The 57,671-nt window shown below is 69.6% G+C and carries 48 protein-coding genes and 1 rRNA gene; 17 read left to right on the top strand and 32 right to left on the bottom strand.

All coding sequences use genetic code 11. The annotated features are described in order from the left end of the window. Positions 1 to 20 precede the first annotated feature (20 nt). Positions 21 to 434, top strand: coding sequence for a type II toxin-antitoxin system VapC family toxin (locus tag QUG93_RS06975; protein ID WP_289473202.1), 414 nt, complete (start codon positions 21 to 23; stop codon positions 432 to 434). A gap of 20 nt (positions 435 to 454) precedes the next feature. Here the strand turns inward: QUG93_RS06975 and QUG93_RS06970 are convergent, their stop codons facing one another. After that, positions 455 to 1,234, bottom strand: a complete 780-nt coding sequence (locus tag QUG93_RS06970; protein WP_289473201.1) for an aldo/keto reductase — start codon at positions 1,232 to 1,234, stop codon at positions 455 to 457. 97 nt (positions 1,235 to 1,331) lie between these two features. Here QUG93_RS06970 and QUG93_RS06965 point away from each other — a divergent pair, with 97 nt between their 5' ends. Next, positions 1,332 to 2,204: an HNH endonuclease family protein gene (locus QUG93_RS06965; RefSeq protein ID WP_289473200.1), complete on the top strand. Its 873-nt coding sequence runs from the start codon at positions 1,332 to 1,334 to the stop codon at positions 2,202 to 2,204. 126 nt (positions 2,205 to 2,330) lie between these two features. Further along, the gene (locus QUG93_RS06960; protein WP_289473199.1) at positions 2,331 to 3,119 is read left to right on the top strand and encodes an SDR family oxidoreductase; all 789 of its coding nucleotides are present in this window, start codon (positions 2,331 to 2,333) and stop codon (positions 3,117 to 3,119) included. A 127-nt stretch (positions 3,120 to 3,246) separates the two neighbouring features. Here QUG93_RS06960 and QUG93_RS06955 read toward each other — a convergent pair whose 3' ends face one another. The 4 genes from QUG93_RS06955 to QUG93_RS06940 are packed head-to-tail and all read right to left on the bottom strand — an operon-like array spanning position 3,247 to position 7,461. Next, on the bottom strand, positions 3,247 to 4,248 hold the full coding sequence (locus QUG93_RS06955; protein ID WP_289473198.1) for an aminoglycoside phosphotransferase family protein: 1,002 nt from the start codon (positions 4,246 to 4,248) through the stop codon (positions 3,247 to 3,249). After that, a complete protein-coding gene (locus tag QUG93_RS06950; RefSeq protein WP_289473197.1) occupies positions 4,245 to 5,156 on the bottom strand; it encodes a carbohydrate ABC transporter permease in 912 nt (303 codons plus the stop codon). Before QUG93_RS06950 ends, QUG93_RS06955 begins: the two co-directional genes overlap by 4 nt. Further along, a complete protein-coding gene (locus QUG93_RS06945) occupies positions 5,156 to 6,115 on the bottom strand; it encodes a carbohydrate ABC transporter permease (protein ID WP_289473196.1) in 960 nt (319 codons plus the stop codon). Before QUG93_RS06945 ends, QUG93_RS06950 begins: the two co-directional genes overlap by 1 nt. Further along, the gene (locus tag QUG93_RS06940; protein ID WP_289473195.1) at positions 6,112 to 7,461 is read right to left on the bottom strand and encodes an ABC transporter substrate-binding protein; all 1,350 of its coding nucleotides are present in this window, start codon (positions 7,459 to 7,461) and stop codon (positions 6,112 to 6,114) included. The genes QUG93_RS06945 and QUG93_RS06940 overlap by 4 nt, the downstream gene beginning before the upstream one ends. 132 nt (positions 7,462 to 7,593) lie before the next feature. Here QUG93_RS06940 and QUG93_RS06935 point away from each other — a divergent pair, with 132 nt between their 5' ends. Together QUG93_RS06935 and QUG93_RS06930 are read left to right on the top strand one after the other, a co-directional pair. Further along, a complete protein-coding gene (locus QUG93_RS06935; RefSeq protein ID WP_289473194.1) occupies positions 7,594 to 8,034 on the top strand; it encodes an SseB family protein in 441 nt (146 codons plus the stop codon). A gap of 487 nt (positions 8,035 to 8,521) precedes the next feature. Further along, the gene (locus QUG93_RS06930) at positions 8,522 to 9,265 is read left to right on the top strand and encodes a hypothetical protein (protein WP_289473193.1); all 744 of its coding nucleotides are present in this window, start codon (positions 8,522 to 8,524) and stop codon (positions 9,263 to 9,265) included. A 48-nt stretch (positions 9,266 to 9,313) separates the two neighbouring features. Here the strand turns inward: QUG93_RS06930 and QUG93_RS06925 are convergent, their stop codons facing one another. The 3 genes from QUG93_RS06925 to QUG93_RS06915 all read right to left on the bottom strand — a co-directional run bounded on the left by QUG93_RS06925 (position 9,314) and on the right by QUG93_RS06915 (position 14,193). Next, positions 9,314 to 10,108, bottom strand: a complete 795-nt coding sequence (locus QUG93_RS06925) for a hypothetical protein (RefSeq protein WP_289473192.1) — start codon at positions 10,106 to 10,108, stop codon at positions 9,314 to 9,316. Positions 10,109 to 10,264: 156 nt separating this feature from the next. Next, entirely contained in the window at positions 10,265 to 10,639 is a 375-nt protein-coding gene (locus QUG93_RS06920; protein ID WP_289473191.1) for a PH domain-containing protein, read from the bottom strand. A 62-nt stretch (positions 10,640 to 10,701) separates the two neighbouring features. After that, complete coding sequence (locus QUG93_RS06915) at positions 10,702 to 14,193, bottom strand: TM0106 family RecB-like putative nuclease (RefSeq protein WP_289473190.1); 3,492 nt, start codon at positions 14,191 to 14,193, stop codon at positions 10,702 to 10,704. A 370-nt stretch (positions 14,194 to 14,563) separates the two neighbouring features. Here QUG93_RS06915 and QUG93_RS06910 point away from each other — a divergent pair, with 370 nt between their 5' ends. Continuing rightward, complete coding sequence (locus tag QUG93_RS06910; RefSeq protein WP_289473189.1) at positions 14,564 to 15,943, top strand: DNA cytosine methyltransferase; 1,380 nt, start codon at positions 14,564 to 14,566, stop codon at positions 15,941 to 15,943. A 431-nt stretch (positions 15,944 to 16,374) separates the two neighbouring features. Here the strand turns inward: QUG93_RS06910 and QUG93_RS06905 are convergent, their stop codons facing one another. The 3 genes from QUG93_RS06905 to QUG93_RS06895 all read right to left on the bottom strand — a co-directional run bounded on the left by QUG93_RS06905 (position 16,375) and on the right by QUG93_RS06895 (position 21,133). Further along, positions 16,375 to 17,064, bottom strand: coding sequence for a PD-(D/E)XK motif protein (locus tag QUG93_RS06905; protein WP_434533088.1), 690 nt, complete (start codon positions 17,062 to 17,064; stop codon positions 16,375 to 16,377). A 281-nt stretch (positions 17,065 to 17,345) separates the two neighbouring features. Then, positions 17,346 to 19,574 carry a Z1 domain-containing protein gene (locus QUG93_RS06900; RefSeq protein WP_289473188.1) on the bottom strand — a complete coding sequence of 743 codons (2,229 nt, stop codon included), beginning with the start codon at positions 19,572 to 19,574 and terminating at the stop codon, positions 17,346 to 17,348. Further along, complete coding sequence (locus QUG93_RS06895) at positions 19,571 to 21,133, bottom strand: ATP-binding protein (protein WP_289473187.1); 1,563 nt, start codon at positions 21,131 to 21,133, stop codon at positions 19,571 to 19,573. The genes QUG93_RS06900 and QUG93_RS06895 overlap by 4 nt, the downstream gene beginning before the upstream one ends. A 693-nt stretch (positions 21,134 to 21,826) precedes the next feature. Here QUG93_RS06895 and QUG93_RS06890 point away from each other — a divergent pair. Together QUG93_RS06890 and QUG93_RS06885 are read left to right on the top strand one after the other, a co-directional pair. Further along, on the top strand, positions 21,827 to 23,353 hold the full coding sequence (locus QUG93_RS06890; protein WP_289473186.1) for a hypothetical protein: 1,527 nt from the start codon (positions 21,827 to 21,829) through the stop codon (positions 23,351 to 23,353). Between the two features lie 104 nt (positions 23,354 to 23,457). Next, the gene (locus tag QUG93_RS06885; RefSeq protein WP_289473185.1) at positions 23,458 to 23,805 is read left to right on the top strand and encodes a GIY-YIG nuclease family protein; all 348 of its coding nucleotides are present in this window, start codon (positions 23,458 to 23,460) and stop codon (positions 23,803 to 23,805) included. Positions 23,806 to 24,198: 393 nt separating this feature from the next. On the opposite strand, the gene QUG93_RS06880 is transcribed toward QUG93_RS06885, so the two are convergent. After that, entirely contained in the window at positions 24,199 to 24,573 is a 375-nt protein-coding gene (locus QUG93_RS06880; RefSeq protein ID WP_289473184.1) for a DUF6998 domain-containing protein, read from the bottom strand. 99 nt (positions 24,574 to 24,672) lie between these two features. Further along, positions 24,673 to 25,647 (bottom strand): AraC family transcriptional regulator, encoded by a 975-nt coding sequence (locus QUG93_RS06875; RefSeq protein WP_289473183.1) that lies wholly within the window; start codon positions 25,645 to 25,647, stop codon positions 24,673 to 24,675. A 122-nt stretch (positions 25,648 to 25,769) separates the two neighbouring features. On the opposite strand from QUG93_RS06875, the gene QUG93_RS06870 reads away from it, so the two are divergent. Then, the gene (locus QUG93_RS06870; RefSeq protein WP_289473182.1) at positions 25,770 to 26,543 is read left to right on the top strand and encodes an SDR family NAD(P)-dependent oxidoreductase; all 774 of its coding nucleotides are present in this window, start codon (positions 25,770 to 25,772) and stop codon (positions 26,541 to 26,543) included. An 82-nt stretch (positions 26,544 to 26,625) separates the two neighbouring features. Here QUG93_RS06870 and QUG93_RS06865 read toward each other — a convergent pair whose 3' ends face one another. Beyond that, the gene (locus QUG93_RS06865; protein ID WP_289473181.1) at positions 26,626 to 26,955 is read right to left on the bottom strand and encodes a hypothetical protein; all 330 of its coding nucleotides are present in this window, start codon (positions 26,953 to 26,955) and stop codon (positions 26,626 to 26,628) included. 224 nt (positions 26,956 to 27,179) lie between these two features. Beyond that, complete coding sequence (locus tag QUG93_RS06860; RefSeq protein WP_289470144.1) at positions 27,180 to 27,395, bottom strand: DUF1653 domain-containing protein; 216 nt, start codon at positions 27,393 to 27,395, stop codon at positions 27,180 to 27,182. Positions 27,396 to 27,447: 52 nt separating this feature from the next. On the opposite strand from QUG93_RS06860, the gene QUG93_RS06855 reads away from it, so the two are divergent. Together QUG93_RS06855 and vsr are read left to right on the top strand one after the other, a co-directional pair. After that, positions 27,448 to 28,038 (top strand): hypothetical protein, encoded by a 591-nt coding sequence (locus QUG93_RS06855; RefSeq protein WP_289473180.1) that lies wholly within the window; start codon positions 27,448 to 27,450, stop codon positions 28,036 to 28,038. A gap of 71 nt (positions 28,039 to 28,109) precedes the next feature. After that, entirely contained in the window at positions 28,110 to 28,559 is a 450-nt protein-coding gene (gene vsr, locus QUG93_RS06850) for a DNA mismatch endonuclease Vsr (RefSeq protein ID WP_289473179.1), read from the top strand. Between the two features lie 28 nt (positions 28,560 to 28,587). Here vsr and QUG93_RS06845 read toward each other — a convergent pair whose 3' ends face one another. From QUG93_RS06845 to QUG93_RS06815, 7 genes are all read right to left on the bottom strand, one after another. Then, entirely contained in the window at positions 28,588 to 29,232 is a 645-nt protein-coding gene (locus tag QUG93_RS06845; protein WP_289473178.1) for an ABC transporter ATP-binding protein, read from the bottom strand. Continuing rightward, complete coding sequence (locus QUG93_RS06840; RefSeq protein ID WP_289473177.1) at positions 29,226 to 31,112, bottom strand: hypothetical protein; 1,887 nt, start codon at positions 31,110 to 31,112, stop codon at positions 29,226 to 29,228. Before QUG93_RS06840 ends, QUG93_RS06845 begins: the two co-directional genes overlap by 7 nt. Before the next feature lie 29 nt (positions 31,113 to 31,141). After that, complete coding sequence (locus QUG93_RS06835) at positions 31,142 to 31,516, bottom strand: lactococcin 972 family bacteriocin (protein ID WP_289473176.1); 375 nt, start codon at positions 31,514 to 31,516, stop codon at positions 31,142 to 31,144. Positions 31,517 to 31,692: 176 nt separating this feature from the next. Continuing rightward, complete coding sequence (locus QUG93_RS06830) at positions 31,693 to 32,625, bottom strand: NADP-dependent oxidoreductase (RefSeq protein WP_289473175.1); 933 nt, start codon at positions 32,623 to 32,625, stop codon at positions 31,693 to 31,695. Positions 32,626 to 32,691: 66 nt separating this feature from the next. Continuing rightward, complete coding sequence (locus tag QUG93_RS06825) at positions 32,692 to 32,997, bottom strand: hypothetical protein (protein ID WP_289473174.1); 306 nt, start codon at positions 32,995 to 32,997, stop codon at positions 32,692 to 32,694. Next, positions 32,990 to 33,823: a hypothetical protein gene (locus QUG93_RS06820; RefSeq protein WP_289473173.1), complete on the bottom strand. Its 834-nt coding sequence runs from the start codon at positions 33,821 to 33,823 to the stop codon at positions 32,990 to 32,992. Before QUG93_RS06820 ends, QUG93_RS06825 begins: the two co-directional genes overlap by 8 nt. A 140-nt stretch (positions 33,824 to 33,963) precedes the next feature. Further along, on the bottom strand, positions 33,964 to 35,040 hold the full coding sequence (locus tag QUG93_RS06815) for a hypothetical protein (protein WP_289473172.1): 1,077 nt from the start codon (positions 35,038 to 35,040) through the stop codon (positions 33,964 to 33,966). Positions 35,041 to 35,162: 122 nt separating this feature from the next. Here QUG93_RS06815 and QUG93_RS06810 point away from each other — a divergent pair, with 122 nt between their 5' ends. The 5 genes from QUG93_RS06810 to QUG93_RS06790 all read left to right on the top strand — a co-directional run bounded on the left by QUG93_RS06810 (position 35,163) and on the right by QUG93_RS06790 (position 41,383). Continuing rightward, positions 35,163 to 37,598: an ATP-binding cassette domain-containing protein gene (locus QUG93_RS06810; protein ID WP_289473171.1), complete on the top strand. Its 2,436-nt coding sequence runs from the start codon at positions 35,163 to 35,165 to the stop codon at positions 37,596 to 37,598. A gap of 221 nt (positions 37,599 to 37,819) precedes the next feature. Next, positions 37,820 to 38,701 carry an ABC transporter ATP-binding protein gene (locus QUG93_RS06805; RefSeq protein WP_289473170.1) on the top strand — a complete coding sequence of 294 codons (882 nt, stop codon included), beginning with the start codon at positions 37,820 to 37,822 and terminating at the stop codon, positions 38,699 to 38,701. After that, positions 38,698 to 39,504, top strand: coding sequence for an ABC transporter permease (locus tag QUG93_RS06800; RefSeq protein ID WP_289473169.1), 807 nt, complete (start codon positions 38,698 to 38,700; stop codon positions 39,502 to 39,504). Before QUG93_RS06805 ends, QUG93_RS06800 begins: the two co-directional genes overlap by 4 nt. Before the next feature lie 53 nt (positions 39,505 to 39,557). After that, the gene (locus QUG93_RS06795) at positions 39,558 to 40,763 is read left to right on the top strand and encodes a sensor histidine kinase (RefSeq protein ID WP_289473168.1); all 1,206 of its coding nucleotides are present in this window, start codon (positions 39,558 to 39,560) and stop codon (positions 40,761 to 40,763) included. Further along, on the top strand, positions 40,760 to 41,383 hold the full coding sequence (locus QUG93_RS06790; protein WP_289473167.1) for a response regulator transcription factor: 624 nt from the start codon (positions 40,760 to 40,762) through the stop codon (positions 41,381 to 41,383). Before QUG93_RS06795 ends, QUG93_RS06790 begins: the two co-directional genes overlap by 4 nt. A gap of 216 nt (positions 41,384 to 41,599) precedes the next feature. Here QUG93_RS06790 and QUG93_RS06785 read toward each other — a convergent pair whose 3' ends face one another. From QUG93_RS06785 to QUG93_RS06760, 6 genes are read right to left on the bottom strand one after another with little or no spacing between them, the layout of a single operon-like run. Then, entirely contained in the window at positions 41,600 to 43,801 is a 2,202-nt protein-coding gene (locus QUG93_RS06785) for a glycoside hydrolase family 36 protein (RefSeq protein WP_289473166.1), read from the bottom strand. After that, a complete protein-coding gene (locus QUG93_RS06780; RefSeq protein WP_289473165.1) occupies positions 43,798 to 44,691 on the bottom strand; it encodes an ABC transporter ATP-binding protein in 894 nt (297 codons plus the stop codon). Before QUG93_RS06780 ends, QUG93_RS06785 begins: the two co-directional genes overlap by 4 nt. Further along, on the bottom strand, positions 44,688 to 45,545 hold the full coding sequence (locus QUG93_RS06775) for an ABC transporter ATP-binding protein (RefSeq protein ID WP_289473164.1): 858 nt from the start codon (positions 45,543 to 45,545) through the stop codon (positions 44,688 to 44,690). Before QUG93_RS06775 ends, QUG93_RS06780 begins: the two co-directional genes overlap by 4 nt. After that, positions 45,542 to 46,606, bottom strand: a complete 1,065-nt coding sequence (locus QUG93_RS06770; protein ID WP_289473163.1) for an ABC transporter permease — start codon at positions 46,604 to 46,606, stop codon at positions 45,542 to 45,544. The genes QUG93_RS06775 and QUG93_RS06770 overlap by 4 nt, the downstream gene beginning before the upstream one ends. A gap of 12 nt (positions 46,607 to 46,618) precedes the next feature. Continuing rightward, a complete protein-coding gene (locus QUG93_RS06765) occupies positions 46,619 to 47,608 on the bottom strand; it encodes an ABC transporter permease (protein ID WP_289473162.1) in 990 nt (329 codons plus the stop codon). A 28-nt stretch (positions 47,609 to 47,636) separates the two neighbouring features. After that, a complete protein-coding gene (locus tag QUG93_RS06760; protein WP_289473161.1) occupies positions 47,637 to 49,325 on the bottom strand; it encodes an ABC transporter substrate-binding protein in 1,689 nt (562 codons plus the stop codon). A gap of 106 nt (positions 49,326 to 49,431) precedes the next feature. On the opposite strand from QUG93_RS06760, the gene QUG93_RS06755 reads away from it, so the two are divergent. Beyond that, positions 49,432 to 51,942 carry a glycoside hydrolase family 2 protein gene (locus tag QUG93_RS06755; RefSeq protein ID WP_434533087.1) on the top strand — a complete coding sequence of 837 codons (2,511 nt, stop codon included), beginning with the start codon at positions 49,432 to 49,434 and terminating at the stop codon, positions 51,940 to 51,942. Positions 51,943 to 52,062: 120 nt separating this feature from the next. Here the strand turns inward: QUG93_RS06755 and QUG93_RS06750 are convergent, their stop codons facing one another. From QUG93_RS06750 to rrf, 4 genes are all read right to left on the bottom strand, one after another. Then, the gene (locus QUG93_RS06750) at positions 52,063 to 54,222 is read right to left on the bottom strand and encodes an alpha-galactosidase (protein ID WP_289473159.1); all 2,160 of its coding nucleotides are present in this window, start codon (positions 54,220 to 54,222) and stop codon (positions 52,063 to 52,065) included. After that, the gene (locus QUG93_RS06745) at positions 54,219 to 56,234 is read right to left on the bottom strand and encodes a beta-galactosidase (protein WP_289473158.1); all 2,016 of its coding nucleotides are present in this window, start codon (positions 56,232 to 56,234) and stop codon (positions 54,219 to 54,221) included. The genes QUG93_RS06750 and QUG93_RS06745 overlap by 4 nt, the downstream gene beginning before the upstream one ends. 93 nt (positions 56,235 to 56,327) lie before the next feature. After that, the gene (locus QUG93_RS06740) at positions 56,328 to 57,491 is read right to left on the bottom strand and encodes an ROK family transcriptional regulator (protein WP_289473157.1); all 1,164 of its coding nucleotides are present in this window, start codon (positions 57,489 to 57,491) and stop codon (positions 56,328 to 56,330) included. Positions 57,492 to 57,606: 115 nt separating this feature from the next. Then, a 5S ribosomal RNA gene (gene rrf / locus QUG93_RS16045) occupies positions 57,607 to 57,671 on the bottom strand; the annotation flags it as partial.

Here is a 57,671-nt window from a genome sequence, read left to right as displayed (position 1 = left end):
GGCGGTGCGGCGGCTTGATCGTGCTCGATGCGAACGTCGTCATCGCGCTCCTCGACGAAGACGACGATTCGCACGCCCGCGCCTACGACCTCGTCGAGGACCACGCGTGGGACGATTTCTGCACGTCTGCGCTGACACTCGGCGAGATGCTCGTGCGGCCAGCGGCTCGTGGTCCTGCCGAGCGGGAGCGCAGCACCATCGAGCGGCTCGGCGTCTCCGTCGTCCCGGTCACGAGCAGCACGGCCGTCGCCGCGGCCCGGGTGCGAGCCGACCGGCGAGTCGCGATGCCCGACGCGGTCGTCCTCGTCACCGCCCGCTCCGTGGGCGCGGAGCTCGCCACGTTCGACCGCAAGCTCCGTCGCATCGCACGCTCCGAGGGCCTCGTGGTCGCCGAGTTGCAGGACGACGGCGAGCCCTGGCCGTTCCCGACCTGAGCTCGCCGTCGTCGGCGGTGTCAGCGACCGAGCTGGTCGATCCGCGAGACCTCGTCGGCCGAGAGCTCGATGTGCGCGCCGGCAGCGTTCGACCGGATGCGCTCCGGGTTCGACGACTTGGGGATCACGACGAACCCGTGCGCCACGTGCCACGCGACGATGACCTGCGCGCTGTCAGCGTCGTGCGCCTGCGCGATCTCGACGAGCGTCGGGTCCTGCAGGTTGCTCGCCTTGAACGGGCTGTAGCCCTCGAGCACCACCCCGCGCTGCTGCAGCCCCGCGGCGACCTCGGCGTCGTACTCGGCCGGGCTCCAGCGGATCTGGTTGACGGCCGGGGTCGTCCCGGTCGCGTCGGTCAGTTCGTCGATCTGCGCGAGCGAGTAGTTGCTCACACCGACTGCTCGGGTCAGCCCGTCGGCCTGCGCCTGCACGACCTGCTCCCACACATCGGGTCGGGCCTCGCCGTCCGGCGGCCAGTGCACGAGCCACAGGTCCAGGTGGTCGAGCCCGAGCTGGTCGAGGCTCTCCTCGATGGTCTGGCGGACCCGGTCGGCGTTGTCCGGCGGGAGCTTCGTCGTGACGAACACGTCGTCGCGCGCGAGGCCCGAGTCGGCGAGCGCGCGACCGACGCCCCGCTGGTTGGAGTAGCCCGTCGCGGTGTCGATGTGCCGGTACCCGGCCTCGAGCGCGGCGCCGACGGCGGCGGGTGCGTCGGCGTCGGGGATCTGCCAGGTGCCGAAGCCGAGGAGCGGCATCGACCCACCGGTGACGGGCACGGAGGGGTTCGCGTGATCGGTCATGCACCGTGTCTACGCCGCGTTCCATCGGTGCCTCACGGCAAGATCGGGGGCGGTCCGCCCGGGCCCGCACCACCCGCTCCACCGGAGGCTCCACGCCATGACGTCCCGCCGACGCCGCCCGCGCTCCACCTCGACGACCCGAACCACGTCCCGACGTCGCACTGGCCGCTCGACCCTGGCGTCGCTCGGGGTGCTCGCCGTGGCGGCCCTGGCCGCCTACCTGCTGCACGTGACGGGCGTGACCGACGCCGACGCCGACGCCGTGCCGGACGTGACGACGACCTCGACGGTCGCGCCGACGATCAGCGCCGACCCGACGACCAGCGCGGCCCCGACGCCCAGCGCTGCCCCGACCACCAGCGCTGGCGGCGGGGCGGGGGCGAGCAGTGCCTCCCGGCCAGCCGGTGGAGACGAACGAGCAGCCGCAGCCGCGCGTCGACAGCTCGCCGCCCTGCCCGTCAAGGGCAAGGCCCCAGCGACCGGCTACGACCGCGAGGCCCGCTTCGGCACCGGCTGGCTCGACGTCGACCACAACGGCTGCGACACCCGGAACGACGTGCTCGCCCGCGACCTGACCGCCATCGAGCGGCAGGGGCCCTGCAAGGTCCTTCGCGGCACACTCGTGTCGCCCTACACCGGCGAGCGCATCGACTTCGTCCGGGGCAACCGGACCTCGACCCTCGTGCAGATCGACCACGTCGTCGCCCTCGAGAACGCCTGGCGCACCGGCGCGCAGCAGCTGACGCAGACCGAGCGCGAGGCACTCGCGAACGACCCCACCAACCTGTTCGCCGTCGACGGGCACTCGAACGCGCAGAAGCGCTCGGGTGACGCGGCGACCTGGCTGCCCGCGGAGACGGGGTTCCGCTGCACCTACGTCGAGCACCAGGTCGCGGTGAAGACGACCTACCGGCTGTGGGTCGCGCCAGCCGAGCGTGACGCGATGGCCCGGGTACTCGACCGCTGCTGAGCGTCCCGAGCCTGCCCGCTGAACGACAGGTGTAGCGTAAGTCCCGTCGATGCGTCAGCGTCGACGGACTCGTCGGCCCGCCGGACCCGAGCCCTTCACCGTCGAAGACCGCAGGAGGCCACCCGCATGCCCACCACCCGTTTCACCGACCGCGTCGTCCTCATCACCGGCGGGGGCTCCGGGCTCGGCCGAGCCACCGCCGTCCGCCTGGCCACCGAGGGCGCGTCCCTCTCGCTCGTCGACGTCTCCGCCGAGGGACTCGAGGCCACGAAGGCAGCCGTCCTCGAGGCCGCGTCGGACGCCCAGGTGCTCACCACCGTCGCCGACGTCGCCGACGAGGCCCAGGTCGACGCCTACGTGACCGCGACGACCGAGCGCTTCGGCCGCATCGACGGCTTCTTCAACAACGCCGGCATCGAGGGCAAGCAGAACCTGACCGAGGACTTCACCGCCGCCGAGTTCGACAAGGTCGTGTCGATCAACCTGCGCGGTGTGTTCCTCGGACTCGAGAAGGTCCTCGCCGTGATGCGCGAGCAGGGCTCCGGCAAGGTCGTCAACACCGCCAGCGTCGGCGGCATCCGCGGCGTCGGCAACCAGTCCGGGTACGCCGCCGCGAAGCACGGCGTCGTCGGCCTGACCCGCAACTCCGCCGTCGAGTACGGGCAGTACGGCATCAGCATCAACGCCATCGCGCCCGGAGCGATCTGGACGCCGATGGTCGAGAACTCGATGAAGCAGATCAACCCCACCGACCCGCGCGCGGCCGCCGAGGAGTTCATCCAGGTGAACCCCACGAAGCGCTACGGCGAGGCGCCCGAGATCGCGGCGGTCGTCGCCTTCCTGCTCTCGGACGATGCCAGCTACGTCAACGCCGCCGTCGTCCCGATCGACGGCGGACAGTCCGCCAAGTACTGAGCGGGACCGGTCCGGCGCGCGGCGCACCTCCGGGAGTGCGCCACCGCCGGCCGGGAGGCACGCCCCACCTCCGCCGCGCCGGTGACCGTTCCGGTCGGCCAGCTCGGACGATCGTGGACCGGAACGGTCAGGCCGCTGTCTCGGCGAGCGCCCGCAGCAGCCGTCCCTCGACGAGCGAGGCCGAACCGGTCGGTGCCAGGATGCCCGTGAACACCCGCAGCACCTCGTCCCGCTCGGCGCCGGTGCTCGCGAGCGCCGCGGTCATCGTCGACGTCAGGTCCTCGAGCGCCCGGACGCACGCGTACCGGACCATCCGGTGCTCGTCCACGTCCACCGGCCCGTAGCCCTCGCGGAACGCCTCGAGCTGCGCTGCCGTCGTCGGCTCGAACAGCACGCTGAACTCGACCATGTGCAGGTCAATCTCGCGAGGTCCGACGACCGCCTCGTCCCAGTCGACCAGGCGCAGCGACCCGTCGGGCTCGATCAGCACGTTGCCGAGGTGCGGGTCACCGTGGCACGGCACCGGCACCGGCTCCGCGGGAGCAGCAGGCTCGAGCACGGTCCCGCGCAGCAGCAGGTCGATGCGCGGACGGGATCCGCGCCAGAGGTCGAGCACCGGGTCGGTCCCGGCGACCGCCGCGTCGTCGAGCGTGCGGATCTCCGCGCGGAACCGGCGGCGCCGCCGCCGGATGCCCCGCCGCGCGCCCTGGCGGCGGGGTGGCAGGGGGAAGGCGTGGGCGTGCACGTCCGCGAGCAGCGCGCCGTAGGTGACCCATGCCTCCAGACCGAGTCCGACGGTGGCGGCGTCCGTGCCGTCCGACCACCGCGTCAGCGCGAGCTTCCCGCCAGCGCGGCGGCTGCGGCGACGACCGTCGGTCGTCGCGAGCACCGCGGGTGTGCCCGCGACGCCGGCGTCCGCCATCGAGGTGACCAGGCGCGTCCCGGTGCGGCTCGGTCGCGTGGTCCACTTGGCGGCCCACGCCGTTCCTGAGGTGTCGACGACCCGCCAGACCGCGGCCGAGGTGTCGGTGCCGCCGGGCACCTCGTCGACGGACGCGACCCGCACGCCGAAGTCCTCGGTGACCCAGCGGCGGGCGTCCTCGGCGGTGGGGCGACCCTCCGGGGTCACCGCAGGCCGCTCCGCGACAGGCCCTCGACGAAGTAGCGCTGGAACGCGAGGAACAGGGCGACGATCGGCAGGATCATGAGCAGGTCGACGGCCATGATCGCGCCGTAGTCCGACGTGTACTGCCCCTGCAGGGTCCCGACGATACCGATCGGCACCGTGAACAGGTCCTGGTTGCCGGACAGCGCCACGAGCGGCCACCCGAACGCGTTCCACTCCCCCATGAACGTCAGGAGCACGAGCACGGCGAGGAGCGGCCGGCACAGCGGCAGCACGACGGACACGAACGTGCGGAAGCGCCCGGCGCCGTCGAGCTGCGCGGCCTCGATGAGCTCGTCGGGCACCGCCAGGAAGAACTGCCGCGCCAGGAACACCCCGAAGATCGCCGCCGCCTCGGGCAGGATCACCGCCCAGAGCCCGCCGTACAGGTGCAGACCGATCGAGATGAAGAACTGCGGCACGATGATCGCCTGCGGCGGGATCATCAGCGTCGACAGCAGCACGAGGAACAGCGCGTTCCGCCCGCGGAACCGGAGCTTCGCGAACGCGTACCCGGCGAGCAGGTTGCAGAACACCGTGATCGCCGTGACGACGACCGCCACGAGCAGCGAGTTCGCGAACCAGCGCCAGACCGGGAACTCATGGAAGGGGCGGACGAAGTTCTGGATCGTGGGGTGCTGCGGCCAGAGCTGCAGCCCCGGCGCGTACAGGTCGGCCCGGGTCGAGAACGCCGTGAGGATCATCCAGTACAGCGGGAACGCCATGACAACCGTGACGACGACCGCGACCGTCAGGCGCAGCCAGAGCAGCTTCCCGCGGCGCTTCCGCGGCGACCGGGCCGCGACGGTGCTCGCGGCGGCGGCGGACCGATCCGAGGCCGCAGCACCGGTGTCCCACGTCGATGAGGTCATCAGTCCGTCTGGTCCCGTCCGGCGTTGAAGCGCCACTGCAGCCCCGTGATGAGGAGCGTCACGAGGTAGATCACGATGCCGACCGCGGCGCCGTAGCCGAGCAGCTGCGGGCCGTGCTCGTCGAACGCCACCCGGTAGGCGTAGGACACCACCGTCGTCGTGCCGTACCCGGGGCCACCTCGGGTCATCGCCCAGACGGTGTCGAACACCTGGAACGAGTAGATGAGGTTCATCACGAGCAGGAAGAACGTCGAGGGGCCGAGCAGCGGGAACGTGATGAGCCGGAAGCGCTGCCAACCGGTCGCGCCGTCCGTCGAGGCGGCCTCCTGCACCGCCGGGTCGACGCCCTGCAGCCCCGCCAGGTAGATGAGCATGTCGAAGCCGATGCGCTGCCAGAGCGTCATGAGGATGACCGCCGTCATCGCCCACCCACCGCTCGACTGCCAGTCGACCTGCGGCAGCCCGAACGTCGCGAGGAACTTGTCGATGAAGCCGTTGTTCTGGTCGAACATCCACGCGCCGAGCACGCCCGTCGCGACGCCCGACACGACGAGCGGCAGGAAGATGATCGTCCGGAACACCGCACGCCCGGGCAGCACGCCGTTGAGCAGCACCGCGATCCCGAGCCCGATCGCCATGCCGACCGGCACCGTGAACAGCGTGAAGACGCCGGTGTTCCACACCGACTGCCAGAACACCGGGTCCGTCACGAGCTTCGCGTAGTTCCCGAGCCCGGCCCAGCTGGTCCCGCCCAGCGAGTCGAGGTCCTGGAAGCTGATCACCAGCGCGTACACGAGCGGCAGCAGCGTGAACACCACGATCAGCACGACGTTCGGCAACAGGAACGCGGACGCGGCCGCCGTACTGGAGGCACGGAAGACCCCGGCAGACCGCCGCGGTCCGCGCCGCACGGCTCCACCCGCCGTGGCGCCGCCGATGCGCTCGGTCGCGCCCGTCACGCGGACACCGCCTGGTCGACCGCGGCGTCGATCGCTCGGACCGCCTGCTCGGTGCCCCGCCCGTGGAAGGCGAGCTCGAGCTGGTCCTGCAGCGCCGTGTTGATCGACGCGAAGCCCGGCACGACGGTCTCGCGCACGGCCGTCTCGGTGATCGTCGTGGCCTGCTGCGTGAAGACGCCCATCACGTCCGGGCGGACCGCGTAGTCGAGCGTCTGGTCGGCCAGGGTCTGCAGCGTCGGGAGCTCGTTCGCGAGCTGGCAGAAGTCGCGCATCTGGTCCTCCTCGACCAGGAACTTCAGGAACGCGGCCGCGAGCTCGGGGTTCTCGGTGTCCCGGGTCGCCACGATGGCGTTGCCGCCGAGGTCGGACGCCGCCGCCCGGTCCCGCGGCATGTACGTCGTCGCCCACTCACCACCCTGGTACCCGTTCGCCCCGTCCGCGAGCTCGGGCACGAGGAAGTCCCCGATGAACGTCATCGCCACGGTCTGGTTGAGGAAGAAGTTGTCCGAGTAGACCGTCGTCTTGATCGTGTTGTTCGCCGGCACCCACCGCTCGTCGAAGAACCGCTGCGTGAACGCCATCGCCTTGCGCGCCGGGTCCCCGTCGACCGCCGAGTGCCGCAGGTCCTCCGTCAGCAGTGACCCGCCCGCCTGGTACAGGAAGCTCGCCCAGCGGTACGCGCCCGCGGCCGTCCAGTCGTAGGCGAACGGGTACTTGTCGTCGGGCAGGGTCTTGCGGAGCTTCGTGCTGACGTCGGTGAACTCCTCCCACGTCCACGCGTCGTCGAGTCGGTCGGGCACCGCACCGATGCCCGCCTCGTCGAGGGCCTTCCGGCTGAACGCGATCGCCGAGGTGTCAGTTTGGTGCGGCACGCCGTAGGTGCGCCCCTCGAAGCGAACCGCGTCGTACAGCGCCGGTAGGAACCCCTTCGCCTCGGACGCGCTGAGGTACGGCGTCATGTCGAGCAGCACCCCGTGCGAGGTGTACTTCCCGATGCTCGTGTAGTCGACCCGGAACACGTCCGGGGCCGTGCGCGACAGGATGCCCCGGTCGATGCCCGAGAAGAACCCGTCGTACGGCAGGGTCTGCAGTTCGATCGTCGCTTTCGGGTGCCGTTGCTCGAAGCCGGTCTTGGCGCGGGCGAAGCCGCTGTTCTCGCCGTCGCTGCCGCCCCAGAAGGCGAAGCGGAGCGTGCCCTCGACCTCGCCGATGTCGGCCTTCGAGCCCGGCGCCGCCGAGGTCGGCTGCGGGCCGTTGTTCGCGACGCACCCGCTCAGGGCGGTGGCCGCGCCGAGCCCGAGGGCGCCCGCGAGGAGCGACCGTCGGGTCAACTGCAGTGGTGGCACGGTGCTCCTGACGCGGTCGTGGACACTTGCTCGGACTGTAGACGCGAGTGCCGACACCGGTGGCCGCAGTGCGCATTCGGTCGGGAGGGCTGTGCGTGGGAGCATGGCCGGACACCACGTGGAGGAGACGCGATGAGCACCAACGAGACGTCCGGTTCGGCCTTCGGCCCCGGCACTCCCGACGCCGCGTCCACCGCGGCCGCCCAGCTGCGGCAGAAGATGGCGTCGTCGGCCGAGGGCTTCCTCGGCAGCGCCGCCTGGGTGCCGTGGAAGTCGGCGGACGACCCCGAGGGCGGGAGCATCGCGCACGTGATGATCCGCGAGCTGCCCTTCGTGCCGGTCTTCACCGACCCGGCCGACCTGACCGCGAGCGTGCCGGGCACCGAGGCCCGCCCGGTCCGGATGGCCGAGCTCGTGACCGCCGTGCCGGAGGAGTTCGGCATCGTGGTCGACCCGACCAGTGCGGAGACGGCGAACTTCCTGCAGGCCGATGTGCTGGCGGGGATCCGGGCGCAGATGCGCGGCGAGATCTCCGGCGACGACACCGAGGACGGGGACCCCGCTCAGGGCTAGCCGCTCCCCGCCGAGCTGACCCGCAGCCCGCGACCATTGCCGAACTCCTGACCTCGATCCGCGGCCGACGATCCCGCTCCGCGACCCCCGACGATCGCGAACCAGGATCGTCACGGCGCAGTTCGCTGCCGACGATGCGGTCCGGCGGTCCGCTTCCGGACTCGACTGCCGCGGACTCCAGACCCCTCGACACGCCCCGTGTCGAACCCGGCACCCACCCAGTTCTGGGGATCGCTCAATTCGAGCCCGGAGGCCAGACTCGGACCGTCGTTGAACGGAGAACGAGGGGACGACGATGCCACTGGGCGGTCCAGGACCACGCGACTGGTCCCCTCCGGGGTACTTCGCCGACGCACCGTCCGGGCCGCCGCCGCGACGGCCTCGGTCCGCATTCTTGAGCGCGGAACCACCCCGAGGCGCCCGGCGAGCCACCCGGCCGTGGGCATGGGCGACCCTGGCGATGTTCCTCGGGCTCGGAAGCCTCGTCATGGCACTGGCCGAACCGCAGCAGGCCGGCGTCCAGAGCGGCTTCATCGCGTCGACGATCGGTGTCACGGCGATCGTCATCGGACGCCGTCTCGTGACCGACCGGAGCCGCTTCGGCAACGTCGCGCGGGCGTTCGGCCGCGGTGCGGTCATGCTCGGCACCGTCGGAACGGCCCTGATGGCGTACGCGGTCCTCGCGTTCGGGCTGTCCACCGTGGGGGTGCAGTGGCCTGCACTCTCGCTTCCGGGCCCGCATGAGGGGCAGGTGTTCGACGCCGGATTCCCGGTGGCAGAGTCCTCGCCCGAGCCGGCACCTGCCGATCCCGCGACCGAGGACCAGACGCCGGCAGAGGCCGTGCCGGAGTCCGCAGCCGCGGACGACAGCACGCAGCAGGGAGCTGCTCCGGCCCCGGCCGAGGCGCCTGCACCGCAGGCGCCCGCGGTCCCCGAGCCGACGAGCTTCGAGGCCGAACGTTCGGCGGTCGCCATGGGTGCCGGGACGCTGGCGTACGCCCTGGAGGGCCGGTTCGAAGCCGGGACCTACCCGACCGAGCTCACGACGGCGAGCGCTCCGGCGCGGATCGCGTTGCTCGACGGGACCGGTCTGGCACCGATCCCGGCGGGCGCTCGAGTCCTGTACTCGGTTGCTCCGGATCGGAGCGCATGGTCGGTCACGATCATCGGGGCGCGGTTCGGCGCGACGGCCAGCTACAGCTCGGCGGTCGGCACGGTCCAGGCCGGCTGACCGCCTGCGATCCTCAGGAGCTCGGCCGCGTGCTGACCACCAATACGCTCATCGCTTGAAGGTGCGACGGCTTGGACCGCCGAGATGAAGCGAAGCGTGCTCGGCGAAGAGGCTCTCCTGCTGGAACGAGACGGGTTCCACGCTGGAGCCGACCAATGCGCCAACAGAGTCGGCAACTGCTGGCGTGTCGGCAGGACGGCCGATCTTCACCTGCTTGTCCCTGACTGTGAGGTAGCCCCGCTCGTACAAAGCATCACAACCAAGAACGCACATCAGAACCGCGACGTGCTCAAAGTCCATGCGTTCCGAATCCGTCAGCAGGGTCCGGGGCAGGACGTGAGCGGCGACCAGAAGGGACGCGGGGAGCACACGTCGGCAAACCGCGCACGGCGCTTCGCTTCTCGAGCGGAGTAGGTGTCGCCGCAGCTCGGCCTGCTCAACACGGGCGGTACCGCGGATTGGCATGTCTGTCTGGAGCGGGAGCGACATGAGGTCCGCTGACTCAACGAGACCGGGCGCTGCGGCACCGATCCTGTCGAGCAGGGTCGCCGCTTCGGCTTCAGTGATGGTCGACAAGTACTTCTGAGCCGGGCGCCCATCCTTGCCGAAGGGTCGGCCAGGACCGCTCCCGACCACGTCGCGCAGCTCATCGAAACCGATGGACAGCTCGGTCACGACCGGCTCGACCCGTACCAGCCAACCCTCATCAAGATCACCGGACCGAATCTTCGGGTATCCCGGTGGTCGCGGCGCAGCCACCCACGGCGCCGTCACGCGGCTGATGGCGCGCAGGTACTGCCTTCCGTAGTGGAACACCACGTCGTCCCGCTGCATCGCTTGCAAGGGGAGACGATCGCTTCTGAGTACTTCCCGCCCATCAGCTCGGACGATCGGGCAGGACCAGAGTGTCCCCTGCGGTATCGCCACTCGGTAGTTCTTGCCCTGCGAGGCCCACCAGAACGTCACCGCTACCTCGTCTCCCTCGCCAAACCCGAATGCTTACAGCACGTGGTGGGCGATGAGCTTGCCGAGGTAGGTGATGTCGAAGCGGCCCTTGAACTCGAACCGCACCTTTCCGAGTCCGCTGAACCACAGGTCCAGCTCGGCGTCCAGGTCGAAGGTGCCAGCAGTCTCGACGGAGAAGGACTGCACCTTGCTGTACGGCAGCGATGTGAAGTCGCGCTTCTTCCCGGTCATGCCCTGCACGTTCACGGCGATGATGCGCTTGTCCGTGAAGACGACGAAGTCACGGATGGTCTTCGCTGCGACGAGGATCTGCTCGTTGTCGAGGAGGAGCTGCTGGACCTGGGGCGCAATCTCCGCAGGGTCGCACTGCGCGAGCTTGAAGAGAGCACCGTTGCTGAAGTCGATCACGACCAGATCCTATGAGTTCCGCTCACGGACAAGTACTCTCCGCTTCGGGGGCTGCCACCGCCTCAGCGGGGCGGCTCGACCAGCTCGATGAAGCGGGAGAGCAGCGACAGCCCGCTGATCGACGGGGGCAGTCCTGTGGTGAGCGCCGGCGAGTAGACGAGGTACGCCGCCCACTGTGCCCGTGACAGCGCCACGTTCAACCGGTTCGGCATGAGCAAGAAGTCGAGCCCGCGCGGGATGTCCGCCGCACTCGATGCCGCGAGTGACGTGATCGACACCACGGCCTCGCGCCCCTGGAACATGTCGACCGTGCCGACCTGCGTCCCGCGGAGGCCTGCGCGATCGAGGGCCTCGCGGATGAGCGCCCCTTGCGCGTTGTACGGCGCGACGACGATGACGTCCTCGTCCGTCAACGACCGCGACACCTCGCCGTCGACCCACCGGCGTCCGATCAGGTCCCGCGCGAGCTCGACGACCCGCTCGGCCTCTTCCGCCGAGGACGTCGTGTTCCCGCTGTGCACGACCGGCACCGGGTGGACGCCCGGCTCGAGGTCGTCGAGGTGCCGACCGCTGACGATCGACGTCAGCTGCCCGTCGTACGACAGCCCCGAGACCGATGCCGTCAGCGCGGGCTCCATGCGGCGGGTGTGTGCGAGGAAGTAGCCGAACTCCGGCGGGAGCACGTGCTCACCGTCCGCGAGCCACCCGAGCGCTGACTGGTCGACCGGCTCGGGGTGCGACCCCTGCGACACCTGCGGCAGCTGCTGCGGGTCGCCGAGCAACAGCAGGCGCTGCGCGGCGATCGAGGACGCGATCGTCGGGGCGAGCGAGAACTGCCCGGCTTCGTCGACCACGAGCAGGTCGAGGGAGCGCCGTGGGATCGTGCCCTCGTTCGCGAACGTCCACGCGGTGCCGCCGACGACTCCCCCAGTGCCGGTCTCGGCGCATGACGACAGGAAGGCCGAGACCGCGGCGTTGTTCTTCACCGGGGTCCACGCCGCGGCCTCGAGCTCGTCCTCGGTCGCGCCGGACTTCGGCACCTTCACCACGCGGTCGGCGGGTACCCCCGCGCGGACCATTGACGACAGGAAGTTCTCGCTCGTCGCATGCGACTGCCCGACGACCCCGACGCGCCAGCCGTGCTCCCGGACGAGCCGAGCGACCACGTTCGACCCGACGTACGTCTTGCCCGTGCCGGGAGGTCCCTGGATCGCCAGGTACGACCGGTCGAGCCCGAGCAGCGTGGTGACGACCGCGGAGACGGTGTCATCTCCGGCGACCGGGGCCAGTGCGCCACGCGGCGGGACCCGGCGCAGCAGGTCGAGCGCGGGATCCGGCAGCATCTCCGGCAGGGCGTCGAGGACCTCCTGGCCCCACTCCGCGATCGCCTCGGGCTGCGGCTTCGCCCGTGGCGGGGCGGCCGGTGCGAGGGCGACCGGGAAGTCGTGGTGGGGCTCGCCGCCACCGACCGGCAGGCTCTCCTTCACCAGGACCTCGAACGCGTCGCCGTTGTCGGCCGCTTCCAGCACGACCGCGCGAGCCGACGCGCCCTTCGAACCCGGCGCCGGAGCGGTGACCGACGGCGGGAGTGGGTCGTCGTAGACGAGGTGGGGCGTGCCTCCCGGCCGGATGCGCGAACCGGGCGCGAGCGTCCCCGACAACCGGATCTCTCGTGACTGCGAGCGGGCACGCGGCAGCGTGTCCCAGTCCCGCTCGACGGAGGCGCGCTCGACGACCAGGACGTCTCGCGTGTCCGCCCAGTCGTCGACGGGGTTGCGGAGGCGGTCGAAGTGGTCCTGCCAGAAGGTCTTGGCCTCGCGGCGGTGGTAGTCGATCGCGGCGGCCGCGAGCGCCAAGGCCGTCTGGTCGGCGTCACGGTCGAGGGGGTCGACGTCCGCGATCTGCGCGGCGAGGGCCGTGTACACGGGGTTCGGCTCGCGCTCGACGGGGATCGGCGGGAGGAGTTCGGCCTCGTCGGTCGCCGGCTCGGACTGCGGCGGCCGGAGCGACAGCAGCCAGTCGCGGAGCCGCAGCGTCGAGCGGCAGTCGTAGGCGTTGTAGTCGGCGACCTGGTCGAGCATGCGCTGGCCGGTCGCGGGGTCGCCGCCCCGGAGTTCCTCGATCGCCTCGACGTAGGCGGTGATGCTGTCGGCGGCGTTCGTGACGTCGCTGAGGCGGAGGTCCTCGCCCATGTACAGCGGCTCGAGCTTCTTGATCGAGTAGCTGCGGCTGCCGACGACGAGGGCCTTGCGGACGATCGGGTACAGGTCGACGAGGACGCCGGCGCGGAGCAGGTCGTCGACGTCGTCCTCCCCCACGCCGTGCCGGGCGGCGAGGGACAGCAGGTGCGTCCGCTCGTACGCCGCGTAGTGGTAGATGTGCATGCCCGGGTGCTGCGCGCGGCGCTCCTTGACGAAGGCGAGGAAGTCGACCAGCGCCTGGCGCTCGTCGCGGATGGTGTGCGCCCAGAACGCGGTGAAGTCGGCGCGGTCGTCGACCAGGCCGAACAGGTAGTCGAGGCCCCAGTGGACGCCGTCCTCGGTGTGGAGGGGGTCGCCCTCGAAGTCGAAGAAGACGTCGCCGGGGTCGGGTGCGGGGATCGCGTCGAGGGAACGTGGGTCGTGGAGTTCGAAGCGCGGCTTGGTCGGTCCCTGCTGGGCTCGGCTTGCCTGCTGCTCGGCTTCGGTCTCGGTCTGGAGGCGCGCCTGACGGACCAGCCTCTCTTGCGTGGATCGCGACATGCCTGGCACGGCCGCGGTGCGGTCCGCCAGGTCATCGATCGTCCGCACCCCCTGCCGGATCAGCTTCGTACGCTGGTCGAGGCGCATACCGGCGACGAGGACCAGGTCGCGGTGCTGCTGCACCTGCGTCTGGCAGATCGAGCAGCGGCCGCAGCTGGAGTAGCGGGGGTCGCCCCACTGCAGTTCGTCGGTCTCTTGCATCCGCTCGGCGATGACCCGTTCGAGCTCGGCGCGCTGCGTGCGGTACACCGGAGCGATGTCGGCGAGGTCGTGCGTGGTGGTGGTGCGGTCGCCGAGGACGAGGTGGACCTGCGCGCCGGTGGGGATGCCGTGCGCCTGCATCTGCTCGGCGTAGGCGGCGAGCTGGAGCAGAGCGCTGACTTTGGCGTGGCGGGCGAGCTTAGTGTCGTAGACCTCGTACTCACCGCGGTCGTTGCGGAGGATGAAGTCGGCGAAGCCGATGAAGCCCGGGCGGTCGGGGGTGGGCGGCTCGTAGAAGGTCGGTTGGTAGAGGACGTCAGCGCCTGTCGCGAAGGCGTCTCGCGCTTCGGCTGCTGCTCTGGTGTAGTCGGTTGGCGCAGGGCGCTCGAACTCGATGACGTCGCGCGTCTGCTTGAGGATGTCGAGGTAGTCGATCTCGTGCTGGTCCCCCAGGCGGGCGGTGCGCTCGAGCATGTCGTCGTGCTCCTCGGGCAAGGGGCCGCCGCGACCGAGCTTGGCGTCGAGGCGGCGGAGGAACGCCCACTCGCAGGTCGCCCACGTGCTGAGGTCGCTCGGGCTGAGGAGGACCTGCCGGTCGGTAGTGTTCCGCACAGTGCTCCTCCTCCTTCGGCTTGACATCAGCCTAGAAGCCGGAGCCGACACCGTGAACACACCCAGGACGGTGTCCCCGCAAGCCTTACATCAGGCAGCCAGCGCCTGCCATAACTCGTGAGGACGCGTAGAGACCGCTCGGACCGACGGGCACGACAAGACCAAGAAGAGACCGAAGATGGGGTGGCTTCCGAACGACGTCCGAACCGCCGACACCTGACTTGGCGGGCGTTTCGCCGTCTCGAACTGAGTCCCGCCGCGCGAGTGCTCTTCGCCGCGGACCAGAGGCTCGACCGAGAGACACGAGCCCCGAAGCGAGAGACTCGTCGGCCCGCGACGGTATCGTTGCTCGTGCTGCGAGAGGACCACTGTGGGAAGCGAAACGCCTAGGTTTAGATTCATCGACCTGTTTGCCGGGCTCGGCGGCTTCCACGTCGCGTTGTCGAGACTCGGCGGCCGGGCGGTCTTCGCCGCTGAATGGGAGCCGTCCCTGAACGCACTCTATTTAGAAAACTTTGGAGTCAGGCCCTGGGGTGACGTATCGACCCTTAATTCGGAGTCCGTCATTCTCGATAACGTCCCTGACCACGACGTTTTAACAGCCGGGTTCCCGTGCCAGCCGTTCTCCAAAGCCGGTGACCAACTGGGCTTCGAACACACACTGCAGGGTAGGCTCTTTTTTCACGTTCACGACATTCTAAAGACCAAGCGCCCTGGATACTTCATTCTCGAGAATGTGCCGAACATCCTCCGCCACAAAGGCGGCGCTACACAAAAAACGATGCTACACATGCTTGAGGGCCTAGGTTATTCGGTTCAGATCCATCGACTCTCCCCTCATCAATTCGGCATTCCTCAGATTCGAGAACGTGCTTACTTCGTTGGTTCGTTGAACGGGCTGCATCAGTTTGCCTGGCCGTTGCCCGAGAACCCATCCACCGACATTAGGTCTGTGCTGCGAAAGATCTCAAGCATCGACCGAGATATTCCGCCACAGACGTCTCGAGCAATCGACATGTGGGGGGACTTCCTGAAGCGCGCGCCCGCTTCACTCAAGATCCCATCATTTCCGATTTGGTCGATGGAGTTCGGGGCTACTTACCCGTATCGCGAGACCACGCCTGCGGCGCTCTGGGAGAATCTCGGGCCGGAGGCCCTCTTCTCTTCCCAGGGAACATTCGGTACCTCGCTCTCACATATGGGACGCGACGAGCAGCACAAGAATCTTCCGAGTCACGCGCGGCGCAGCGGAGACCATGCGTTCCCGTCATGGAAAAAAACGTTCATCACTCAGAACCGCGAATTTTTCCGTGACAACCACGGATGGTTAGCGCCATGGATGAATGACTGGCAACCCTGGAATCTGCCGTCGAGCCTACAGAAATTTGAGTGGAATGCTCAAGGAGCAGAACGCGAAATTGACAATCACGTCATTCAGATCCGAGCTTCCGGCGTGCGCGTAAAGCGCACCACTACGGCGCCGAGCTTGGTGGCCATGACACAAACACAGGTGCCGATTCTCGGGGCTAACCTCACCGGAAGTCGTAGATATATGACGCCGAGTGAGTGTGCAGAACTACAAAGTCTAGGATCGATAAAGCTCCCAACCGCAAGCCAGGGCGCTTACAAGGCCCTCGGCAACGCCGTGAATGCCCGTGTCGTCTCTAAAATTGCAGAACGTCTACTCGGCGCGTACAACGCGGAGCCTTCGGAACCTCTCGCACTGCAAACAAGCGGCGCCGCGGCCTGAATAGCAAACGACGCTACGTTGAGCATCACACAGTAACTCCATCGCAACCAGAAACAGGATCTCATGGCTCGCATCAAGGAGATTCGGATACTACCGCCGGGGTCACGAATCCATCCCACCGAAACTCCGTTAGAACTGCGGGAGATCGCTGGACCCAGGGGGACACGATTCGTCCAGCTCACGACGCTTGGTTCGTCCAATCGGGTGTCGCACGAGAAGCCGAGCCAGACTATCCAGATAGACGCAAAGTCGGCCGAAGAAATCATCAAGTTTATTCGACAAACATTTCCTTGAGTTCTTGGTCCGCCGTCCAAGATGGTAGTGGTCCCGGCAAGGCAAGGTGCTGAAACACCGAACTCGTGGCGCGTAGAGCAAAGCCCTTCACCCTCGCACCTTCCGTGCGCGAGTCTTCAATCATCCAACGTTCGTTACTATTCAACCATGCGCTCGTCTACTTCCTCGAACGAACGGCGTCGCGCTACCAACACCTCGTTCAAATCTACTTCGAACGCGATCGAGCGGAGCGCCGGCGACTGCTCGCCGAGTATGCAAGGTACGTCGGTCATTGCTAACGCCGCGACCCCCTCAGCCTGTAGTTCAAACTTCCAACCCCGCAAGGCTCGCAGATCGCCTTTCATCACACGCACGCTTTTGTCAATAACAACAGTATGAGAATGTGACTCGACGCGAACGGCGATTGCGTCTAATAGATCACCTATGCTCAGGCCACTCGCGGAAGCATAGATGCGGATGCTCAAAAGCCACCCGTCGTGCAGACGTGTATCGACTTGACGCTGACGAAGGTGATGCAGGGCCGCCTCGTTCAAGGTGGTTTTGACCTCGACTGCGCAGTTCTCCGATTCGAAATCAAGCAGCGCCGAGGTCGATTGGTGCCAGGCTTCGATCCAACGCCGCGAATCAGTAGAACGATGAATGGCCCACAATTCTCCCCAGAGCCCCACGGCACTCTCGACGCTTGCTTCCTCTCCGTCGACGAAAAGTACGCCGAACCGCACAACGAGGGCCAACACGTCACTCAGCTTGCATCCAGACGGGACGACTTCGGCGAGGACCTCCGTCAAATAGCTAAACTCCGGCAGTAGATGCAGCGAGTCGTGCATAAGAGAGACTGTAATGAAAGATCCGCGCTGCTCTGAATGGCCTATACGGACACTCAGATCTCGACGGCAGCCAACAGAAACGGCGGCACCGACAAAGGCGTCAGTTGCGTAGTCGTCAATCCTAGTCGGCCCGATGAGAACCCAGAATCGATTCTGCTTGTCGACGGCCAAGAAAAAATCTTTTCGCCCAGGCCAGCGGACGCCATTGAAAGAGCCGAGGGCCGCAGTTTCCGGTGGTCTGCTGAGATCCCTCATCAAACTCTCAGCATCGCTCCCCACCGTCACGGCAATACCTCCAGGACGACGTTCTTTCTATGCTCGGACGGGACCCAGACTGCGAACCAAGGCAGACGGTCGGCCACAGGGCCTTCGAACTTGGTGTCGGTCACCTTGAAGGCTCGCACGTGGAGTGTGGGGTTGCTAGCGTGCACCGAGCGGTCGCCGGTGTAATTCAACTTCGCCATATCGTCACCTGCAACCTTGGCAGGCGAACGGCCAGTGAAGATGTTAGTCGATAGACCTGTGACGGTCCGGCCTGACTGCCCCGCGGAGATCAACGAGTCCATGAACACAACGTCGATACCCTGACTTTGGGCGAGGGACGATAGCCAGGCACAGACAGCCGTGACAGTAACTTGGTCGCTTCCGTTCACGTCTAAGGACAGTAGATAACGAACAATCTCGTCAGGATTCCTATCAGCAGCTAGCAACGTAACTGGTCGATTCCCTCGAACGTCCTTGAAATGCGTGGCTGGAAGGACTGTCCGCACATCCTGCAGAACTCCTTCGGACTGCAAGAAACTCATGAAGGCTTCGGCGCGACCAAGATTGTCGATCACTTGATCGGTTCTATCTGGGATTCGCCGCTGCTGGACCCACCCCTCCTTGAAGTCGAGATTCACAGTTGTACGACCTATGACATTCGATCGAACGAGTTGCTTCATTCCACCGCTCAGCAGGAATGATCGCCGCCACTCCGACAGCGGCTGTCCGTTGTGCTCTCGCAGCGCCCTATGCAGGACGCCTTCGTCCTTGACGTACTCGCTGTAGGCTGAGCGGACGTCCGGCTGCAGGAACACGCGGATCCCTGCTGCATAGCCTCGCCGGTAACCGAAGAACCTAGCCCGCTGCTGCAGCGTATCCGGTGTGAGGGCTTTTGGACGTGGCATGTATGTGGTAACGAGACCCTCTACTGTGAATCCACGATCAAGTTTCTGCCCCCCGACGAGAATCCAGAACCGCTTCGCGCCCCAGTCAACCTCCTCGCCTTCGGAATTCACAACGACGAGCCGCACGTCTCCGCAGACGTCCTCTAAGTGTGACCAAAGTTGATCGAACGATGGGATGTGTTGCCAAGTCTTCTCGAGATCTCGCCAGGTCGCTTCGAACAATGCTTTGGTCGTGCTCTCATGGTCCGAGATCAGTTGCCGCCAACTCGAGAGCAGACCTTGGACCCAATCCGCGTAGACTTCATGACGTTCGCGGTACTGCGAAGCTTGGATCAACATCGAGCGATTGACGAGGGCGTCCTCAGCTTCGGCGACAGCGCATACCAGCAAGAAAGACCTGACCGCTTCCTGGAGTGACTCAGGTATCTCAGTATCGTCGAATTCCTCCTCATCTTCAGGAATCTCGCGCAGCAACTCCGTCTTCTCGGTGAAAAAGAACTCCCCACCAGTGTAAGCGTCGCCTGTGGTCAGAACTTTCGCGTAATCGGGGTTGAGACGGTCGGCGATCGCCATGAGGAGATTCGCCTGAGGAGTTGCGGTGTACTGCAAGAACGAGTGAAACGGAAGCGCGTTTCGTAATTTGGCAATCGAAGCGTAGGTACCGCTCTCGTCAGCCAGACCCTTTTTTAGATTCGACGCAGCCTTTGTGTTGAGTGTTGCCTGGTCGGCCTCATCGTCGATAACAAGAACAGGGATATCGCCCAAGCTGATCAGCGACATCACGTCTGCTAACGCGCTCAGGCGCTTGTGATGCTTGAGAACCGTGATAACCAGAGTGGGTTGCTTCTTAGCCTTTTGTCCTTGCTTGTGCGCACGCCAGGCCGAGACGGCTTGATCGAGAGCCGCTTTATTCGCTAGGGAGGGATTGGACAGGTGTGTCCAGGTTGTGTGAGATTGCAAGACGCCAAGTTGAAGATCTCGACGCAAACGGTTCTCCGACTGCGTCTTGAGATTACCCGTCGTCCCGGTGAGGAGTACAACCACCCCGTAGCCGTTATCCCGGGCGAGTGCTGTCACCGTTGTGAAGGAGAGCGTTTTACCGGACTGCACTCGACCGACGGCAAGGAGCGCAGTCTGCTTTGGAGTGGATTGCGGGTCGACGCAATTCCCCAAAATCTCCCGAGCTTCTCCGATAACGCTTGCCGCAGCCGTTTCGGAGAAGCCATCTGCGACAGTCCGCTCAATGAACGATGTCGTGGCGGACCCGATCACGGGAACCCAGTGCATCTTCCCCGGATTCTCCAAACCAAATCCTGCAACAGGTTGTGGACCGTTATTCATTTCACGTCCTTCAGATCTATTGGCTGACCCAACATCTTGTTCAAATTATGCAAGAATATCCCGACCTTGACGCCCGCTTGCGCGGACATCACGTATGCCGAGCCGATGGCGCCAGCGAAAGCCAGTACTGTTTGAGACGCTTCTCCGAGGGCTCCCATATATCGGAGGGAGAAGGGATGGGCCATACCTACGGTCAAGGCGACCACGGTCAACGGCCGACTAGCTTGGACGTCCCAGCCATCTTCCTCACTCTCCTCCACGCGCAACCAGTCGACGATCGACGGGTCCGTTGAAGCGTTGATAGTCACCCGCCAGATTCTCGCCGTGGTCACAATCTCCGCCAGCACTGACACGATCGCTTCATCGCTCGAGGCGATGGTGTTGATCGAGATCTCCTGTGCATCCTTCTGAATCGATGGCGCCTCAGGCTGTACCAAATCAGCCGTCCCGGTGGTTTCAGAAAAGCGTTGCGCCAGTTCAGTGATTGCGGACTGCGCCCCTTTCGCGATCGCGCTGCGCTGATTAGCCTGTATTTCGGTCGCGCGATAATTCCTAGCTTGAGCAAGAAGGTCATTTTCACCCTCCCGCAGGCATTCAATCAGTTTGCTTAGAAATGGCTCCTCATACTCGCCCCACTGAATGCCATCTTTTGTGTACGAAACGTCAAATCCAGTTAGTCGGAGTTCACCGAATATGCGCTGATGCTCGAAAGAGTTGCTCCCGCGGAATATAGCTTCCGGGCGATAGGTTTCATCGTCACTGCCTACAATAAGCCGGCGCCGCCGGAATAGAGCAAGCCCAGCGGTTCTGGTACTGCCCTTAGCACGAATTCCGACGAAACCTTCAACGACATGGTTCTCGTCTAGCTTCAGTTCGACGTCCCGAATCCAGCGGACCGAGGGGCGACGAGGATCGACCGACGGCGGGGCCCGCAGCACTTCGACTTCCTGATACTCGAGCCTTTCGCCGTTATACGTGATCTGCACGTCCCCATCGCGAAGGAACATGCGATAAATGCTGGTGAGATGATTCTTGATCTTCTCGATAGCCCTTCCTCGTGGAATCTGGTTCAGATTCTCGAGGGTAACTACCGTGAAATGGTCCTCCATATTAGCCGGAAGTTCCTGGACCGGCAGCCTGTCAAGTCGCCGAGCGGTGATGTCCGTCATGTCGAATTCGACTACACGCTGAATCGGTTCTCCTATGACGGAAGTTCTCACGGACCACCTTTGGGCGAACCACGTCGCCGCGCTCTTCATGCCCATTCCAAACTCCGAAAGTCCCGCTCGATCAGGCGGAACCTCGGCGGCCCGGAACGCACGAGGAAAATCATCCTTTGATATACCGAACGCGTTGTCGGTGATCACTATACGACCCGCACCTCCCACTTGAAGCTGAATGCTCACTTCGAGAAGATCGCCCGTAGCCCGATGATCGAGAAAACTTTGCACCGCATTATCGACAAATTCTGCGAGTGCGAACCACGGCTTGTAGTTGAGATTCCTGAGCACCCCGAGGATATTGACGTCGGGCCGAATTTCAATATTGATCTCTGACAACTACTCTGGTTACTTTCTCTTCAGCGCTTGCGAGAGCATTACCGTCACCGGAAAAGCACTCTCACATCGTTTGATCGTCGGAGGGCCCGCTGTGGCAGACGATAGCCGATCTTCGGCGTCGCCGTCCTGGCTCTCTGACTGCCTGCGGCTCTTCGCGCGCAGCGTAGCCTGCTGCTAGACGCAGCGCTCGGCGTCGGATGACGCACCGCTGGACCGGGCGGGAGGCTTCGTCAGCGTGAGCGTGTCTTGCGAAGGCTGCAACGGCAACTCAAGTATCGCCGCGTCGTACAGATTTACGATCGCGCCTCCTCGGTGCTCGATCGACCGTCAGGTTGGCAGCAAGTTCCGCAGCGGTCCAGGCCGCCAGTGGTGACGATCCGTTGCCGCGCCCAAACAAGAGCCGTCGCTCATCCTGACCAGAAGAAGCACTCGAGCGCGCGACCGCGAGTCCTACAGAGGGCACCTCCCACGCATGATCCAGGACCTGCATCAGTGTGACGAGTGCAGGCAGCCGCGCCCTAGCGCCGCTCACTCGAGTTCATAAGGGCTCGATCTGTGGATCTCTGTCTCAGTTGAGCGCGTTTCTTGGCTCCTCAAGATAGAGCCATCTAAGCGGGAGCGCGACCCATCGGCGAGAGCCCGAGGCCGCAAGGATGTATCGCCGCCGATCTCGACCAGGACCTCGCCGACCAGTTGTTCGACGGCGTCCTCAAAGCGCCGATCGAAGACTGGAAGGGTACTTTCGACCCCGCTCGAGCCAAGCTCGCCCACCGCAACTTCGACCGTCCCGCTCACATCCACGGTACCGCCGGAACCTACCAGACCGTGGTTGGCCCGCACCGCGTCATCTACCTCGCGCGCCACCGGTGGTCGTGTCCCCAGCATCTTGTACATCCGAGCGGACGAGGACGGGGGCGCAACGTCAGAGTGACCTTGCAAGGTCGCTCGTCCATGCAACGATGTGCTCTATCACCGCGTACCCGAGCGCGGCTCAAGACGAAGGACCCTGCGATGACCGACATCGACACCCCCGACGAGACCCTCGAAGCGGAGGTCCTAGCCGAGGAGGCGACGCGAGAGATCGCGAAGGCGGTCACTGGCCGACGAGCACTGGCCCGTCAGTACGTGAAGTGGCTCCGCCGACGGAACCCGTCGGCGACGCCCACTGAGATCGTGCAGATGCTCGAGCGTCACTACGTCACCTCGATCACCACCGCTGGTGCGGCGATCACGGTCGGGTCGATCGCCGCTGACATCGCCATTGCCTCGATCCCGATTGCCGGCCCTGCGGTCGCTGGAGCGAAGAGCGCCGGCGCACAGGCGGCGAAGTCTGGCACCAAGGTCGCGATGAAGGCCGCGGCGAAGAACATGGCGAAGAACGCTGCCCGCACGGGTGCCAAGGGTGCTGCGGCGCGTCTGTTGCCCGCCGGCGACCAGCAGCTGCAGTTCGAGATCACCGCCGTCTTCGGCCTCGCGGTCGCTGACCTGCACGGCATGGACCTCGACAAGGACCAGGCTCAGGCGCTCGTCCTCGGCCTGACCAACGAGCGGGTCAGCCAGCAGCAGATCGCAGCCATGGCGACTGACGTCGCTGAGGTGACCTCCGAAGGCACCGTCTCGACCGGCCAGAAGATCGCCGCTGGTCGCGACGACTGGTCGCACTGGGCTACCACCTTGTCGGATGCGCTCCCGGGCGGCGCCGCGCAGAGTCTGATGCGCACGATCCAGACCGGTGAACTCGATCCGGTCCGAGAGGGGCTCACGGGCAAGCAGCGTGCCTCGATCGAGTACGGCGTCGGCGCAGTCACTGGTGGGGTCGCGCGCTTCGTCTTCGGACGCGACGTGGTCAAGTCCGCGAAGACTGCGTTCCCCGAGCCGCCGGCGGAGTTCCCGGATCACCTCGCCCTGACCGTGAAGGCCGACGGTGACGACGAGGAGTCCGACAACCGCGCACTCGCCGCTCTCGAGGACGCCGCTCGATCGACCGGCACGTGGGTCAGCGGGGCTGCGGGCGCCGTCGGCTCCGGCGTGTCGAGCGCGGCGAGTGGTGCGACGCGGGTGTTCCGCCGAGTTGACCTGGACGGCGATGGCGAACCGGACGAAGCGCAGGCGCTCACTGCGGTGAAGAACGTCGGCGGCAAGGTCACGGGGGCCGCGGACGCCGTCGGAGGCCGAGTCGCGGGGCTGTTCAAGTCCAAGAAGAAGAGCGACGGAGAGTGAACTCGCTGCCCTCGGCCGCTCGGCCCGAGGAAGTGCTCGCTCGAGCCGTCCGGGATGCGGTTCAGGTGCTGGACGGGCAACCTCGCCGGGCAAGCGCAGCGGACGTGCCGAACGCCGCGGGGCTGTACGCGATCTGGGCAGACGGGGCCGTGACCGAGCAGCTGGGCATCGGCTCGCACGGCCGAGCAGCACCGATCTACATCGGCAAGGCAGAACGGAGCTTGCGCGACCGTGACCTCCGCGCCCACTTCGGCCTCGACGACGTAAAGGTGCGATCGGGCTCGTCGACGCTCCGCCGCTCGTTGTCGGCGCTCCTCGCCGATGAACTCGCACTGCGTCCCGTGCCGCGGGGCAAGACCGCGGGCGACGCGTCGAAGGGCTTCTCGCTGCATCCGGAGGACGAGAGACGCTTGTCCGCGTGGATGCAGGACCGGCTCGAACTCACCACCTGAGCGCTCCCCGTGGCGCTGGGTATCCGCCTCGGGGACGTCGAGTCGCGGGTCATCCGACACTGGGATCCTCCGCTCAACATCGTGCACGCGCCGACTCCTCGGACGGCGCTGCGTGCGGCGCGGGCGGCGTTGCGCTCAAGAGCACACGACCCGGTCGTCTGAAGGCAGCCGGGGAACTCGTCGCCAGTCGAGGCTGAACTCCGCGGCTGGTCGGGACCAAGTGATCTGCACGATCGCCGCGTTCAACCCAAGGGTCAATCGTCGGCGGGACGGTCGATGCGCTCGTACGCGGCCTCGACCCGGGCGGTCACGTCGACACCGGCCCCCTGCACCTGCCGCACGAGGATCGCGAACGAGTTCGTGTGCTCCACACGCCGTCCGAGTGCTTCCGTCTCAGCCCGGCCGACCTCGCGCCCACGTGAGGTCGTAGGTCGACGCGTCGAATACCAGGAACAGTGCCGCGTCGAAGTCCCACGACCGGAACGCAGAGAACTTCTGCGACCGCTTGTCGTCCGGCCGCACGAGTCGTGCCTTCACCTGTAGCCGCCGCCCGTCGGCGGTCGACAGGTCGAAGCTCTTCTCCGAGTTCGGCGCGAGCTCCCCGCCGTACGCGCGGAGCGCCAGACTCTCCGCGAGGTCACCGAGCGGCGAGTTCCGCGTCCGGATCAACCCACGCCGCAACAGCTCGTCGATGACCGCCACCGAGGAGGCGAGGAGCTGCCGAACCGTCAGAGCGGCCGGGTCGAATGGTGGTCGGTGCGGGGACATGCTCCGAGCCTACGAAGCGACCAACTCGGACGCGAGGCGCGGGACCAGCCCGCACCGCGCCTCCCGTCCGTCCCAGCCCACCTGCAAGAAGCAGCGGGATCAAACGGCGGCCGCAACCGCCAACTGCCCCCGCACCACCACCGCATCCGCCGCCGGCGGCCTCCCGTACGCCTCCCGGTAGTCCCGCGAGAAGTGCGACGCACTCCGGAACCCCACCACCGCCGCAGCCCGCGCCGCCGTGTCCCCGTGCACGACCATCCGCCGCCGCGCCTCACCCAGCCGCGTCCGCTTCAGGTACTGCGCCGGCGTCATCCCCGTCGCCTCCTTGAACCGGGCGAACAACGTCGACTCGCTCACCCTGAGCTCCCGCGCGAGCCGATTCATCGACCACCCCTCCGCCATCCGCCCGGTGAGCAGCGCCGTGGCTCCAGCGACCACCGAGTGCCCGGTCTCGTCCAGAGCCGCCGTGATCCGCGGCGCCTGCTCCGTCTGGAGCAACCGCAGCACGATCTCCCGCGACACCAGCGGGAAGAGCACGGGGATGTCCTCCGGAGCCTCGAGCAGCCCGATCAGCCGGGCGAACGCGTCGGCGAGCGGCGCCGTCCAGCTCCCCAGCCGAGGCAACGACGACACCGCACCGGACGGCGACGAACCAGGAGCAACCGCAGCAGCAGCGGGCACCGACATCGACGCGACGACCTCCCCGACCACCACCGGGTCGAGTCGCCACACCACGGCGACGAAGCCGTCCTCCCCCGCTGCGTCCACGACTCCGGCGACCACCGGCAGGTCCACCGGCGTGATGATGAACCGCTCCCGCCCCCACACCTGGTCGTCGTCCCCGACGATCGAGCGCTTCCGCCCGCGCAGCACGACGGACAACGACGGCTCGTAGCGCCGGTCGAACAGCCCGGTCGGCTCGTGCACCTTCGACACGGTCAGCCCGAGGGTCTCCGCGTGGTGCGCCGACCCTGCTCGGGCGACGGCGTCCTGCCGGTCCTTCCCGGGGACCGCAGCATGCGCGGACGCCATTGCCACCGCACGGTCGAGGTGCTGCGCGATCCGGTCGTCCACGTCGCCAACCTACCGAGGCGACACCGGGCACGACTGCGCCCCGACCACCCGCTGCGGGATCCGGCAAGGACCTCGCGGAAGCGGGCAAGCCGCGGGGTCCCGGAGCACTGGACCATCGACCCATGACCACCACACCCACCGCCCAGAACGAACCCCGCACTGCCCTCGTCACCGGCGCCTCGAGCGGGATCGGCGAGGCCATCGCCCGTGAACTCGCCGCTGCCGGCCTCACCGTCGCCGTCCACGGCCGCGACGAGCAGCGCACCCGCGCCGTCGCCGAGGACATCGAGCGCCAGGGCGGCCACGCCGTCGCCCTCACCGCGGACCTGTCGCAGGGGCCGGACGTGGTCCGCGCCCTCGCCGCCGAGGCCCGCGACCGACTCGGTGGCCACGTCGACGTCCTCGTCAACAACGCCGGCGTCTACCCCGGCGGCCCGACCGAGTCCCTCGACGACGACACCGTCGACGCCCTGCTCGCCACGAACATCCGCGCACCCCACGTCCTGGTGGCGGCCCTCGCCCCCGGCATGGCAGAGCGCGGCAGCGGCCACGTCGTCAACATCGGCTCGTGGATGGCCCGCGTCGGCGTCCCCTTCATGGCCCTCTACCCCGCCACGAAGGCCGCCGTCGAACAGCTCACCCGTGCCTGGGCCGCCGAGTACGGCCACCGCGGCATCCGCGTCGTCACCGTTGCCCCGGGAGCGACGGCGACCCCGGGCAACGCCGACTCGGCCGACGTCCTCGCCGCGATGACGCAGGGTACCCCGGCCGGCGTCCCGGTGCAGCCGGTCGACATCGCCCGCGCAGTCCGCTGGGTGGTCTCCGACCAGGCCGTGTTCGTCACCGGCGGCACGATCGACGTCGACGGCGGGATCGCCTCCACCCGAATGAGCTGACCGCAGCCGAGCGGCTGATGGAACCACGTGACGGACGGGAGGCGCGGTGCCAGCTGGCACCGCGCCTCCCGTCCGTCATCGCTCAGGTCGCCGGGTGATCGTCGCCGTCGGTCTGGAGGGGTGCGAGCCACGGCTCGATCCGGACGAGCTGCTCCCAGCCCGCCCCGAGCACAGCGTCGATCTCCTCGATGGGTACCGGGAACAGCGTGCCGACGAACGCCTCCCACCCGTGCGCGTCGAGCTCGCCCGCTCGCACCTCGTAGGGCTGCCACTCCTCGGGCACGAGCTCGAGGAGATCCATCGCGTCGTCCCGCCGATCGGCCACGACCGCCTTGCCCGACACGGGGGTCCGCGCCGCCTGCAGGAACCGCACGACCCGCCCGATCGCCCCGCTGTCGGAGACAGGATGCACGAACTCGATCTCAGCGGAGACCCTCTGCCGTTGCGAACCAACGGCAGGCCTGCCGTCTCGTCGTCGATGCTCGGGAACCACGACTGTGGAGGAGCATCCGCACCCCGTCGCGCGACGCCTCCGGTCGGCTCGGCGACGAGGACACCCTCTCGACGGACGACGAAGACCTCTCCCAAGTACCGGCTCATCAGAACCATCGTTGCGCGGGAAGCAACTACTGCCGCTCAGTCGAGACGGACGAACCGCGGCCCCTCGTACCCGTCCCGCGACACGTGCGCGGTGAAGTCTGCGAGCGACCGCACCCAGTGCCCACGCTCGCCGTAGAGCGCCTGGTACACGACGACCGGCTCCTCGGTCTCGACGTCCTTCGCCACGAGGACCACCTCGTACTCCCCGCCCTTGAAGTGCCGGTACCGCCCAGGGGTCACGTCGCTGCTCACGCGGCCGATGGTAGCCGGACGTGAACGCGGGCCGGGCCCTACTGTTGCCCCTGTGGAGAAGGAGTTGAACAACGCCGTCCGTCGAGCCGCACGCCGGGCGGTCTGGATCGCGCTCACCGGTGCCGTCGCGGGGCTCGCGGTCGGGGTGTGGCTGAGCCACGGCGAGCGCCCGCTCGAGGTGCTCCTCACCAGCCTCGGCTGCGTGTTGGCGATCGGCGGCCTCGGCGCGGCGCTGTCGACCATGCTGTCGCAGTTCCGGATGAAGCGTCTCGTGAGCGCGCCGACCGCGGAACTCGACGCTGACGAGCGGCGCGCCGTCCAGCGAGCAGTCCTCTCAGGCGCGCCCACGCCCGCGGCACTCGAGACACGCGCGGCGGGCCACGCACGCGTGCTCGAGGCGACCCTTCCGCTTGCGACGTCGCAGCAGCTCTTCCTCTTCTGCGGTCTCGCGGGGTCGCAAGTCATCGGCCTCGCATCGGACGTGACGTCGTGGTTCCGGCTCGTCCTCATCGGGGTACTGGTCGCCGCTGGCGCGGTCACGGTCGTGGAGCTGCGGCGCAGCCTCGCCCGCGTTCGCCGCTTCCTAGCAGCGCATGACGACATCCCGGCGGGGAGCGCCTCCGCTCCCCCTGCACAGAGCTAGCTCACCGGCAGACTGTCCACCGAACGGTCCTTCGGCACGCCGCAACCAGAGCCCTCTGCGACGGTCGACGCATGGAGCAGTGGGAAGCCGACGACTCACGCCGCCGACACATGGCCCGCTTCGGTCGGCGGGACACGGCACCCGAGCTCGCCGTGCGGCGGGAGCTCCACCGCCGGGGCCGTCGGTTCTTCGTCGATCGCCAGGTGAGCCGCCGCTGCCGCGTCCGCCCCGACCTCGTCTTCCCTCGCGCCCGCGTCGCGGTCTTCGTCGACGGCTGCTTCTGGCACCTCTGCGAGGAGCACACGCACCTGCCGAAAGCGAACGCTGCGATGTGGCGACGGAAGCTCCGCGCAAACCGACAGCGTGACGCCCGGAACCAGGCGATCTTGACGTCAGAGGGCTGGCGCGTGATCCGGTCCTGGGAACACGAAGACCCTACGGCCGTCGCAGATCGCGTCGAGGACGAGCTCGACCGCTGGGCGGCCATCGTCGGCCGCATCGCGGAGCGAAGACGACAGTGACGGGCGGTCGCGCGCCGCCCGACCGTGGTCAAAGGTCGATCTGACCGCCAGCCCACTCCTGCAGCGCGACCTCATGCGTCGCCACCACGATCGCGCTCCCCGCACTCCGGAGGCGCTCGAGTCCGTCCCGCACCAGCCCCGCACTCGTCTCGTCGAGCGAGGCCGTCGGCTCGTCCGCGAGCACCAGCATCGGCCGTTGCACGAGTACCCGAGCGACCGCCACCCGCTGCTGCTCCCCACCGCTGAGGAACCCCGCCCGCATCCGGAGTCGGCCTCCGAGCCCCACTGCGTGCGCCGCGTCCCGGACCCGCTCGTCGCGCTCGATCCGCGGGAGGCCGCTCGGCCGCACGACGCTGAGGTTCTGCGCGATCGTCCACTGTGGGACGACCGCGTGGTCCTGCACGATGAACCCGACGCGGTCCCGCCGCATCGATCGCCGCGTCCGACGAGCACTCCGGTGCACGTCCTCGCCCAGCAGGCGGACGAACCCGCGAGTCGGCGCCTGCAGCCCGCCGAGACAGCGGAGCAGCGTGCTCTTCCCCTGCCCGGACGGCCCGAGGACTGCGACGGCGTCCCCCGGTCGGACGGACAGGGACAGCTCGTTCCACAACCTCCGAGGTCCGACGTCGAATCCCAGTCCGTCGACCTCGAGCACCGGCGCTGCGTTCACCATGTCCTCCTCCACGCTTCTGCTGCACGGGCCGAGCCCGCGGCGAGCACGACCCCGACCAGCACGAGTGCTCCGGCTCCGCTGGCGACGCCTGCGACGAGGATCACCTCGCCGCGAGCTCCGATCAACGCACTCGTCACGGCGGCGGTGGCGAAGGCGCTGCAGCCCGAACACACGAGGAACCACCGGTGCGGGACCAGCGGATGTCTCCCGACCAGGTACTGCACGCGCCCGGGTCGAGCGGTGCGGACGCGGTGCTCACCCGCGAGCGAGATCGCCGCGAGCACGAGTGCCAGCCCCGCGGCGACCACGGCCAGCAGGAGCGTGTGGCGTTCTGCCCGGAGCTCGCCGAGTTGCCGCTCCACTCGGGCACCCACGCGGTCGACCTGCAAGACGATGTCCGTGAGCCCTGCAGCCCGGAGCTGGTGTTCGAGCGCCACACGATCAGCGAAGCGCACCTCGCCGTTCGCGGCCCCGGTTCCGATCTGGTTCGGCGCGAGGTCGCTCGGATCGGGTACGACCAGTACGGGGATGTCCGGCCAGGTCGGCAACAGCGGTTCGATCCCGTTCGTCCACAGGATCGCGGACTGGGTGACGGCCGCGGTCGAGCCCACCTGTCGGAGACGGACGTCGAGCGACCGCGGGGGCGGACGTCCCTCCACCTGCCACCCGGTCGCGATGTCCGCCGCTGCCGCATCGCGCAGCGCGTCGCTCTCGCCGGCGAGGGCATCGGGCACGAGCAGGAGTGGTTGCCCGTGCGGAGGAAGGCCGCCCGGTACGAGTGCACGCAGGGACGCGCTGGCGTCGCCGACCAGTGTGAACCGATCCGTGAAGGACGAGTAGGCCATGCTGGCGTCCCCTCGCGCGAGTGCTGCGGTCGCGATGGCACCCAACGCATGGTCCTGCTCGAGGGTCGTCGACGCCGTGCCGAGCACGACGTCGTCCCCGTGCGCAGCTTCGGCGACGAGCGTCCGTTCGGCCTCGGCGGTGGTCCGCTGACCGTCCTGCAGGAACTGCACGTCGGCGACGGCCACGACGACGAGCGACATGCCAGCGGCGGCGACGAGGACCATCTGCCAACGGGACTCCTCAGCACGATGGGCCGATGCGGCGCTCAGCAGGGCACAGCCGACGTGCAGCACGAGGGCGATCAGCATCGCCGCGAGGACGCACATCAGGACGACGATCGTCGTGAACCGAAGCGTCGGAGCGCCAGCCCCGTGCACAGCAAGCGCGACTGGAGGAGCTGCGCACGCGATGACCACCATCGGACCCGCCACGCGACCGAGGTCCAGCGCCTCCGCGCACGCCACGCTCCCGGTGGACCAGCCCGCTCGCGAGCGGAGGTCCTGCCGTCCGGACCGACGTCTCGACTCGGCGATGAGCGCGATCGCCAGACCGAGCAGGACGGCGGCCGCGACGAGCACGACGGTCGGCCTCGTCAGGACGACGGCGAGCGCCTCGACCGGGGCGGGCGTCGTGTCGACGGCCGTGTACCCGGTCCGCCACAGCACCTCGGTGAATCGCCGCATCGCCCCATCGTCGCCGTCGACCGCCATCGGGCCGAGCAGGTCGAGGGTTCCGCCGTCGCCGATCGGCCGCGGCCGGATCGACGCCCCGATGCCGGGTTGCGCTGCTGTCCCCCGGAAGGAGTAGGCGGTCCACACCCCCGGTCGTCCGTGGCGGTCCGGGACCAGGAGCGACACACGCACGCTGGAGCGCTCGGCCGCAGCGGTGATGTCTCGTACGTGTTCGGCCTTCGTCTCGCCGACCGGCAGCTCGGTGAGCTCGAGGGTCATCCGCCCCGCGAGGAGCCCGAGCGCCTCGACCTCGCGGACGACCGACACCGCGAGTGCAGCCGAGAGCGCGAGGACGGCTGCCACCGCCAGGACGGTGGCAGCCGCGAAGTTCCTCATCCGCGGCGGGCCCAGAACGCCTGGTTCCCGGACACCGCCTTCGGCCGGTGGGCGTACGCAACCTTCGTCGGTGGCTGCCACACCGATCGGGTCACGACGCCGTGCGACTTCACCGATGCACGGTGCGTGGAGCCGTTGTGGTGGTACACCGAGTGCACCTCCCCGCTCCACACGCCGTAGGTCCACGTGCCGCCCTCCGGGTAGGACGTCCCGTTCCGACTCTCGCCGACCCGGTCAGCGGACGCGGCTCCCTCGATGACCCGCTCGGCTGGCGACGACGGCTCCGCGGCGACGGCCGCAGTGGCGCTGACCGGTCCGATGATCCCCGCGATGACCGCGACTGTTCCTGCCAGCACGACCGATTTCTTCACCAATGTTGCTCCTCCCGCGAACCGACGTCTCCCGCCGGTTGCGCCACCGTAGCAACCAGAACGCAGTACGTCGCTCCTGGTGTATCAAGCGGACGGAAGGGCATACGGACTGGAGGCGCGGTGTCAGCTGACACCGCGCCTCCAGTCCGTGAACCGGTCGCCGAAGCGACCCGCACTCACCAAGTGAGCACGAACCGCCCCCGCGTTCCGCCCGCCTCGAGCCGCTCGTGCGCCTCCGACGCCCGCTCCGCGGGCAGCACCTCGGCGACCCGCGGCACGAGGATCCCGTCCTCCACCGCCTGCCGCAGCTCCTCGAGCAGGTCGAACGACGTGTACTCCGAGAACACCATGATCCGCTCGAACCGGATGCCCCGAGCGCCGTTGCCCTCCCAGCCCCGCACGTCGGCGAAGAACCCGCCGTCCCGCACCGCGTCGACGACCTCGTCCCGCTGCACCGCGGCGTCGGCGAGCGCGTCGACCCCGTCCGGCACGATCCCGCGCACGGCTGCCGCGAATCCGTCCCCGCGCCGCACCATGTGGTCCGGCCCGAGGGAGCGCACGAGGTCCTCGTCCTTCGGCGCTGCGTCCGCGACGACCGTGATGCCCCGCTGCTTCGCGAGTTGCACGACGTAGTTCCCGAGCAGGCCGGCGGCTCCGGTGACGGCGAGGGTGTCGCCCTCGGACAGCCCTGCACGCGCGAGGATCTGCAGCGCGGTCAGGCCGTTCATCGGCACGGTCGCGGCCTCCTCGATCGACAGGCCCGCCGGGATCCTCGTGAAGGACCCGACCGGCGCGACGAGGTGCTCGACGTACGCGCCGCCGTGTTCCGACAGCGGGAGCGCCATCGCCATCACCTGGTCGCCGACCTGCCAGCCCTCGACGCCGTCGCCGACCTCGTCGATCACCCCGGCTGCGTCCATGCCCGGCACGTAGGGCGGCAACGCCTCCGACGAATCACGCTGCCCCGCGCGCACCCCGGTGTCGGTGGGGTTGACCGCGAACGCCTGCACCCGGATGCGGACGGTGCCCTCGCCGGCGTGCGGCTCCGGGATCTCGTGGACGGCGAGGGCTTCGGGCCCTCCGAACGTTTCGACTCCGACGACCTTCATACTTCCCGGTCTACCCGCGGCCGGATCCACGGACTCAGCGGACGTTGCAGGAGCGAACACGCACGGTCAGTCCCACGTCGCCCTCGCCACGAGCACCGCGATCGGCAGCGACACCGCGAGCACGATGCCGACGACGATCGCCAGCGTCCTCGCCGTGCGGATCCCCTGCTGACCGACCCACACCAGCAGCAGGATCGCCACGATGTACAGCGGCGGCACGAGCAGCAGCGGCACGAAGCCGAGCCCGGTCCACTCGACGAGGGCGCCCGCGAGCACCTCGTACACGGCGCACACTCCCGCCACGGCGAGGGCGACCCACACCCCGACCGGGGCTCGCCGCTGCTGCTTGCCGGACGTGGACGACTCACTCATCGTCGATACCGTCGCCCGGCCCGCCAGCCAGGCAGGTCGTCTCGAGCGACACGTCGCCCGAGACCTTCGTCACCCCGGCGTACGCCTCCGTCAACCAGCCGTCGCCGAGGCCGCGGAGGTCCCAACCGTACGGGTCCGCGTCACGGAGTCCGGCGTCGCGGAACACCTCGCGTACCGGCGCCATCCGGCGCGCGACCTCGGCAGCGGGCAGTTCGTCGGCCTCGCGCTCTGCATCCGAGCGCGGATCGTCCTCGGGCACGGAGGTCACGGACCAGTTCCACGAGTACTCCGTCCCCCGCTGCAGGTTCGACAGCGGGCAGTCGCGTGTGTACACCTGGGCCTTCCCGGCGCGCACGTCCTCGCCGAGTGCGCGCACCGCCCGCCCGCCGATCTCCGCCAGATCCGCCTCGGCTTGCGCCTGCGTCCGGCTCGTCTCGAGCGCCGTGAGTGGCTGTGCTCGCCGGTGCTCCTCCGCCGCCCAGCTCTGCGCCACGCGCGCAGTCGGGTACCCGAGGGTCCCGGCCGCGAGGACCGCGAACACGATGCACCCGACGGGCCCGACCAGGGTCACCGACCGGTCCTGTCGCCGCCGCAGGAGCAGCAGCACCGCTCCAGCGATCGGCACGCCCGCGCACACGAGTGTCACGACGGCACTCCCCGTCGTCTGAGCCGCGAGCGACTGGTGTGAGGCACCGGTGCCGCTGTAGCCGGCGAGCGCGACGAGCAACCACGCGACCCACCCGGCGGGCAGCAGCAGCCCGCTCGCCACGATCCACCCGATGCCGTTGTGCCGCTTCGGCGGCACCCACGCGATGTCGTCGTCCATCGTTCCCCCCGATCCCCGTGTCCCACAGTACCGACCGCCGGGAGGCGCGGCCCCGGTCCGCCACGCCGGTCGCCACCCAGCCGTCCCGGGACGAGACCCGTCCGTCCGTCGGCCTCGAGCGTCACCCGACAGCGGTCAGGTCACCGAGGAGCAGCCAGCCGTCTCCGCACCCACGCGAGTCCACCGAAGATCGCTGCGAGTGTCGTCACCATCGGCCCGATGAAGGAGAGCGCGGCACTCAGGTCCTCGGCGGAGGGCAACTGGTTCCGGTCGGTGAGCAGGAGCTCCAGTGTGCCCAACCCGGCGAAGAAGGCCGCCAGGACGCTGACGAAGAGCAGGAGTGTCCACGCGAGACGGGCCTGCGGGTCGAGTCGCGGGCTCGCTCCTGGAGGAGCGGCTGCGGAGCCGTCTCGGGTCCGCCGTGCTGGACGCTGGATCGCGCGGACGACGTTCTCGACCTGTGCGCTGAGGATGTCCGCCGGTCGTTCGTCCGGTGCTTGGAGCTGCAGGTCGATCTTGGCGAGCCCCTCTGCCCACGGTCTGACGCGACGGTGCCACTCGAGGTCACGACCGGGAGCTGTCAACGGTCGGTCTCTGACCCGCTCGAAGCGCTCGTTCAGCACCTGCTCTATCGTGGCCAACCGGTCGCGCGCCACGGTCCAGGTCAGTGCGCTCCCGGTCGTCTGGATCGCTTGCAGCACCGCGCGCGTGAGGAGCAACTCGAAGGGCGCGCGACGTCGCCACCGTCGACGTTCGGCCATCAGGACGGCGATGCCGCAGATCAGGTCCACAGCCAGGACACTCACGGAGATGAAGACCCACGACGTGCTCGGGAACCGCGGGAGGAAGGCGAGCAGCGTGAAGAGGAGCTGGGCCGCTCCGACCAGGAAGGCGGACAGCGCGAGGAAGCGAGCAGGCAGGAACACTCCTCGGTTCACCCGCCAGAGCTGCTTCGTCCGTGGTTCGAACCGCTCGATGAGGGCGGCGGTCTCGGCACCGACACTGACCGCTTTCCGACGAGGGTCGAACTCGCTCCCACGGACCCTCGCACCGTGCTGCGCAAGTCGCTCGAGCGAGGTCAGCTCGCCATCGCTCGACAACGGCCCGGCCGACGCCCCGAACACCAGAGCCATGCAGAAGAGCCAGAGGACGGTCGCGTCCGAGGCGAGGCAGAGCCACCACCACGACTCCCACGCAGTAGTCACGGCGTCGAGCACGGCGATCCCCCTGTTCCGGCATCGCAGGCTGCAGCGACACCACCGGACCAGCGTAGGACCGGACGACGCGACTCCTCCGACCCGTCGTTCTGCACCCAGCCGCAGCGCCTACGCTCGAACGAATGCCCGCCCCGCACGACCCCATGGACCACACCATCCCGGCCGAAGGCTTCATCCGCGTCCGCGGCGCGCGCGAGCACAACCTGCAGGACGTCTACGCGGACATTCCCCGCGACCGCATCGTCGCCTTCACGGGTGTCTCGGGCTCCGGCAAGTCGAGCCTCGCGTTCGGCACGGTCTTCGCCGAGGCGCAGCGTCGCTTCCTCGAGTCCGTCGCCCCGTACGCCAGACGCCTCATCGCCCAGGGCAGCACCCCGCACGTCGACTCGATCGAGGGTCTGCCCCCGGCCGTCGCCCTGCAGCAGCGTCGCGGTGCCCCGAGCACCCGCTCGACCGTCGGCACCCTGACGACGCTGAGCAACTCGGTCCGCATGCTCTACTCCCGCGCCGGCACCTACCCCGCGGGTGCCGAGCAGCTGTACTCCGACTCGTTCTCCCCGAACACCGCGGTTGGTGCGTGCCCCCGGTGCCACGGTCTCGGCACGGCGCACGAGGTGACGGAGGCCTCGGCGGTGCACGACCCGTCGCTGTCGATCCGCGACGGCGCGATCACCGCATGGCCCGGCGCGTGGCAGGGCAAGAACCTCCGCGACGTGACGGCGGTCCTCGGTTACGACATCGAGCGGCCGTGGCGGGAGCTGCCGCAGGAGGACCGCGACTGGCTCCTCTTCACCGAGGAGCAGCCCGTCGTCGAGGTCCACCCGAAGCGCGACCGGGTGGCGAAGCCGTACAAGGGACGGTTCTGGAGTGCCCGCCAGTACACGCTGCACACGCTCGCCGACTCGCAGAGCGAGACGCAGCGGAACAAGGCGATGCGCTTCGTCGAGTCCGGCCCGTGCCAGCTGTGCCACGGCTCGGGTCTGACCCGGGCGGCCCTCGCGGTGACGTTCGGCGGGCTGTCGATCGCCGACCTCAACGCGCTGCCGCTGTCCGAGGTTGCCGAGGTCCTGCGCCCCGCGGCGTTGCTGACCGACCCGTCGCCCGCGCAGAGCAGGGTCACCTCCGGCGAACGGTCGGAGGTGGCGAAGTCGATCGCCGCGGACCTGCTCGCCCGCGTCGAGGTCCTGACCGGCCTCGGGCTCGGCTACCTCGGGCTCGACCGGGCGACGCCGACGCTCTCCCCCGGCGAGACGCAGCGCCTCCGCATCGCGACCCAGCTCCGGTCGGGGTTGTTCGGCGTCGTGTACGTGCTCGACGAGCCGAGCGCGGGGCTGCACCCGGCGGACGCCGAGTCGCTCGTCCAGGTGCTCGACGACCTCCGCGCGAGCGGCAACAGCGTCTTCGTCGTCGAGCACGACATGGACATCGTCCGGCGGGCGGACTGGATCGTGGACGTCGGTCCGGGTGCCGGTTCCGGCGGCGGACGAGTGCTCTACAGCGGTCCGCCCGAGGGCCTCGCCGACGTGACCGAGAGCGTGACGCGGCGGTACCTCCAGCCCCGGACCTCACCCGTCGAGCACGAAGAGCGCGAACCCGTCGGCACGCTCGAGCTCCGAGACCTGACGCTGCACAACCTGCGCGGTGAGGACGGCAACGGCCTCGACGTCGACCTCCCCCTCGGTGTGATGACCGCCGTCACCGGGGTCTCCGGCTCCGGCAAGTCCTCGCTCGTCGGCGGGGTCCTGCCCGCGGTGGCGACCGCGCACCCGCTCATCAGCCGGGTGGTCGAGGTCGACCAGAAGCCGATCGGCCGCACGCCACGATCGAACCTCGCGACGTACACGGGCATGTTCGACGCCGTCCGCCAGGCCTTCGCCGCCACCGAGGACGCCCGGGAGCGCGGCTGGACCGCCGGGCGCTTCTCGTTCAACGTCGAGGGCGGCCGCTGCGAGGTGTGCCAGGGCGAGGGCTCCGTCTCCGTCGAACTCCTCTTCCTGCCCGGCAGCTGGGCACCCTGCCCCGAGTGCCACGGCGCCCGCTACAACGCCGAGACGCTCGAGGTCCGGCGGGCCGGGGCGACCATCGCCGACGTCCTCGGCATGACCGTCGACGATGCTGCGGAGGCCCTGGCGGACCTCCCCGCCGCCGCCCGCGCGCTGGACGCCCTGCGGAGCGTCGGCCTCGGCTACCTGCGGCTCGGGCAGCCCGCGCCGGAGCTGTCCGGCGGCGAGGCGCAGCGCATCAAGCTCGCCACCGAACTCCAGCGCGCGCGGAGCGGGCACACGCTCTACCTGCTCGACGAGCCGACCACCGGGCTGCACCCGGCCGACGTCGAGCTCCTCACCGCGCAGCTCCAGCGACTCACCGACGCGGGCAACACCGTCGTCGTGGTCGAGCACGTGATGTCGGTCGTCGCCCAGGCCGACCACGTCGTCGACATGGGTCCGGCGGGCGGCGACCAGGGCGGCCGCGTGGTCGCGACCGGAACGCCGGCGGAGGCCGCCGCGTCGCCCGACAGCAGGACCGCGCCGTACCTGCGGGCAGCTCTCGGAACCTGACGGACGGGATGCACCGCGCCAGCCCGCCCCGCGTCTCCCCTCCGCCGTCGCACGCCGTCACACGACGCCCGCTCGGGTCCGGAGCCCACGCGGGTCTGGGGCTCACTGGGGTCTGGTCACGCGGGTCGGTCCCTGTGGGGGGACCGCATCCTCCGATCGGAGGATGCGGCTTCGCCCGCTCCCCCGATCCGCTCCCCGAAGCCTCCCGCGAGGCTGGACGCATGTCCACCACACCCGCCATCGTCGTCGAGCACCTGACGAAGCAGTACCCGGACGGCACGCGCGCCGTCGACGACGTGTCCTTCACCATCGACCCCGGCGAGACCTTCGCGCTCCTCGGACCGAACGGCGCCGGCAAGTCCACCACGGTCGAGATCCTCGAGGGCTTCCGATCCCGCACCGGCGGAGACGTCCGGGTCCTGGGGCACGACCCCGCGCGCACGAGCCGCAGCCACAACGCCCGCATCGGTGTCGTCCTGCAGACCAGCGGGGAATCCCCGAACGTCACCGTCGCCGAGCAGCTGCGGCACTTCCGCCACCTGTACCCGCGCAGTCGCCCGGTCGACGAGCTCCTCGCCGCCACCGGCCTCGAGGCCCAGCGCAACATCCGCATCAGCCGGCTCTCCGGCGGGCAGCGCCGACGGGTCGACGTCGCGCTCGGGATCATCGGCCGACCCGAGGTGCTCTTCCTCGACGAGCCGACCACCGGCTTCGACCCCGAGGCCCGCCGGCAGTTCTGGGAGCTCATCGACGACGTGAAGCGCGGGGGCACGACGATCCTGCTCACGACGCACTACCTCGACGAGGCCGCGCACCTGGCGGACCGGGCGGCGGTCATCGCCGACGGCACCCTGATCGACATCGCCCCCATCGACCAGATCGGCGGGGCCGCAGCACGGACCCCGGTCGTCCGGTGGCGCGACGACGGCGGGGCCGTCCACGAGCGACGGACGTCCGACCCGGCCGCACTCGTCCGGAGCACGACGGACCCGATGCACGACCTCGAGGTGATCCGCCCCGCGCTCGAGGACGTCTACCTGGCGATGATCGCCGAGCACAGCGCGCAGCACACCCAGCAGCACGTCACGGAGGACGCCGCATGAACGCCGCAACACTCGGCCTGCACCGCATCGGCTACGAGGTCCGCTCCTACCTCCGGGCCCCCGACGCCGTCTTCTTCACCTTCCTCTTCCCGGTCATCATGCTGGCGCTGTTCTCGGTCGCGTTCGGCAGCTCACCCGACATCCAGGCCGGGCCCGGCGCCAGCGTCGACTACGCCACCTACTACCTGCCCGGCCTGGTCGCGACCGGGTTCCTGCTGTCCGGCACCCAGGCGCTGGGCGTCGACATCGCCGGCGAGCGCAGCGACGGTACGCTGAAGCGCCTCGGCGGCACCCCGCTCCCCGTCCTGAGCTACTTCACCGGCAAGATCGGCATGGTCCTCGTGACGTCGATCGCGCAGACCGCCCTGCTCCTCGTGGTCGCGAGCACGGTCTTCGGCGTCGACCTGCCGACCGACGGCGGCGCGTGGGCGCGGTTCGCCGGCCTGATGCTGCTCGGCGTCGCGACGGCGTGCGTGCTCGGAATCGCCGTCTCGGCGCTCCCCCGCGAGGGCCGCCGCGCCACGGCCACCATCGTGCCGATCGTGCTCGTCCTGCAGTTCATCTCCGGTGTGTACCTCCCCTTCACGCAGCTCCCGGACTGGCTGCAGACGATCGCCGGGGTCTTCCCGCTCCGCTGGATGGCGTCGGGCATGCGCTCGGTGTTCCTGCCGGACGCGTTCGCGTCCGCCGAGCCGGGAGGCACGTGGCACCTCGGGCTCGGGGCCCTCGTCCTGGCAGCATGGCTGGTCGTCGGCGCGGTCGCCTGCCTCCTCACGTTCCGGTGGAACCGTCGGGACTCCTGACCGTGCCTGTGGAGAACCCCCGCTGGGACCACGGTCGATGGGATGCTGAGGACATGGACGACGTCCCGATCACCGCGAGCCGCAACGCGTGGCTGCACGCGTTCTTCGCGGCGACCGTCGCCCTCACGGCCGTCATCGCCGTCGTGGGCTGGTCCCCGTGGCCGACCCGCTGGCCGGCGTTCCTCGCCCTGGCCGTCCTCACCGTGACGTACGCGGCGTACGGCTGGCGCGGCTACGACGTCCCGCGGGCGGCGAGGGCGTTCCTGCCGATCGCACTCGCCGTCGCGTTCGTGCTCCCCGCCGTCGCCCCGACCACCGCGTTCGTGCAGTGCATCGTCTTCCCGCTCGTCTGGTGCCAGGTCGAACGGGTGCGGAACGCCGTCCTGCTCTCCGGCGTCGTGGGACTCCTCAGCGCGGCGGGCCTGCAGGTGTCCGGCGGCCCCGGGGAGCTGACGGGCACGGTGCTCATCGAGACCGTCAGCGTCGTCGGCTCGTGCGCGATGGGCATCTGGATGACGCGTGTGGCCACCCTCGCCGAGGAACGACGGCGCCTGCTCGACGAGCTCCGCGCCACGCAGGACTCCCTGGCCGAGGCCCACCGCTCCGCCGGGGTCACGAGCGAGCGCGAACGGCTCGCTCGTGAGCTCCACGACACCGTCGCACAGGACCTCGCCGGCATCGTCATGCTCACCGAACGTGCGCGGGGCGACCTCGCCGCCGACCGCGTCGACCGCCTCGGGGACCGCCTCGCCGTGCTCGAGGAATCCGCCCGCACCGCGCTCGAGGACTCGCGGACCCTCGTCGCGGCCGGCGCCGCCGGCGTCGCGAGCGACGGCCTCGGCGCGGCACTCCACCGCCTGGGCGAACGCTTCACCCGCGAGACCGGCATCCCCGTGATCGTCGACGCACCCGACTGCCCGCTCGACCGCGACACGCAGGTGGTGCTGCTCCGCGTCGGTCAGGAGGCCCTGGCGAACGTCCGGGCGCACGCCCGCGCCACCGCGGCGCAGGTCGCACTGCACGTGGACGGTGCACGGGTCGGTCTCCGTGTCGAGGACGACGGCGTCGGCTTCGACGCGTCCGTCCCGACCGCGGGCCACGGTCTGCGCGGCCTGCGCGACCGGCTCGCCCTGGCCGGTGGGACCTGCGCGGTGACGTCCACGCCCGGAACCGGCACCGTCGTCGAGGCGACCGTGCCCACCGGTGCCGAGCCGCGCCTCCCGGGCGGGTCCGCGCCCGTCGCGGCGGTGAGCCGGTGATCCGGGTCGTGGTCGCGGACGACCACCCGATCGTCCGCGCGGGCATCGTCGCGCTGCTGCAGGACGCCGACGACGTGGAGGTGGTCGGGCAGGCGAGCGACGGCGAAGGCGCGGTGGCGACCGTCCTCGCCGAGCGGCCCGACGTCGTGCTCATGGACCTGCGCATGCCGGGCATCGACGGCGACGAGGCGACAACGCGCATCCTGGCGCGCGAGCCCGGCATCCGGGTGCTCATCCTCACCACGTACGAGTCCGACGACCAGATCCTCGCCGCGATCGAGGCGGGGGCGTCCGGCTACCTGCTCAAGGCGGCCCCGAAGTCGGAGATCCTCGCAGGCCTCCGTGCTACTGCCCGCGGGGAGACCGCCCTCGCGCCCTCGGCTGCCGCGGCCCTCGTCCGCCGGGCCGCCGCGAAGGCCCCTGCCGGCCCGACGCTGTCCCCGCGCGAGCTCGAGGTCCTGCAGCTCGTCGCGCAGGGCGGGTCGAACCCCGCGATCGGGCGTGCGCTGTTCCTGAGCGAGACGACCGTCAAGACGCACCTCGGGCACGTGTTCGAGAAGCTCGGCGTGAACGACCGCACCCGAGCGGTCACCCGCGCGATGGAGCTCGGCCTGCTCTGACCACAGGCGCTGCTCCGGCTCGAGCTGCTCCCCCGCGAAGCCGCCGACCAGCGGCTTGCGACCGCTCGTCTGCTGGAAGTCGTGCCGGGCGGGGATGGACCGCACCGGACCGACACCACGGACGCTCGCGCCCGGCCGGATGGGAGGCCCGGTGCCTGCCCGCACCGCGCCTCCCGTCCGTCGACCCGCGCCGGCTGCCATCCGACGCGCGTCCCCTCAACGCTCCGTGTCCGCCCCCTCGGTCCGGACACGGAACACCCTGGCCGTCGGGGTGGTGCCGCCGTCCCCGACGTGCAGCACCCCGACGCTCGGCTCCCACGAGACCTCCCACGAGCCGAGGTCGGTCGGGAAGAGCGGCGTCACCGACACCGGCTGCCCGGTGCGCGCGGGCAGCGGGATCGACACCGACGCGGGCCCGCCCGGCAGCGACCACACCGTCAGGTACAGGTCGCCGCCCGGCACGGCGAGCCCGAGCGAGACCCACGGGTCCTCCCATGCGGGCAGTCCGAGCGGCCAGACCGGCACCGCGGACCCCACGATGCCGAGCACCTCGCGGTGCGCGGCGACCGCGGCGTCGACGACGGCACGCTGCTCGGCGGACATCTCGTTCAGGTGGCCGGACAGGTACATCCGTCCGAGCACCCCGTTGACGAGCGACAGCGCGAACAGGTCCGGCGACATCGACGGCGCCGGGTACGCCCAGTTCCCGGCCTGCTCGGGCAGCATGGCCGCAGGCGCCGCGGCGGCGATCGTCGCCGACAGCACCGGGTCCTGCTGGTCGGACGTGGACTGCAGGTGCAGCCGGGACAGCATCGCCGCGTCCGCGCGCATGGCTCCAGAGGCACAGTTCTCGACGAGCAGCCGCGGGAAGCGCGCCTGCACGCCGTCGAGCCATGCGAGCAGTGCCCGCTGGTGCTCGAGCATGCCCGGGAACGGCCCGGTCATGGTGTTGCAGTCCATCTTGCAGAACGTCACCCCGAGCGTCCCGAACAGTCGGTCGGCGACCGCGTCGAGGTGCTCCCGCGCGGCTGGAGAGCGCAGGTCGAGCAGGTGTCGCCCGTGCTCCGCGACGCGCACGCCGTGGTGCTGCACGAAGGCGTCGTCGGGCAGGGTCGACGCGAGCGGTGAGTGGATCCCGATGACCTCGGGTTCGAGCCACAGCCCGGGCTGCATGCCCCGAGCACGGATGTGGTCGAGCACGAGCTCGAGGCCGCCCGGGAACCGCGAGGCCGCGGGCTCCCACTCGCCGACCGTGTCCCACCAGTGCCCCTCGGCGTACCAGCCGGCGTCGATGCAGAAGACGTCGGCGCCGGTGTCCGCCGCGGCGTCGATCAGCGGCAGCAGCTTCGCCGTGGTCGGGTCGCCCATGAGCGTGTTCATGTAGTCGTTGAAGACGAGCGGCAGGTCCTGGTCCACCGGTCGGAGGACCCGGCGAGCGCGCCGCTGCGCCGTGAGCACACCGAACGCATCGTCAACCGACCGGGCGATGCCGACCGACACCGGCACCGAGGTGACGGGCGCGTCGGGCGTGACGACCGCGGTCCACTGGTGTTCCTGGTCGGTGGGTCCGCTGCACAACAGGTACGCGTGGCGCCGCGTCTCGCCGAGCTCGTACAGCCACGGCCCGTCGTGCTCAACTTGCCAGACGAGCGCGTACCCGGGCGTGCTGAGCACCCCGATCGGCAGTGCCTCGCCGGTGGACCACGATCCGCGGTTCTGCACGACGGCGCGGCTTCGCGGCGGGTGGTGCTGCGCGTCGCGGTCGATGCGGGCGAGGCCGATCTCGCGCAGCGGGTCGGTCCGCCAGCGGCTCTCGGCTGCCCAGTCGTTGTCCGCGTGCAGGAGCGTCATGTCGTCGACATCGGCCCCGGAGTCGACGCTGAAGGCCCCGGTCGTGAACGACGACACCGCGTCGAGGACGTGCCGGCCGGCGGTCGCGGACACCACGGTCCAGGTCTGGAACGCCGCAACCCCGTCCCGCGCGCGGAAGACCGAGACGGTCCGGAGGCCCGTGGTCGCGTCCTCCTGGACGATCCGGAACCACAGGTCGGTCCCGTCCACCGCTGCGGCAGGGTCGCCGTCGCCCGTCACGTCGGTCGGCGAGCCGCCCGGGTGCGGCTCCGTGTCGTGGCAGACGTACCGCAGCCGGGCACCGATCGTGGTGTCCACGTGCCGGTACCCGCCCGGGAAGCGCCCGTGCCCGATGGTCGTCAGCTCGACGAGCGGCTGCGGGTCCGGCGGACCGTCGGCGAGCGGCTGTGGGTCTGGCTCGCCGTCGGCGAGGGGGTCCCCCGTCCGGACGAACGACACGAGCGCCACCGGGCTGTCCGGCGCAGTCCGGAAGCGCGCGGCGAACGAGGACGTCGCCCAGTCGACCGATGCCGGACGTTCCGGGCCACCGACCACCTCGTCGGTCACCGCGCCCCCACCGGAGCGGCGGGCGCGTCCACCCAGGCGCCGAGGCCGTGGTCGTAGCACGTGGTGTTGTCGATCGCCGACCGGTCGACGACCGGCCCCGCGGTGACGCGTCGGTCGACCCGCTCCGGATCCGGCGCCGCGTCGGCGAGCAGCCGCGTGTAGTCGTGGTGCGGGTCGAGGATGACGGCGTCCGACGGCCCACGCTCCACCACGCGGCCGCGGTAGAGCACGAGGATCTCGTCGGAGAAGTGCCGCGCGGTCGCCAGGTCGTGCGTGATGTAGAGCACGGCGAGGTGGTCCTCGCGCTGCAACCGGCCCATCAGGTTGAGCACGCTGAGCCGGATCGACACGTCGAGCATCGACACCGGCTCGTCGGCCACGAGCACCTGCGCGCCGGGTGCCAGCGCGCGGGCGATCGCGACGCGCTGCCGCTGCCCGCCGGACAGCTCGTGCGGACGGCGCTCGGCGAAGTCCTCGTCGAGGTTCACCCGGTCGAGCAGTTCGCGGACGCGCTCCCGGGTCTCCTCGGCCCCGCGGGTCCGGTGGTGCAGCTGCAGCGGCCGCGCGATGTGGTGCTCGATCGAGTGGAACGGGTTGAGCGACGCGAACGGGTCCTGGAACACCATCTGCACGTGCCGGCGGTACATGCTGCCGACGACGGGCGTGCCGTCCTCGAGCCGGACGTCGATCGAGCCGCTCGTCACGGACTCGAGCTTGGCGAGCATCCGCGCGATCGTGGACTTGCCCGAGCCGGACTCCCCCACGAGTGCGACGGTCCGACCGGGCAGCAGTTCGAAGGACACGTCGTCGACGGCCCGGAGCGTGTTCCGGCGCAGGCCCTTGCGGACGTGGAAGTCCTTGGTCAGGTTGGTGACGGTGACGCTGGTCACGATGCGACCTCCTCGAAGCCGGTGCCCGTGCGGATGAAGTCGCCGCGGGCGCCGGACAGGCTCGGGAACGAGCGCAGCAGGCGCTGCGTGTAGGGGTGCTGCGGCTCGTGCTGGATGCGCGCGGCGGTGTCGCACTCCACGACCTCCCCGCGGAGCATGATCGCGATCCGGTCGCTGATCTCGAGCAGCAGGGGCAGGTCGTGCGTGATGAACACGACCGCGAAACCGAGCTCGTCCCGCAGCCGGACGATCTCGCGCAGGATCTCCCGCTGCACGACCACGTCGAGCGCGGTGGTCGGCTCGTCCATGATCATCACCTGCGGCTCGAGCAGCATCGCCATCGCGATCATGACGCGCTGCCGCATGCCGCCGGACAGCTCGTGCGGGTAGGCGGTGATGCGTGCCGGGTCGACGCCGACGCGACGCAGGGCGTCCTCGGCGATCGCCCGCCGCTCCTTCTTCGGCATGCCCTTCCGGTGCTCGACGAGCGCGTCGTCGAGCTGCGCCCGGATCGTGGTGACCGGGTTGAGTGCGTTCATCGCCCCCTGGAACACCATGGACAGCTTCGACCAGCGGACCGCGCGGAGTCGTTCGTCGCTCAGTCCGAGCAGGTCGACGTCGCTGCCGTCCCGGTCGTGGAAGGTGATGCTGCCGGACGCGACCTTCGCCGGCGGCTTGTGCAGCCGGGTGATGGCGTAGGCGAGCGTCGTCTTGCCGCAGCCGGACTCCCCCGCGAGCCCGAGGATCTCCCCCGGTGCGAGCGTGAGCGAGACGTCCTTGACGGCGTGCACCGGGCGCTCGGTCTCGTAGACGACGTCGAGGTGGTCGATGGTGAGGACGGCGTCCCGGGTCATCGGGTGACCCCCTTCCGGTCGGTGGCGGTCTGCGTGGAGTGAGCCGCGCCTCCAGGGCCGGACGAGCGGCGAGCCGTGCGCCGCGCCTGCCGCTCACGTCGTCGCTGGGCGCGCACGTTCGCGAGTCGCGGGTTGATGACCTCGTCGATCGAGAAGTTGACGAGGGACAGGCCCATGCCGAGCAGCGCGATGAGCAGCCCCGGCGGCACGAACCACCACCAGGCGCCCTGCGCGAGCGCGAAGCCGTTCTGCGCGTAGAAGAGCATCGTGCCGAGCGTCGACGAGTTCGACGCCCCGAGGCCCAGGAAGGACAGGCCGGCCTCGCCGAGGATCGCGGCGATCACCGCGAACACGAACTGCGAGGCGAGCACCGGCAGCAGGTTCGGCAGGATCTCCACCGCGATGACCCGCCACGGTCGCTCGCCGGCGACCCGGGCGGCGGACACGTAGTCCCGGTTGCGGATCGACATCGTCTGCGCGCGGAGCACCCGAGCGGACCCGGCCCACGACGTGATCGCCAGGACGATCGCGATCGTCCAGAGCCCGCGTGCCTCCTGCGGGACGAGGCCCGAGATGACGATGACGAGCGGCAGGCCGGGGATCACGAGGAAGACGTTCGAGAACAGCGAGAACGCCTCGTCCATGACGCCGCCGAGGTACGCGCCGAGGATGCCGAAGAAGGCCGACAGCACCGTCGCGAGCACCCCGACGATGAGCCCGATCTGCAGGCTGCCACGGGTCGCGAACGCCAGCTGCGCGAGGACGTCCTGGCCGGTCTGGGTGGTGCCGAGCAGGTTCTCCCCGCTCGGCGCCTGCATCCCGGAGTCGCGGATCGCGTTCGGGTCGCCGACCAGGAACGGGCCGAGCAGCCCGAACGCGGTGACGCCGAGGATGAGCACGATGCCGGTGACGAGCCACGGGGTCATGGTCGGCAGGAACCGGCGCAGACCACCGGTCCGGCGAGCGGAGCGGGCCGTCGCGATGCTGTGGGTGGAGGCGCCGTCGGTCTCCCCGGCGAGCGCGCCGACGGTGGGTTCGGTGTCCTCTTGGATGTTGGTCACGGTCGTGTCCTCCTAGCTCCGGGCCCGGGTGCGCGGGTCGATGAGCCCGTACAGCAGGTCGACGACGAGGTTCGCGCCGAGCACGGCGAGGGTGATGAACAGGAAGATGCCCTGCATGAGCGCGTAGTCGTTGTTCGTGACGGCGGACAGGAGCTTCGACCCGATGCCCGGGTACGAGAACACCTGCTCGGTGACGACCGACCCGGAGACGATGAACCCGAGCGAGATCGCGAACCCGGCCACGGACGGCAGCACGGCGTTGCGGGCGGCGTAGTTGCGGAGCACCTTGCCCGGCGGCAGGCCCTTCGCGAGCGCCGTGGTGATGTAGTCCTCGGACAGCGTCGACACCATCATGTTGCGCATGCCGAGCAGCCATCCGCCGAGCGAGGCGAGCACGATCGTCGCCGCCGGCAGCACGCCGTACTCGAGCGCCGACATGAGGAACGGGCCGTTGAACCCGGGGTCGAGGACGACGTCGTAGCCGCCCTGGGCCGGGAACAGGTGGAGTCCGGTGGCGAAGCAGTACACCAGGATGAGCGCGAGCCAGAAGTACGGCACCGCGGCCAGCAGCGTGGTGGCCGGCACGAACGAGTCGAGCCAGGTGCCGGGCTTCCACCCGACGAAGGCGCCGAGGGCGACGCCGATCACGGCGGCCAGGACCGTGGCGATCCCGACCAGGGCGATGGTCCAGGGCAGCGAGCTTCCGATGACCTCGGTGACGGGTGCCGGGAAGTAGCTCACCGACACCCCGAGGTCACCGCGGAACACGTTGCCGAGGTACTGCCCGTACTGCGCGATGAGCGGCTGCGAGGAGTCGCCACCGAGGAGCAGCTGGTACGCCTCCCTGGTCTCCGGGGTCACCTGCCCGCCGCGCTGCTGGAGCTTGGCGAGCAGGATGTCCACCGGGTTCCCGGGCAGGAGCCTGGGGATGATGAAGTTCAGCGTCAGCGCCGCCCAGAGAGCGACGACGTAGAAGCCGATCTTGCGCAGGAAGTACTGCATACGAGTGCTCCTCGGTCGCGGTTCGCCGTCAGCCCTTGACGGGCTTCAGGGCCTTGAACACCTCGGCGTTGTCCGGGCTGGCCCAGATCGCCGGGAACGCGTACAGGTCGTCCTGGGTCGGCCAGCCGGTGAACTTGGCGGTGTGCACCTCGCTCGTCGTGCCGCCGGTGAGGATCGGGATGTACGGCATGTCCTCGACGAGGTGCTGCTGGATCGCGTCGAGTTCGGGCTGGGTGGCCGCCGTGTCCTCGGGGTTGATCGCCTTGAGCTTCGCGAGCGCTGCGTCGACGTCGGGGTTGCTGTAGCGGGACAGGTTCGTCGCGGCGGCCTCACCGACCTTCGCGGTGTTCGACGTGGCGAGGTTGTTGTTGTACAGGTAGTACGGGTTCGCGGTCGGGCCCTGGCCGAGCGAGTCGATCGCGAGCTGGAACTGGCCCTTGGTCTTCTTGTCGGTCCACTCGTTCCACGACGACTGCTGCGCCTTGAGCTCGATGCCGGCGGCCTTGAGCTGCTGGGTCATCGTGTCGATGGCGGTGATGTAGTCGGTCCAGCCGGTGACGACCTCGACGGTCAGCGACAGCTTCTGCCCGTCCTTGGCGTAGATGCCGTCGGAGCCCTTCTTCCACCCGGCGCCCTCGAGCGTCGAGGCGGCCGCGTCGGTGTCGGCGTCGTCCGGCATCACGGCCGGCGACACGTCCTTCGAGATCATGTCCTTCTGCGTGGTGGTCAGCGCGAAGGTCGGGGAGATGTCGCTCGCGGTGTTCGAGAACGCCAGCGAGTTGAGCTGCTTGCGGTTGATCGCGTCGGCGACGGCGTGGCGGACGGCGGGGTCGGTCTGCGGTCCGGAGCACCCGAGGTCGGTGTTCGCGCAGGTGATGAGGGCCATCTGGTTCTGCCCGATGGTGATCCCGTCGTAGCCCGGGTAGTTGCCCTTGATGTCGTCCATGTTCGGGACGGGGCCGGTCTGCCAGTCGATCGAGCCCTGCTTGAGCGCGTCGGCGCCGGCGGTGTTGCCGGAGAGCGACAGGTAGCGGACCGTCTTCACGGCCGGCGCGCCACCCCAGTAGTCCTTGTTCGCCGTGAGGGTGAACGCCTGGGCCTTGAAGTTGCCGAGCGTGTACGGGCCGGTGCCGACGGGCTCGCGCATCACGTCGGTGGCGGGGTCGACGTCCTTCCACAGGTGCTCGGGCACGATCCAGGTCTTGCCGAGCAGGTTCGGGCCGAGCACGAACGACGGCTCGTCGAACGAGACGACGACCTTCGCGTCGCCCTCCGCCTTCGCGGTGCCGGTGTACCCGATGGAGTTGAGCGACTTGTTCTCCTTGAGCATGTCGAGGGTGAACACGACGTCCTTCGACGTGAAGGGCTTGCCGTCGCTCCACTGCACGTCGTCACGGAGCTCGATGGTGAGCTGCGTGCCGTCGGCGTTCCACTCGTAGCTCGTGCCGAGGAGCGGCTTCGGGTCCGCCGTGTTGACGTTCGTGACGAAGAACAGGCCCTCGTAGATGGTCCCGATGCCACCGATGTTCGACGGCGACCACGGGTTGAAGTTGATCTGGTAGTCGCCGGACTGTCCGGTGTAGGCGACGAGGGTGCTCGCGGAGTCGGACGACGCCGCGGTCCCGCTCGAGCTGCAGCCGGTCAGGGCGAGCCCGGCGGTGGTGACGATGGCCGCGGCTGCGATGGCGAGCCGCCGTGAACGGTTGAGTACTGACATCGTTGTCCTCTCGGTCTGCTCCGTCGCAGTCCAGTTCGTTGACGGCGATTGTTACACGGCTAAACTAACCCGGTCAAGCATTCGCACGACGATCTGAGGAGGCGCGATGGAGCGCACGACACTGGACGGCCCCTGGACCCTCGAGGCGGTGACCGGACCGGCGGAGTCCGAGCCGTTCCGAACCCCAATCGAGGCGGTGGTGCCGGGATGCGTGCACACCGACCTCCTGCGCGCGGGGCGGATCCCGGACCCGTTCGACGGTGACGGCGAGGCGGCGACGCAGTGGATCGGCGACACGGTGTGGCGCTACCGCCGGACCTTCACCTGGGACGACGCCCGCACCGAGGCGCGCCACGACCTCGTGGCCGAGGGGCTCGACACCCTCGCCACCATCGAGCTGAACGGCATCGTCATCGCGACGACCGCGAACCAGCACCGCTCGTACCGCTTCCCCGTCGGGCACCTCCTCCGACCGGGGGAGAACGAACTCGTGGTCACCTTCGACGCGCCGGTGCCCGCCGCCGTCCGACTGTCGGAACAGCACGGCGGGGAGCTCCCCCACGTGAACCACCACCCGTACAACGCGCTCCGCAAGAACGCGTCGAACTTCGGCTGGGACTGGGGCGTCGACGTCGCGACGAGCGGTGTCTGGCGCTCGATCGGCATCGAGTCGTGGAGCGGTGTCCGCATCGCCGCGGTCCGTCCCCTCGTCGACGTCGACGGCACCACCGGCGTGCTCAACGCCCACGTCGACGTCGAGCACGCCGGTACCAGCGGCGAGTACCGCCAGCACATCGGCTCGGCTCCCGTGGTCGAGGGCACCACCGGCACCGGCCTGGAGGCGCGCACCACCGTCTCCGGTCACGGCACGTCCGTGACGGGGTCGCGTCCCGTCACCGGTGGTCGCGCGGCCGGGTCCGCCGCGGTCCGCCTCGAGCTGCCCGACGTCGCGGTCTGGTGGCCGCGCGGCCACGGCGAGCAGCCGCTGTACGACGTCCGCGTCGAGGTCGGCGACGACGTCTGGACCGGGCGCGTCGGCTTCCGGACGGTCACGCTCGACACCGCTGCCGACGCCGGCGGTGCGCCGTTCCTGCTCCGGGTGAACGACGAGCCCGTGATCGTCCGCGGGGCGAACTGGATCCCGGACCACGCGTACCTGACCGAGATGACGCCCGAGCGCTACGCCGAGCGGATCGACGACGCGATCGAGGCGAACGTCAACCTGCTCCGGGTCTGGGGCGGCGGGATCTACGAGTCCGACGACCTGTACGACCGCTGCGACGAGCTCGGCGTGCTCGTGTGGCAGGACTTCCTCTTCGCCTGCGCCGCCTACGCCGAGGAGCCCTGGCTCGCGGACGAGGTCGAGCCCGAGGTCCGCGAGGCGGTCACCCGGCTCAGCCCGCACCCGTCGCTCGTCGTCTGGAACGGCAACAACGAGAACCTCGTCGCCTACGCCGAGTGGGGCTGGCGACCGTCGCTCGTCGGGCGCACGTGGGGCAACGGCTACTACCGCTCCCTGCTGCCCGCGGTCGTCGCCGAACTCGACCCGACCAGGCCGTACACGCCCGGGTCCCCGTTCTCGTTCGACGAGTACCTGCACCCGAACGACGACCGCAACGGCACCGTGCACATCTGGGACGTCTGGAACACGAAGGACTACACCGCGTACGCCGACTGGCGCCCCCGGTTCGTCGCCGAGTTCGGGTACCAGGGGCCGCCGGCCTGGTCGACACTCACCGCCGTGGTGCACGACGAGCCCCTCGACCCCGACGGCCACGAGATGCTCGTCCACCAGAAGGCGCACGAGGGCAACCGGAAGCTCGCCGACGGCATGCGCGGACACCTGCCCGAGCCGCGCAGCATCGAGGACTGGCACTGGGCGGCGCAGCTCAACCAGGCGCACGCGATCCGGTTCGGCATGGACTGGTTCCGGTCCCGCACGCCGGACAACACCGGGATGGTCGTCTGGCAGCTGAACGACGACTGGCCCGTGGTCTCGTGGGCGCTCGTCGACCACGCCGGGCACCGCAAGCCGGTCTGGTACGCGGTCCGGCAGGCCTACCGTCCGGTCCTCGCCACCGTCCAGCCGTCGGAGGACGGTACCGGCACCGAGGTCGTCGTCGTGAACGCCGGCGCCGGTGTGGTCACGGACGACCTCGTCGTCGAGCGGCGGTCGTTCGACGGCACGGTCCTCGCGTCGACGAGCACGTCCGTGACGGTCGCCCCGGTGGACGCGGTCCGGGTGCCGCTGCCGGTCGAGGTCGCCCGGTCGGAGGACCCCGCCGGCGAGGTCCTCGTCGTCACCGGCACGTCCTCCGGTCGGCGGGTGCACGACCTCGCCGAGGTGGTGGACCAGCGACTCGCACGCCGACCGTTCACGACCGAGGTGGAGGCGACCGACGACGGCGCCCGGGTCACGGTGACGGCGAGCGGGTACGTCCGCGACCTGTCGCTCTTCCCGGACCGGCTCGTGTCGACCGCCCGGGTCGACGACGGCCTGGTGTCCCTGCTGCCCGGCGAGCACGTCACCGTCACGGTCACCCGCGCACCCGGCATCGACGCCGAGGGGCTCACCGGCCCGCTCGTCCTGCGGCACGCCGGCGACCTGCTCCCCTGAGGGGCGGCCGCAGACGGCCGCATCGTCCCGAGGCTCGCGCACGCGGACACCTTCGCGGTCCTGGACCGCGAAGGTGTCCGCATGGCCGAGCCTCGGCAGCCCCCGGAGGGGAACCGCGGCTCAGACCGCCTGTGCCTCGAGCACGAGGGCGGTGCCGGGCGCGAGCGACGGCAGCCGGACCCCGAGGTCCTCGAGCACCGCTCCGGGCAGCTCGACGCTCCCCCGCTCGAGCCACGGCGTCCGGGTGACGTCGACGCCCTTCGGCACCCGTAGTCCGGTCACCGGGGCCACCCGGTAGCGCCGACGGCGGTCGAGCCCGCGGAAGCGCAGTGGCACCGCGAGCGCCCGCGGCCCGGTCTCGCTCCGCACGACCCGCGCGAGGGCTCGGTCCTGGTCGGTGCCGACGACCACCGTCGTCGCGAGGCCCGGGTCACCGAGGTCGACGTGGTGCACCCGCCCGGAGTGCAGCAGCCCGCGCTCCCGCTTGTACAGCGCCGTCCACTCCCGCAGCCGGTCGCGCTCGGCGGGTGTGCAGCGGGTGACGTCGGTCTCGATGCCGGCGCTGCCGAACAGCGACACCGCCATCCGGAAGTCCAGGTCGAGGTGCCGGCCGGTGGTGTGGGCGACCTCGGGACCGACGTGCGAGCCGATGAGCTCCGGCGGCAGCAGCAGCTCCGTCCACCGCTGGATCGCCAGGCGTTCCATCGCGTCGTTCGAGTCGGAGGCCCACACCCGGTCGGTCCGCTCGAGCACGCCGAGGTCGACCCGGGCGCCGCCGGAGGCACAGGCCTCGATCTCCAACCACGGGTGCCGTCGGCGCAGTTCGTCCATCACCGCGTACACCCCACGGGTGTGGGCACCGAGGCCGACCCGTCCGGCGTGCACTGTCTGCACGACATCGCGGTTCTGGTCCCACTTCACGAAGTCGACGTGGCGCTCCTCGATCACGGCGGACATCCGCTCGAGCACGTGCGCGCGGACCTCGGCGCGCGCGAAGTCGAGCGTGTACTCGTGCCGCCAGGTCCGCGCCTGGTCGGGGTCCTGCAGGAACCAGTCCGGGTGCGCCTCGGCGAGGGCCGAGACCGGGCTGACGCACTCCGGCTCGAACCAGAGCCCGAAGTCCATCCCGAGGGCCCGGACCCCGTCGACCAGCGGGCCGAGCCCGTCCGGCCAGACCTCGGCGTCGACCGTCCAGTCGCCGAGCGACGTCGTGTCCGAGCGGCGACCGGTGAACCACCCGTCGTCGAGCACGAACCGCTCGACGCCGACGTCCGCCGCAGCCCGGGCCAGTTCGAGCAGCGGCTCCAGCTCCTGCCGGAAGTACACCGCCTCCCACGTGTTGAGGACCACCGGCCGGGGCGTCACGGGGTGCCCGGGCCGCGCGCGCAACGAGTCGTGCAGCCGAGCCGACAGCCCGTCGAGTCCGGTGTCGCTCCACACGAAGACCGTCTCGGGTGCCGTGAACACCTCCGCCGGTCGGAGGACCACCTCGCCCGCCCGCAGCAGTTCGCCCGCGCCGAGCAGGGTCCGGGCCTCCGCCAACCGGTCGATGCGGTGCACGGTGTCCGCGCTCCAGGCCGGGTGTACCGCCCACAGCTCGCCGAGCGCGTCGTCGAAGCCGGCCGTGCCGAGGATCGTCAGGGTCGGGGCGTCGTGGCCCGTGCGACCGCGGCGGCTCTCGCGCACGTGCACGCCGTCGGTCAGGGCCCGCCGCTGCGGGGTCCGCTCGCGCGTCCACTTGCCGGCGAGGTCGAGCACCTCCGCAGCACGCTCCCCCACCGGCAGCACGGCCTCGAGCGCGGCCAGCTCGACGTCCTCGGCACCGGTGTTGGTGACCGTCGGTCGCACCCGGAGCACGCCGGCGGCGTCGAGGGCGAGGACGAGCGACAGCGTCAGCTCGTCCGACACCGCGTCGACGACGAGTGCGCCCTCGGCCTCGGCCTCGGACACCGTGACGTCCCGCCACACCGGCACGAGCGGTCGTCCGCCGACCTGCCCGGCGATCCCGGGCCGCCCCTCCCACCCGTCGTGCTCGGTGGGCAGCAGCGTCAGCGGCCACGCGGCGTCGTAGGCGCTCGGCGAGACCGCACGGTCCTGCGCGAGCACGAGGTCCTCCGCGTCCGACGCCGACACCGCGCCGGTGTCCCGCCCCCAGTGCAGCACCTCGGGCAGCCCGTCCGGCCGCGTCGCGAGCACCAGTCCGACGCCGCCGCCACGCAGCACGAGCACGGTCCGCTCCGGCAGCCCGGTGGGCGCGACGTCGCGCTCCACGACGGTCATGCCGTCGCCGCCTCGAGCAGCACGCGGACGCCACCGGCGGACACGACGGTCTCCGGGCCCTGCCCGGAGCCGTCGAGCAGGTCCGTGCCGGACGCGACGACCGTCACGTCGTCATCGCGGTGGTTGAGCAGGAACAGGACACCGGAACCGTCGTCGCGGACGCGACGCACCGCCTCCAGGCCGGGAGGCGCGGTGACCGTCCGCGGGACCGCCCGCTCCTCGACGACCCGGTCCACGATCCGCTGCACGCCGTCCTGGTCGAGCATCGCGGAGACGTACCAGGCGCCGCCGCCGGCGGCGCGGCGGGTGACCGCCGGGCGACCGGCGAGCGGGCCGTCGACGTGCCGGAGCACGACGTCGGCGTCCTCGACCACGAGGTCCTCCGCCCAGTCGGTGACCACCGTGCCGTCGTCGAGCCGCGCGTGCTGGTCACGCTGCAGCGGGACGAACTCCTCCGCCCAGACACCGAGCACCTCGCGGAAGGCACCCGGGTAGCCACCGGTCAGCACCCGCGCGGTCTCGTCGACGATGCCCGAGGCGTAGGTGACGAGCAGGGTCGCGCCGCGGTCGACCACGGCGCTGATGCGCGCTGCCGAGGCCGCGTCGACGACGAACAACGTCGGCAGGACGACCACGTCGTACCCGGTCAGGTCGGCGTCGAGCGGGACCACGTCCGTGGTGACCTGCCGACGCCAGAACGCGGTGTGCCACGCCCGGACCTCGTGCCCGTACCGCAGTCCTCGGTGCGGCTTGAGCCCGGCCTGCAGTGCCCAGCCCGACGCCTCGTCCACGACGATCGCGACCCGGGCGGCTTCGACGGGTGCGCCCTGCACCGGGGCGAGCGCCTCGAGCGCACGGCCGAGGGTGCAGACCTCGCGCCAGACCCGGGTGCGGGTGCCGGCGTGCGGGACCATCGCGGAGTGGAACTGCTCGGCTCCCGCGGTCGAGGCGCGCCACTGGAAGAACAGCGCCCCGTCCGACCCGCGTGCGACGTGCGCGAGGGAGTTGCGGATCAGCTCGCCGGGCTCCTTCGCGCGGTTGCGCTGCTGCCAGCTCGGGCCGCCGGTCGAGTGCTCCATGAGCAGCCACGGCGTGCGACCCCGGGCGATGCCGCGCATCCGGTCGGCCGACACCGCGAGGTCCTCGGCCCGGTCCGGGTCGTCCACCAGCGTGTAGTGGTCGTTCGCCGGGATCGCGACGTGCTGCGCCCACTCGGCGTAGTCGACGACCTGCGAGCCGGCACCGACCATGAAGTTCGTGGTGACCGGGACGTCCGAGTGCCGCTCGATGACCGTGCGCTCGGCGGTGAAGTGCGCGAGCAGGGCGTCCGAGGAGTACCGCTCGAAGTCGAGTGCGAGCCCCGGGTTCGGCGCACCGCCCACCCCGCGCGGCGGCGAGACCTCGTCGAACGACGTGTACGTGTGCCCCCAGAAGGCCGTGCCCCACGCCGCGTTCGCCGCGTCGACGTCGGTGTACCGCTCGCGGACCCAGCGCCGGAAGTCCGCTGCCGACACCTCGCAGAAGCAGCGGCCGTTGCCGCCGCCGAGCTCGTTGCTGACGTGCCACAGCCGCACGGCGGGGTGCTTGCCGTACCGCTCGGCGATCGCGTCGACGATGCGCAGGGCGTGCTCGCGGAACACCGGGGACGCCGGGCACCAGCCGAGGCGACCGCCGGGGCGCTCGCGCCGTTCGGTGGCGTCCACCGGCAGCACCTCGGGGTGCGCCGTGAGCAGCCAGTTCGGCGGGGCAGCCGTCGGCGTGGCCAGGTCGACCGCGATGCCGTTGGCGTGCAGCAGGTCCAGCACCTCGTCCAGCCACGCCCAGGTGTACTCCCCCGGCGATCGCTCGAGCAACGCCCACGAGAACACCCCGACGGTGACCAGGTTCACCCCGGCTTCGCGCATGAGGCGGACGTCCTCGTCCCACACCTCGCGCGGCCACTGCTCGGGACTGTAGTCACCTCCGAAGGACAGCCCCTCGGTGGGCCAGGGCACGGAACGGGCAGCGGTCACGACATCTCCTTCGACGGTGGACACGACCAGCATCCCGTTCGCCGGCGGCCTTTGTCAACTCGTGTAACTAAGCACTCGCGCGGGCCGTGCCGATCAGTACCGGAGGGACCGTCGGATGGCCAGCACCGCGGCCGCACGCGCCCACTCGGAGAACTCGAACGGCTGCACGACGACCGTCACCGCCGCCTCGTACGGGCGCAGGCCCCGCCGGAACGCGGCGTCCACCTCGGCCCGCGCGATGTCGTACACCGGGAGCCCGTCACCCGTCAGGACGATCGACTCCGGGTCGACGAGGGTCACGACCGACGAGAGCAGCACACCCAGGGCCGTGCCGGCATCCCGGAAGGCCTGCAGCGCCCGCGGGTCCCCGTTCCGCGCACGCTCGACCACCTCGTCGTAGGCGTCGTCCCCCGCTCCGGCGTTCTGCGCGATGATCGAACTCGGCAGGTAGCTCGAGACGCACCCGTGGTGCCCCACGCCGCAGTCGGGGCCACCGCCGTACACCGGGAGGTGCCCGACGCGACCGAAGCGCCCGTGGGAGCCCTCCGAGACCTCGCCGTTCGTGACGAGGCCGAAGCCGACGCCCGTCCCCACCGTCACCAGCGCCATCGATCGCACTCCGGCGCCGGCACCGATCCAGTGTTCCTTCGCGGTCAGGGCGTCCACGTCGTTCGCGGTGTGCGTCGCGAGCCCAGTCCGTTCCTCGAGCAGCCCGGAGAGCGGCACGTCCCGCCAGCCGAGGAACTGCGACACCTCGACCACCGTGACACCGTCGCGCGTGACGACGTCACCGGGGACGGACACGCCGAGTGCACAGATCGCCGGCGATGCCCGACGCAGACCCTGGACGACCTCGGCCACCTGTCCGACCAGCGCCTCGGGGTCGGTGTCGCGCAGCGCCTCCTCGTGCAGTGCGACGACCCGTCCGCCGAGGTCCGTCACGGCAGCGTAGAGGCGCTCCGGCGTGAGCTTGATCCCGAGGAACTCCCACGCACCAGTGCTGGCTCGCAGGAGCTCGGAGGGCCGACCGGTCGCACCGCGGACACCCGTGCCGACCTCGGTGACGAACCCGTGCTCCTGCAGCGTCCGGACAGCACGCGTCAGGCTCGCGCGCGACAATCCCAGCGCCCGAGCGATCTCAGCGCGGGACAGCACCCCGTGCACGAGGATCTCGCGCAGTGCGGCACGAGTGGCATCGGTCAGCACGGGCCAGACCGCTCCCGGCTCCGGGAGCGCGACCTCGAGGTGATCGGTCATCGCTCTCCTTCGTCGTCGGCCGATCATACTGCCGCGGTCCCGTTCAGAACGCCCGCGAACGCAGAAAACCCCTGACCAGTGTTGGTCAGGGGTTTCCTGGTGGTGCAATGTTTGAGTCCGGCGGCGTCCTACTCTCCCACAAGGTCCCCCTTGCAGTACCATCGGCGCTGAGAGGCTTAG

The sequence above is a fragment of the Curtobacterium caseinilyticum genome, from assembly GCF_030363035.1.
GTDB lineage: Bacteria > Actinomycetota > Actinomycetes > Actinomycetales > Microbacteriaceae > Curtobacterium > Curtobacterium caseinilyticum.
Note: the sequence above shows the minus strand (reverse complement) of the source record. Positions and strands in the feature narration are given on the sequence as shown.

What these genes read in the sequence shown, in the direction of transcription:
- QUG93_RS06970 (WP_289473201.1), bottom strand. Translation starts at nt 1,234, where the DNA reads ATGACCGATCACGCGAACCCCTCCGTGCCCGTCACCGGTGGGTCGATG.
- QUG93_RS06965 (WP_289473200.1), top strand. Translation starts at nt 1,332, where the DNA reads ATGACGTCCCGCCGACGCCGCCCGCGCTCCACCTCGACGACCCGAACC.
- QUG93_RS06960 (WP_289473199.1), top strand. Translation starts at nt 2,331, where the DNA reads ATGCCCACCACCCGTTTCACCGACCGCGTCGTCCTCATCACCGGCGGG.
- QUG93_RS06950 (WP_289473197.1), bottom strand. Translation starts at nt 5,156, where the DNA reads ATGACCTCATCGACGTGGGACACCGGTGCTGCGGCCTCGGATCGGTCC.
- QUG93_RS06935 (WP_289473194.1), top strand. Translation starts at nt 7,594, where the DNA reads ATGAGCACCAACGAGACGTCCGGTTCGGCCTTCGGCCCCGGCACTCCC.
- QUG93_RS06930 (WP_289473193.1), top strand. Translation starts at nt 8,522, where the DNA reads ATGGCACTGGCCGAACCGCAGCAGGCCGGCGTCCAGAGCGGCTTCATC.
- QUG93_RS06905 (WP_434533088.1), bottom strand. Translation starts at nt 17,064, where the DNA reads ATGCACGACTCGCTGCATCTACTGCCGGAGTTTAGCTATTTGACGGAG.
- QUG93_RS06900 (WP_289473188.1), bottom strand. Translation starts at nt 19,574, where the DNA reads ATGAATAACGGTCCACAACCTGTTGCAGGATTTGGTTTGGAGAATCCG.
- QUG93_RS06880 (WP_289473184.1), bottom strand. Translation starts at nt 24,573, where the DNA reads ATGTCCCCGCACCGACCACCATTCGACCCGGCCGCTCTGACGGTTCGG.
- QUG93_RS06870 (WP_289473182.1), top strand. Translation starts at nt 25,770, where the DNA reads ATGACCACCACACCCACCGCCCAGAACGAACCCCGCACTGCCCTCGTC.
- vsr (WP_289473179.1), top strand. Translation starts at nt 28,110, where the DNA reads ATGGAGCAGTGGGAAGCCGACGACTCACGCCGCCGACACATGGCCCGC.
- QUG93_RS06845 (WP_289473178.1), bottom strand. Translation starts at nt 29,232, where the DNA reads ATGGTGAACGCAGCGCCGGTGCTCGAGGTCGACGGACTGGGATTCGAC.
- QUG93_RS06830 (WP_289473175.1), bottom strand. Translation starts at nt 32,625, where the DNA reads ATGAAGGTCGTCGGAGTCGAAACGTTCGGAGGGCCCGAAGCCCTCGCC.
- QUG93_RS06825 (WP_289473174.1), bottom strand. Translation starts at nt 32,997, where the DNA reads ATGAGTGAGTCGTCCACGTCCGGCAAGCAGCAGCGGCGAGCCCCGGTC.
- QUG93_RS06820 (WP_289473173.1), bottom strand. Translation starts at nt 33,823, where the DNA reads ATGGACGACGACATCGCGTGGGTGCCGCCGAAGCGGCACAACGGCATC.
- QUG93_RS06810 (WP_289473171.1), top strand. Translation starts at nt 35,163, where the DNA reads ATGCCCGCCCCGCACGACCCCATGGACCACACCATCCCGGCCGAAGGC.
- QUG93_RS06805 (WP_289473170.1), top strand. Translation starts at nt 37,820, where the DNA reads ATGTCCACCACACCCGCCATCGTCGTCGAGCACCTGACGAAGCAGTAC.
- QUG93_RS06800 (WP_289473169.1), top strand. Translation starts at nt 38,698, where the DNA reads ATGAACGCCGCAACACTCGGCCTGCACCGCATCGGCTACGAGGTCCGC.
- QUG93_RS06795 (WP_289473168.1), top strand. Translation starts at nt 39,558, where the DNA reads ATGGACGACGTCCCGATCACCGCGAGCCGCAACGCGTGGCTGCACGCG.
- QUG93_RS06775 (WP_289473164.1), bottom strand. Translation starts at nt 45,545, where the DNA reads ATGACCCGGGACGCCGTCCTCACCATCGACCACCTCGACGTCGTCTAC.
- QUG93_RS06765 (WP_289473162.1), bottom strand. Translation starts at nt 47,608, where the DNA reads ATGCAGTACTTCCTGCGCAAGATCGGCTTCTACGTCGTCGCTCTCTGG.
- QUG93_RS06760 (WP_289473161.1), bottom strand. Translation starts at nt 49,325, where the DNA reads ATGTCAGTACTCAACCGTTCACGGCGGCTCGCCATCGCAGCCGCGGCC.
- QUG93_RS06755 (WP_434533087.1), top strand. Translation starts at nt 49,432, where the DNA reads ATGGAGCGCACGACACTGGACGGCCCCTGGACCCTCGAGGCGGTGACC.
- QUG93_RS06750 (WP_289473159.1), bottom strand. Translation starts at nt 54,222, where the DNA reads ATGACCGTCGTGGAGCGCGACGTCGCGCCCACCGGGCTGCCGGAGCGG.
- QUG93_RS06740 (WP_289473157.1), bottom strand. Translation starts at nt 57,491, where the DNA reads ATGACCGATCACCTCGAGGTCGCGCTCCCGGAGCCGGGAGCGGTCTGG.